The sequence below is a fragment of the Paenibacillus popilliae ATCC 14706 genome, assembly GCF_000315235.1.
GTDB classification, from domain to species: domain Bacteria; phylum Bacillota; class Bacilli; order Paenibacillales; family Paenibacillaceae; genus Paenibacillus_B; species Paenibacillus_B popilliae.
Genome location: NZ_BALG01000018.1, coordinates 1 through 57671, shown reverse-complemented (window position 1 = coordinate 57671; position 57671 = coordinate 1). Strand labels below are relative to the sequence as shown.

At 51.6% G+C, this 57671-nt stretch carries 43 protein-coding genes (1 of these 43 running past the window's edge); 3 read left to right on the top strand and 40 right to left on the bottom strand.

All coding sequences use genetic code 11. The annotated features are described in order from the left end of the window. The 3 genes from PPOP_RS01645 to PPOP_RS01635 form a co-directional block, all read left to right on the top strand. Positions 1-141, top strand: the 3' portion of a protein-coding gene (locus tag PPOP_RS01645) for a helix-turn-helix domain-containing protein (protein WP_006284277.1). It extends 222 nt beyond the left edge of the window; the window shows 141 of its 363 coding nt (coding positions 223-363); its start codon lies off the left edge, out of view; its stop codon occupies positions 139-141. Between the two features lie 18 nt (positions 142-159). Continuing rightward, positions 160-843, top strand: coding sequence for an ImmA/IrrE family metallo-endopeptidase (locus PPOP_RS01640; protein WP_006284276.1), 684 nt, complete (start codon positions 160-162; stop codon positions 841-843). Positions 844-940: 97 nt separating this feature from the next. Beyond that, on the top strand, positions 941-2128 hold the full coding sequence (locus PPOP_RS01635) for a site-specific integrase (RefSeq protein ID WP_006284275.1): 1188 nt from the start codon (positions 941-943) through the stop codon (positions 2126-2128). Positions 2129-2189: 61 nt separating this feature from the next. Here the strand turns inward: PPOP_RS01635 and PPOP_RS01630 are convergent, their stop codons facing one another. The 40 genes from PPOP_RS01630 to PPOP_RS01430 form a co-directional block, all read right to left on the bottom strand. Continuing rightward, on the bottom strand, positions 2190-3320 hold the full coding sequence (locus PPOP_RS01630) for a hypothetical protein (RefSeq protein ID WP_006284274.1): 1131 nt from the start codon (positions 3318-3320) through the stop codon (positions 2190-2192). A 198-nt stretch (positions 3321-3518) separates the two neighbouring features. Then, the gene (locus PPOP_RS01625; RefSeq protein WP_006284273.1) at positions 3519-6557 is read right to left on the bottom strand and encodes a YhgE/Pip domain-containing protein; all 3039 of its coding nucleotides are present in this window, start codon (positions 6555-6557) and stop codon (positions 3519-3521) included. A 280-nt stretch (positions 6558-6837) separates the two neighbouring features. Then, entirely contained in the window at positions 6838-7278 is a 441-nt protein-coding gene (locus PPOP_RS01620; RefSeq protein WP_006284272.1) for a hypothetical protein, read from the bottom strand. 179 nt (positions 7279-7457) lie between these two features. Continuing rightward, positions 7458-8180: a response regulator gene (locus PPOP_RS01615; RefSeq protein WP_006284271.1), complete on the bottom strand. Its 723-nt coding sequence runs from the start codon at positions 8178-8180 to the stop codon at positions 7458-7460. Between the two features lie 4 nt (positions 8181-8184). After that, on the bottom strand, positions 8185-9345 hold the full coding sequence (locus PPOP_RS01610; protein WP_006284270.1) for a sensor histidine kinase: 1161 nt from the start codon (positions 9343-9345) through the stop codon (positions 8185-8187). Between the two features lie 61 nt (positions 9346-9406). Beyond that, on the bottom strand, positions 9407-12112 hold the full coding sequence (locus PPOP_RS01605; RefSeq protein ID WP_042226981.1) for a stalk domain-containing protein: 2706 nt from the start codon (positions 12110-12112) through the stop codon (positions 9407-9409). A 183-nt stretch (positions 12113-12295) separates the two neighbouring features. Next, on the bottom strand, positions 12296-16261 hold the full coding sequence (locus PPOP_RS01600; RefSeq protein WP_006284268.1) for an Ig-like domain-containing protein: 3966 nt from the start codon (positions 16259-16261) through the stop codon (positions 12296-12298). 147 nt (positions 16262-16408) lie between these two features. Beyond that, on the bottom strand, positions 16409-17611 hold the full coding sequence (metK, locus tag PPOP_RS01595; protein WP_006284267.1) for a methionine adenosyltransferase: 1203 nt from the start codon (positions 17609-17611) through the stop codon (positions 16409-16411). A 147-nt stretch (positions 17612-17758) separates the two neighbouring features. Then, positions 17759-18022 carry an alpha/beta-type small acid-soluble spore protein gene (locus PPOP_RS01590; RefSeq protein WP_006284266.1) on the bottom strand — a complete coding sequence of 88 codons (264 nt, stop codon included), beginning with the start codon at positions 18020-18022 and terminating at the stop codon, positions 17759-17761. Between the two features lie 202 nt (positions 18023-18224). After that, positions 18225-20750 (bottom strand): hypothetical protein, encoded by a 2526-nt coding sequence (locus tag PPOP_RS01585; protein ID WP_006284265.1) that lies wholly within the window; start codon positions 20748-20750, stop codon positions 18225-18227. 178 nt (positions 20751-20928) lie between these two features. Beyond that, positions 20929-23952, bottom strand: a complete 3024-nt coding sequence (locus PPOP_RS01580) for an Ig-like domain-containing domain (RefSeq protein WP_052516566.1) — start codon at positions 23950-23952, stop codon at positions 20929-20931. A 603-nt stretch (positions 23953-24555) separates the two neighbouring features. Next, positions 24556-28191, bottom strand: coding sequence for an S-layer homology domain-containing protein (locus tag PPOP_RS01570; RefSeq protein WP_006284263.1), 3636 nt, complete (start codon positions 28189-28191; stop codon positions 24556-24558). A 208-nt stretch (positions 28192-28399) separates the two neighbouring features. Further along, on the bottom strand, positions 28400-29527 hold the full coding sequence (locus PPOP_RS01565) for a glycosyltransferase family 4 protein (RefSeq protein ID WP_042226975.1): 1128 nt from the start codon (positions 29525-29527) through the stop codon (positions 28400-28402). A 114-nt stretch (positions 29528-29641) separates the two neighbouring features. Then, positions 29642-30409 (bottom strand): WecB/TagA/CpsF family glycosyltransferase, encoded by a 768-nt coding sequence (locus PPOP_RS01560; RefSeq protein ID WP_006284261.1) that lies wholly within the window; start codon positions 30407-30409, stop codon positions 29642-29644. Between the two features lie 15 nt (positions 30410-30424). Next, positions 30425-31633 (bottom strand): polysaccharide pyruvyl transferase CsaB, encoded by a 1209-nt coding sequence (gene csaB / locus PPOP_RS01555; protein ID WP_006284260.1) that lies wholly within the window; start codon positions 31631-31633, stop codon positions 30425-30427. Then, positions 31609-33609: a DUF5693 family protein gene (locus tag PPOP_RS01550; protein WP_006284259.1), complete on the bottom strand. Its 2001-nt coding sequence runs from the start codon at positions 33607-33609 to the stop codon at positions 31609-31611. The genes csaB and PPOP_RS01550 overlap by 25 nt, the downstream gene beginning before the upstream one ends. Positions 33610-33796: 187 nt before the next feature. After that, the gene (gene fabZ / locus PPOP_RS01545; RefSeq protein WP_006284258.1) at positions 33797-34228 is read right to left on the bottom strand and encodes a 3-hydroxyacyl-ACP dehydratase FabZ; all 432 of its coding nucleotides are present in this window, start codon (positions 34226-34228) and stop codon (positions 33797-33799) included. A 195-nt stretch (positions 34229-34423) separates the two neighbouring features. Next, positions 34424-34939, bottom strand: a complete 516-nt coding sequence (locus PPOP_RS01540; RefSeq protein WP_042226969.1) for a CDP-alcohol phosphatidyltransferase family protein — start codon at positions 34937-34939, stop codon at positions 34424-34426. A 167-nt stretch (positions 34940-35106) separates the two neighbouring features. Further along, on the bottom strand, positions 35107-35511 hold the full coding sequence (locus tag PPOP_RS01535; protein ID WP_006284255.1) for a DNA-directed RNA polymerase subunit beta: 405 nt from the start codon (positions 35509-35511) through the stop codon (positions 35107-35109). Between the two features lie 18 nt (positions 35512-35529). After that, positions 35530-36357, bottom strand: coding sequence for a flagellar hook-basal body protein (locus tag PPOP_RS01530; RefSeq protein ID WP_006284254.1), 828 nt, complete (start codon positions 36355-36357; stop codon positions 35530-35532). A gap of 21 nt (positions 36358-36378) precedes the next feature. Beyond that, positions 36379-37245, bottom strand: coding sequence for a flagellar hook-basal body protein (locus PPOP_RS01525; protein ID WP_006284253.1), 867 nt, complete (start codon positions 37243-37245; stop codon positions 36379-36381). A 45-nt stretch (positions 37246-37290) separates the two neighbouring features. Next, a complete protein-coding gene (gene mreB / locus PPOP_RS01520) occupies positions 37291-38298 on the bottom strand; it encodes a rod shape-determining protein (RefSeq protein WP_006284252.1) in 1008 nt (335 codons plus the stop codon). A gap of 200 nt (positions 38299-38498) precedes the next feature. Beyond that, positions 38499-38786, bottom strand: a complete 288-nt coding sequence (gene spoIIID, locus PPOP_RS01515) for a sporulation transcriptional regulator SpoIIID (protein WP_042226967.1) — start codon at positions 38784-38786, stop codon at positions 38499-38501. A 349-nt stretch (positions 38787-39135) separates the two neighbouring features. Next, positions 39136-39918 (bottom strand): M23 family metallopeptidase, encoded by a 783-nt coding sequence (locus tag PPOP_RS01510; RefSeq protein ID WP_042226965.1) that lies wholly within the window; start codon positions 39916-39918, stop codon positions 39136-39138. Positions 39919-40002: 84 nt separating this feature from the next. Further along, positions 40003-41172 (bottom strand): stage II sporulation protein D, encoded by a 1170-nt coding sequence (gene spoIID / locus PPOP_RS01505; protein ID WP_006284249.1) that lies wholly within the window; start codon positions 41170-41172, stop codon positions 40003-40005. Between the two features lie 299 nt (positions 41173-41471). Further along, the gene (gene murA, locus PPOP_RS01500) at positions 41472-42800 is read right to left on the bottom strand and encodes a UDP-N-acetylglucosamine 1-carboxyvinyltransferase (protein ID WP_199898930.1); all 1329 of its coding nucleotides are present in this window, start codon (positions 42798-42800) and stop codon (positions 41472-41474) included. 209 nt (positions 42801-43009) lie between these two features. After that, the gene (locus PPOP_RS01495) at positions 43010-43270 is read right to left on the bottom strand and encodes a DUF1146 family protein (protein ID WP_006284247.1); all 261 of its coding nucleotides are present in this window, start codon (positions 43268-43270) and stop codon (positions 43010-43012) included. Positions 43271-43381: 111 nt separating this feature from the next. Then, a complete protein-coding gene (locus PPOP_RS01490) occupies positions 43382-46246 on the bottom strand; it encodes a S8 family serine peptidase (RefSeq protein WP_052516565.1) in 2865 nt (954 codons plus the stop codon). Positions 46247-46619: 373 nt separating this feature from the next. Beyond that, complete coding sequence (locus PPOP_RS01485) at positions 46620-48164, bottom strand: NADH-quinone oxidoreductase subunit N (RefSeq protein WP_006284245.1); 1545 nt, start codon at positions 48162-48164, stop codon at positions 46620-46622. Positions 48165-48168: 4 nt separating this feature from the next. Then, positions 48169-49782 carry a complex I subunit 4 family protein gene (locus PPOP_RS01480; protein ID WP_006284244.1) on the bottom strand — a complete coding sequence of 538 codons (1614 nt, stop codon included), beginning with the start codon at positions 49780-49782 and terminating at the stop codon, positions 48169-48171. Then, positions 49783-51678 carry an NADH-quinone oxidoreductase subunit L gene (nuoL, locus tag PPOP_RS01475; RefSeq protein WP_006284243.1) on the bottom strand — a complete coding sequence of 632 codons (1896 nt, stop codon included), beginning with the start codon at positions 51676-51678 and terminating at the stop codon, positions 49783-49785. 19 nt (positions 51679-51697) lie between these two features. Then, positions 51698-52009 (bottom strand): NADH-quinone oxidoreductase subunit NuoK, encoded by a 312-nt coding sequence (nuoK, locus tag PPOP_RS01470; RefSeq protein ID WP_006284242.1) that lies wholly within the window; start codon positions 52007-52009, stop codon positions 51698-51700. Beyond that, positions 52010-52531, bottom strand: a complete 522-nt coding sequence (locus PPOP_RS01465) for an NADH-quinone oxidoreductase subunit J (RefSeq protein WP_006284241.1) — start codon at positions 52529-52531, stop codon at positions 52010-52012. It abuts the gene before it with no gap. Then, complete coding sequence (gene nuoI, locus PPOP_RS01460; protein WP_006284240.1) at positions 52524-52976, bottom strand: NADH-quinone oxidoreductase subunit NuoI; 453 nt, start codon at positions 52974-52976, stop codon at positions 52524-52526. The genes PPOP_RS01465 and nuoI overlap by 8 nt, the downstream gene beginning before the upstream one ends. 16 nt (positions 52977-52992) lie before the next feature. Beyond that, the gene (gene nuoH, locus PPOP_RS01455; protein ID WP_006284239.1) at positions 52993-54003 is read right to left on the bottom strand and encodes an NADH-quinone oxidoreductase subunit NuoH; all 1011 of its coding nucleotides are present in this window, start codon (positions 54001-54003) and stop codon (positions 52993-52995) included. Beyond that, entirely contained in the window at positions 54003-55103 is a 1101-nt protein-coding gene (locus PPOP_RS01450; RefSeq protein ID WP_006284238.1) for an NADH-quinone oxidoreductase subunit D, read from the bottom strand. Before PPOP_RS01450 ends, nuoH begins: the two co-directional genes overlap by 1 nt. A gap of 6 nt (positions 55104-55109) precedes the next feature. Continuing rightward, complete coding sequence (locus tag PPOP_RS01445) at positions 55110-55622, bottom strand: NADH-quinone oxidoreductase subunit C (protein WP_006284237.1); 513 nt, start codon at positions 55620-55622, stop codon at positions 55110-55112. Then, the gene (locus PPOP_RS01440; protein WP_006284236.1) at positions 55619-56137 is read right to left on the bottom strand and encodes a NuoB/complex I 20 kDa subunit family protein; all 519 of its coding nucleotides are present in this window, start codon (positions 56135-56137) and stop codon (positions 55619-55621) included. The genes PPOP_RS01445 and PPOP_RS01440 overlap by 4 nt, the downstream gene beginning before the upstream one ends. Beyond that, complete coding sequence (locus PPOP_RS01435; RefSeq protein ID WP_006284235.1) at positions 56122-56496, bottom strand: NADH-quinone oxidoreductase subunit A; 375 nt, start codon at positions 56494-56496, stop codon at positions 56122-56124. The genes PPOP_RS01440 and PPOP_RS01435 overlap by 16 nt, the downstream gene beginning before the upstream one ends. Before the next feature lie 501 nt (positions 56497-56997). Further along, on the bottom strand, positions 56998-57671 hold a 674-nt coding region (locus tag PPOP_RS01430; RefSeq protein ID WP_006284234.1), incomplete at its 5' end, for a TraB/GumN family protein.

Below are 57671 nucleotides of genomic sequence, written 5' to 3'. Positions count from 1 at the left end.
AAGACTGAAACCCCTCAAAGTATAAGTGCTTGGTTGAGATCAACCGGTACGGATTTAACTGAAGAAGAAAAAGAAGTCCTTGCGGAGGATATGGAAGAATATTTCAAAATGAGAAAAGAACGCATACTTAAAAAGAGATAATAATGGGAGCGCAATCTTATGGATGATCTGAACAGAGAAATAGAAGAATCAATAAACGAGGCCCGTAGATTATTTAAAATGTATTATCTCAGCAAGAACTACAATATCCTGAAATGCAGATCGGATTTTACTATCGCTTTATTGATAACAGAAAATAATATTCAGTTAGATGCATTCCCATTTCAAAAAGAGTCCTTCTGTGGGATGTTGGTTTTAGATGAGTACGAAAAAACAATAGTTTATAACTCAAATCATTCAACAGAAAAACAATATTTCACAATCGCTCATGAATTGGGGCATTATTTCCTCCATAGAAACAAACAATCTCAATTTGTAGATGAAGCTAAAGACATGCTGGACAATAGCATTTTAGTTTTCGAGCAACAAGCTAATGCTTTTGCAGCAGAGTTGCTACTCCCAGAGGATGTATTAAGCCTCATGTTAAGCTACAGATATAATTATTATAGAATTGCTAAAACAACAAGAATCTCTTATGAATGCCTCCAATGGAGACTAGTTAACTATTTGTGCAAAAAGATCGATTTAACCAAAGAGCAAAGCCTTACGTTTATTGATGATTACAGATATCACTCAAAACTAAAGCGACCAGAACAATCCGCAATTTTCAGAGTGGTATTTACCTTTGGATATAATAAATCAGTCCATTATGAATTATCAAAATTATTGGCTAATAACGCATAGTCATTCTGTTTATTGGTTGATCAAAACTTCCCCCTTTTAGTTTGATGGGGCCATTTTTTACACATAAATAGAACATATGTTCCAAAGGAGGGCTAAAATGGCAAGCTTCCAGAAATATAAAACCAAAGACGGTTACAAGTGGATGTACAAGTATTATGGAGCAGTTGATCCCCTAACCGGTAAGAAGAAACAGACAACCAAGAGAGGATTTAAATCTAAAAAGGAGGCGCAGCTTGATGCCGCCACAGTGGAGCTAGAGATAGCCAAAGGAACATTTGTTAGCGAAAAGGATACTACGTTCTCGGAATTCGCTCCTAAGTGGCTCAAGATTTATAGCAGCATCAAGAATGTTAAAGTCTCTACAGTTCAATCGAGAGAAGTCTGCATTCGAAGATTGCTGAAGTCTTTTCAACACATTATGTTAAAAGATGTAACCAAGGAAATGTATCAAAACTACTTAATTTCTTTGAAGGAGAGTGGTTATTCAAAAGAGACGATCATTAGCACCCACGCCACTGCCAAGATGCTTTTTGGAAAGGTCCACGAATTAGATATAATCAAAGTTAACCCCACTGAAGGGGCAACAATCCCGGCCTTTACTAAAACCGTGGATGAACTTGAAAATGAAGAGGAGCTTCCAAAGTATTTTGAGAAGAGCGAATTGGTAAATTTTCTCCAGACTGCTAAACAGCACGGGATGGATAAAGACTATGCAGCTTTCCTAACCTTGGCTTATACGGGCATGCGTGTGGGGGAATTATGTGCCTTAAAGTGGAAAGACGTCAATTTCGAGGAAAAGAGTATTAGCATAACGAAGACTTACTGGAATAAGACAAACAACACTGTTAAATATACATTGAATACCCCGAAAACAACAACCTCAAAGAGAGTGATACTAGTAAACGACATGGTTGTTGAGGAAATGAAAAAACTAAAGGCCCTTCAAAATAAAGTGAAGATGGAATACCGACAGGAATACTACGATGGCGACTTCATCTTTGCAAAACTAACCAAGTTCTATGGGTACCCTGAAAAGCCGAAAGTTATTGATATGCGTTTGAAAAGATTGCTGAAAATATCCGGTATGAACATATCACTTACCCCGCATTCGCTAAGACACACCCATACTTCTCTTCTTGCAGAGGCCGGAGTTGGACTGACTGAAATTATGGAAAGACTAGGCCAAAAAGACGAGAAGATCACCCGCAATGTTTACCTGCACGTTACAAAGCAATTAAAAAAGGATGCTGTCGATAAGTTCGAGAAACTCATCAACAACATCTAAATATGGTCAAAATATGGTCACGGTATGTTAATATACCCTTTAACCCTTATTACATCAAGGTTTATATCGCTAGGGGTAAAACCATCTCCGTCTTCCCCGCCCCGGTCACGGCCCAGAGCAGAAAGGAACCCGTCACGGCTTGTCCCGAATCATGATCACGCCCGCCATCCATGTCCCACCGCATCGAAGCGATATACCGCAGCGCATCGGTACTGGCAGCCTCCTGTGCCGGAGCCAGTCCCCATTTCGCGAGACGCAATCCGAGCTCTTCTTCTCGGGCCGCCCTCCAGGACACGGCCGCCGGCGGACGGTAGGAAGATCCTGCTACGAGCAGTGAGCAGGATCGAATGCGTCCCAGATTCAGACAGTACATGCAAGTCCGGCATTCCGTACTGCCGCAGGAAGCGCAGGCAGACACCGTCATATCCTCCGTACTGCCACAGCGGTTGCACCGGTATACGGCGACGGAGGCTGTTCGCCAACGAGACATCGCCTTGCGGACCCAGTGCCTGCCCTCTTCCTCCACCGGCATAATGCCCGCACGCACCTCCAGCCAGCCATGGAGGCACCCCAGTTGAATAAATGTATGCCTGAGTAGAATCCATCCGTGCCAGCCCTTATCCTCCATCAGCGATACAAGCTCTTCGTCCGAGACGAGCCTGCCCTGCAGCGCTTCAGCCAACTTCCAGGCATCCGCTTGCAACGACGCGCGTAGCGCGCCTCCCGCTTCAGACAGCCGGTCGAGGGCAGGCGTACGCCACTCTTCATTGCGATACACAGCCGCGCTCTCCGCCACCCGATACGCTTCGTGCCGACGTTCCCTCACCGCCTGCGCATAATTCGGCTCCGTATCCGGCCCTTCCAATATCATCACCGTGAACCATTCCTCCTCCCCATGACGATCGGAATCGGTGAACAGGTGCACCAATTCACGATAGCTATGCAGCGCATCGCGGTAATATTTCGTCCAGCCCCGCTTCCCCCACTGATCCATCTCCTCGCACTCGGTGAAGTCCTCCAGCATCGCCAACCCGATAAATATCGGTACCGCAGGCTGGAGCACGACCAGCTTCCTCCCTCTTCGCTTCCCTCCGTCCTTCGCCAGCCAGTAGCCTGCATCTACGCGCCAGTCCAACGTCATCCCCGTATGCCATCCGCTCTCCGTTCTTACGGCGTAAACTCTCACTTGCATCCGTTCCCTCTCCTTCCTTATTCCGCGGCGCCGTCATCTTGTTGAAGCCCTGCCGCGGCCGGCAATCAACAGACAGCAAAAAAGCACACCCCACCCGTTCACGGGATGGCATGTGCTTCATGCTCAACGTCTACATTGAAAGATTTACCTAAATTGTATACGAAGCGGCGACAATTGACAACCCTAATTTGAAAACTGTTACAGCAGCTTGCTCTTCTTCGCCTTTTGCAAAAATTTATCGCTTGACTTGTTAATCGTCTTCTTCAAGCCAACGCCCAGCGCGAACGCAATCCCGATATAGATAAGCAGGATGAACATCTGCTTCATTACGACAGGCCACAGGATTCCCCCGACCGCTTCCCTCATCATTGCGATGGCATGGGTGAACGGCAAAAACGGATGCAGCTTCTGGAAGAAGGCCGGTGTCATTTGAATAGGAAATGTCCCGCCGGAGCTCGCCAGTTGGAAGACGAGCAGCACGATGGATAATGCCTTCCCGACATTCCCGAAGACGGACACAAGCGTGTAGACAATCGTAACGAATATTATACTGATGTATATCCCAAACAGAACAAACCAAAATTTATGAACAACATAGGTTTTCAAAAGGAATATATCGCCTAGGGTGACAATTGTCGCCTGGCTGACTCCTAAGGTGACAAAGGTAAGCAGCCGGCCAAAATAAGCTTCATAGCTCTTGACCTCATGCTTATTTTCAATATCGACAATCAGCATCGAAATCAGGAGCAGTCCGCCGACCCACAGCGCCAACGTGGTGAAGAACGGCGACATCGCCGAACCGTAGTTAGGGATCGGGAACAGTTCATGCTCATTCAGTAGCACAGGTTCCGCGAAGAAATCACTTTCTTGCTCCACATCCCCTGTCAGCAGCTTGATGATTTCATCCAAATCGCCTGTTTCTTCAAAAGAACGAATTTGAGCGGCAATATCCTGTACCTTCCTGCTAAGTTCCGGGAACGCTCCGTTCACTTTGTCTAATTCCGTCTCGCCCAAGCGAACTTTGTCCTTCACTTCGGCCAAGGCCGATTCAATTTTCGGAATCGCCGCGAACAATTCGTTTTCCATTTTTCTAACGAACTCTAGTCCTTCCCTCGATTTTTCCATCGAACGGCGGAAAGCAGGAACGACATCCTTATCCATCGTCTCAATCGCATCATCAAGGAAAGAAGCCGCATCCTTCGTCCCGGAGCTGATCTGATTCAGCGTATCCTTCACCGGCTTATTCGCATCGCCTACAAAATCGCTGGCACGAATGAACGCATTCGAGAGATCTCTCATTCGGCTCTCTAGGTTCCGAAGTTTCGCAATAACGTCCTCCATCGCGCCGTCATCTACCGATCTTTTCATTTTTTCCGCAGCAGCGATGACCTTGCTGATCGCATTTTGGCCATCCTGCACGCGTGCAGCCGCATTTCGAAGCAGCTCTTCTATTTTATTAAAGTCCGTGGCCAATAATTTATCCGTCAACTTCACGACGGAAATAGTGGCATCCTGCAACTTTCCTGATTTTTCCTGCACCTCGGCAATCAGCTTCTCGATATGGCTGCGGTTCGACGTAAAGCCGGGAGCAATGACATTATCGTAGCTGCTCGCCAACTGCCCGGCCATGACCTCCGCTTTATCTAGTAATTTCCCTATAAGATTGCTCACAATCTCCGGCATATTGTTGTCTGCAATTTCTGTATTGATGTTATCCAGCAGCTCTTGCAAGCTGCTCGCGTTCGATTTCATGTGATTCAACATGTCCGTGATCCGTTGATAATCCGCACCTGTTAATTGGGAGACCTCTTCTATTTTCTCCATCCATTTATCGAGTGAAGCCGAGCTGCTTTCGAGTTGGCTTGCCGCTTCGGATAACTTGGCCGCAATTTCTTTCCATTTGTCAGCAAGGGCGCTGCTTCCTGTCTGCGCAAGCTGGTCCTTCGCTTTTTGGATCAAGTCTTGGACACGGGTTAATTGCTCCCGGTATCGCTTGCCGGCCTGCTCCACCTCATCCAGTGCCTTCGTCAGCGCAGGAACGATGCGATGGTCCAGATCCGTTCGGAACTGTTCAATCAATTCATTTATTTTCATTGCCGTTCGTTGAATTTCCTTCAGCTTATCCACGGCAAGCTCTTTATTGTCGGCAACCATCCGGCGAGCTTTCTCCAATAGGCTCTGCAAATCTTCCAATTTGTTTTTCATATCCTTGAGCGAGGAAATCATATCATTCATGACCCCGCCAGCGGTGAGCGAATGGTTGACGCTCTCGATTCTAGTAATAAGCTGTTGCAAAGACCCTATCCCCGAATTCACTTCATCGCTTATTTTGCGCAGCTCCTGTGCCACGACGCGAAGATCTAGATTGGATTGAATCGCATCCGTCATGGCCGACATTTCGAACATCGTGTTTTGCAGGGCCTGCAGGTCCTTTTTGACGACCGGGATCGTCTTCTCAAAGGTTTCATCTCCCTTATCCAGGAGCCTTTCGACATCGGAAGCAACAGCATCTTTTTTCCCTTTTTGCAATTCCTTGATGAAAGATAGGGCGGTTTCCGCTTTTTTTATCATGTCGTCCGCCTTAATGAAATCGACTTGGCCTTTCTGAATCATCGTTTCAATTTCAGGCATATTCTCTTCCAATGTAAAAAGATTGTCCTTCACTTTCAAAATAGAAGGCTTGTTCCCCTCCAGTTCCACGCCAATCTCATGGAAAATTTCAAAGATGGCGCCGTTTGCCTCTTTAACGAAATTGCTGTGGATATTTGACGTTACCCCCGTCGCCCCGGCCGATGTCACCTTCGGTGCGATTGCATTTACCTTCTGATTGATAAAATAATCTAATTCTGCCTTCTCAGGGTGACTTGAAATGACAGAGGTTAACTTCTCGGAGAAGTCTTCTGGAATGACGATGGCCGCATAATAGTCCCCGTGGTTGACACCTTCCATCGCATCCGCTTTATCCACAAACCGCCACCCTAATTTATCGTTCTCCTTCAACGATTCGATGACCTTCTCGCCCACATTGATGCGTTGATCCCGGACTTCGGAACCCTTATCCAAATTCACAACGGCCACGGCGACATCCTTCGTATTGGCGTACGGATCCCAGGACGGAAGAATATTGAACCAGGCATATAAGGAAGGCAGAATGATTACCGCTAGAATGACAATGATTGCAGCCGGATTTTTCATAATGTTGCGAAGGTCTGTTATGTAAATTTTCAGTATATTCATCGTTGCTTCCTCGCCTCCAGAACCATAGAACTAATTCGGATATTTAGTCATATATTCTAGCTATTATACTTGTAATAGCGGCAAACTGCAAGGAACCGCTTCTAAAATATATTTCCTTCTATCCGAATACCGCTGTCTTGCCACTTTCCTGGAACAGAAAAAGGATGCCTCCCATGTACGTAGGCCTGCAGCAACAGGCTCACAGAAGCATCCTTCTCAATATGGCCTTATTTTAACGTAACGCAACCCGGAATGGGTCCCTGCTTCGTATACAACTTGCTTAGACAGCGCTTCCAGACATAAAAGGGACCTTGCGCAGATCCTCCGCCCGATTCATGTTGACAACGACAAAAGCTGCTTCGACTGGCTGGTTCGACTCTAGCTCATCCAACACCCGCTCCACTTCCTCAGCCGATACGACACCCGCATTCCAGCTTACTCCCACTCCCCGGACCGCTCGCTCTGCGATTGCCAGCGTTGCATCCGTTGAACCGCAGTCCAGCACTGTCATATGCATCTGACGTCCTCTTAGCCAAGTATAGAGACCAAAAGCCCGTACCATCCATTCGATGTGGCGTTCATCATTCTCGCTTACGATGACAACATGCATCCACGGCGCAGGACGAGAGCCCCGCACTAGCTTCTGCCACCCATGAGCGAGATGAACGGCCGCCACCGCTGTCCCATAACACCCGATAATCCAACATAGCATCGCGATCATGCGGCCACCTCCCTTGGTAACACTGTATGCCGAAGGGGATGGCAGGGTGACGGACATGAATCGCGAATTTGTACCGACATGCAAAAAGGACACACTTCCAGCGCCCGGCAAGCCTTATCGGCCTCTGTGCCGAGAAGCTTCGCCTGGAAATGCGTCCTCTCTATGGGCTGCCATAACGATTATAAAGTAACCCAGCCGTTTCTAATGGAGTTAATGACCGCTTGCGTGCGATCGTCAACCTCCATCTTTTGCAGAATGCTGCTGACATGATTTTTGACTGTCTTCTCGCTGATGAACAAGTATTCCCCAATCATCTTGTTGCTCTTGCCTTCAGCCATCAGACGGAGCACTTCCGCCTCACGACGAGTCAACGGGTTGTCTTCCGCCGCCACGAATCGCACGCCCGAATCATGAGGGGATGGGTTGCTCACGACGCCATGCCCATCCAAAATCGTCATTCGCCGCAGTTGTTGAATCAGCTTGCCCGTCACCTTCGGATGAATGAACGCATAGCCGCTGACAACCGAACGGATCGCGTTGATCAGCGACTCGGCTTCCATATCCTTGAGCAGGTAACCGGATGCGCCCTTGCGCAGCGTCTCGAATACATAGCTCTCGTCGTCATGAATGGATAGAATGATGACCTTGACATCCGGGAAAATATCGCGAAGACGCTCCGTTGCGATAACGCCGTTCTCCACCGGCATATTGATGTCCATCAGGACGACGTCCGGCACTTCCTTGTTGCAGAATTCCACAACCTGAATCCCGTCGCCGCATTCCCCGATGACTTCCAGATCATCCTCCATGTTCAAAATCCGCTTCAACCCTTCGCGAAAAAGTTGATGATCGTCAGCAAGGAGTACTTTGATGTAAGGCTTTTCCTGTGTCCGGTGCTCCATAGATTTACTCCTCTCTCTTCTCCACATTTGTCGGAATTTGTACTACGATTCGCGTGCCGCGGTTCTCAGCGGTGTATATCTCCATGTGGCCTTCAAGCAGCTCGACACGCTCCTTCATCCCGAGCAGCCCGAAATGCATATGTTCCTTCGACTTGACCTCCAGGGAATCCAGCTTGAAGCCGAATCCGTTATCCCTGACGACAACCCGTACCTCCTCTGGCTCATAGGTCAATTCACAGGTAACGTTCGTCGGGTGCCCATGCTTCGCTGCATTGGTGAACGCCTCCTGTACCAGCCTGTAAATAGCCGCCTCCATCGCCGACTTCAACCGACACTCATGACCCCGAATCTCGAAGGAGGTTCGAATCCGGTTCTTCTCCTCATAATCATGAATGAACTTCCGCAATGTCGGTACCAGGCCCAAATCATCGAGGGCCATCGGTCGCAAATTGTATATAATCTTCCGGATTTCCTCCAGACCGAATCGCACTTGCGATCGTAAATCTACGATTTCAAGCTTCACCGACTGAAAATCCTGCTTCGTTATCATTCTTTCTACAATCTCCGTCCTTAGTACAAGGTTAGCGAGCGACTGAGCAGGACCATCATGAATCTCCCGGGCGATTCGCTTGCGCTCCTCTTCCTGGGCCAGAATAATCTTAAGGCCGAGAAGCTGGCGATTCTTCGCCGATTCCAGAATACGGGTCACTTGCCCCAGATCTCCGGATAAATATTCCAGTGCCACGCTCATCTGGGAACCAATCGTCTCCGCACGTTCAATCGATCCTTCCACGGCGCGCATTCGATCTTGCAGCTCGTCCCTGCGGGTCTTCAGGTAGCCTTCCTTCTCACGGTATATCATCAATTCCAGTTGCAGCTGCGTTGCTTTCTCATAGGCTAGCTTAATATCCTCTTCCGTGAAGCGAACAAAGTCACGGCTTACCTCTGTCAAACGCAAACGAGCCAAACGATATTTCCGTTCCAGATCGTCCACTTTATCGCAAATTTCCGACGTCTGATTCAACACGTCCTGAAGCTCGTGGCTCATCGTGACTGCCTCATTGCGGGAGGAATCCAATATTTCAAATATTTGATATTTGCTTTCTTCCATTACTTTGATGGCGTTCTTAATCACGCGATCAATGTTTCCGACCTGGTTGTCCACTAACGCTCCGTCTCCTTGACTTTAGAGGATAAATTGGATATTCATCCTCTATCATACCATATTAACGGATAGTTATGGACTTCATTTTTTTGTCCCATTTTACAGATAGGCCTATTTGTTCCGATACCAATCGAAGAGGGACCAAAGTACGACCTTGCCGGACAATCGGAGCGACGTCGGACTTACTTTTTCTTCCGTTCTGGGTAAAAGACTTCGATCCCACAGTCATGTCGATCATCGAATTGCCGCGCAGCGCGGTTACCCGATTCGTCTTCGCATCCCAGTCGGTCTCTCCGCCGAATGCGTCAATGATGGTGCGCACTGGCACGTACGTAACGCCGTTCAAGAGCAACGGAGCGACATCCAGTTGCTTCTTCTCCCCGTTCAACTGCACCGTTTTGCTGCCTACCTTCAATTCCATCGTCGGCCGGCTCAAGACGGTATCCGTTTCGGTCGGAAGCTTGACGATGAGGTTGTCGAGCGCAATCGTACCCTGCGGCACACGCTCATCCTGATCCTCTTTTGGATTATATAAATATATGCGCTTCAGCTTCGCTCCAGATGATAGATTCAAGGCGGCCAGGTCGGCCTCTACCGTCTTCCATCCTTCCCAGTTCACCGATTCCACAACACTGATATAGTGCACCTTCGAGCCGTCATGAATCTCCATGCGCAAATTGTTGAAGCTATTATCCCCATAGACGTCCAGCTTCATTCCGCTCGTTCCGCCCGGCAAGGTGATGCCGTTGCCGCCGTTGAGTTCAGCATAAGCAAACTTGTCGCCCGTTCCGGACGTCATGTCATAGGACAGATTCATCACCTTATCATTGGCAGCGCGGCCGCCGAACCCGCCTTCCACCGTCACCTTGCCGGTTGTTGCGTTCTTCGGCAAGCCGGAGAACGATACCGGGTAGTTGACCGAATTGAAGTCTTCCAACTTCTTCTCCGCTCCCGGAGTGAGCGGAATCATCGCCCGCACGCCGTCATAGCTCGCAATCGCGTACCCGATCTTCGCACCGTCCGGCACGGAATCAACGTTCAGAACACCGTCGCTTACCGTGCCCTTGAATCCGCGCAACTCCCATTGGACGGAATGGGTTGGCAATGTCGCGGTACTGCCATCCTGCAGCGTTACGTTGACAGGCAGCGTGACTTTCGTGCCGGCGACAAGCGGTGCTGAAGAAGCGGCAATATTGATTTCGTCGACTTGATCGGCCCCAATAACCTGAACCTTCTGCGTTGTCTTTGCCCCGCCAGACGTCGCCGTTACCTCCGCAGTTCCGGACTTCATCGCCGTAAAAACGGAGCCGTTCCATTTCAGCTTGTCATTGCTGGAGCTCCACTTGATGTCAGCCATGGAGGCATCCACCGGATTGTAGTGCTGATCATAGGCCTTCAAGCTAAAGGTCGCTTGCTGTCCGATGAACAGCGTCTTTTCTCCGGACAAGATCATGCCCTTGACTTCTCCCTGCGGAGCCGTCGTATATACACCGATTCCGTTGACGACCGAACGGATGTTATTGCCGCCTTCCTTCGTCTCGAAGGTCAGCTTCGTCTCCGTCTCGCCCAGCGGGCGGTTGGCCATCGTCGTCGAGCCGCCCCCGTCCAGGTTGACCGCTCGCCATATGCCGGCCTCGGTCAAGGCTTGCTGGAATTCCTTCAATGTCAATCCCGAACTGACACTGTTCGATTGAGCCGTTACGAGGTACGCATAGCGCCCGTCCTTCGAGTAGCCGACGGCCGTTCTAGCCGTTGGCGAGCCGCCGCTGATTCCGCTCGTATCCCGGGTGAAGCTGACCGTCTGGCCATTGTCGACGAGCAAGGTGTGTCCGCTTATCATCATCTGGAAGGAGGAAGGATCAACCGACTGGCCATTGCTCTCTGCGATAAGATGACAATCCGCCTCCACAGTCGCCCCGACCTGCAGATTGTTCCGTATGAACTGCGCCGCGGTACCGTGTCCGCGTAAAATATAGCCATCCTCCGGAACCTCTATCGGCAGCGCGCCCGATTCCGACATTTGTTCAACCACGCCGTTCCGGACAAGCGCCTCCGTCGGGGTCGTCGAGCTATCATTCGGACGGACCGTTCCCTTCCATGCGCTCGTATAAATATACAGCGCGTTGAGATGGCTGTGCTCGCCGCCCGGCTCCTTGTTATACTTCATCTTGTTGATTCCCGAGAGCGGGAATGTCTGGCCATCCGGCAGCTCGATGCTGCCTTCGAACCGGTATTGATCGATGGTCGGCATACCATCCTGCTTGACAGCGAAGGCATACATGCCCTGCAGTTCCGCGGGGCTCGTGATCAGGACCCCGTCATCAATCGAGGCGCCCAGAGGCACGCTATCGGCGCTCAACATCCAATAGTCTCCGTTCACACCCGCCACAGCGCCGGTTTCCTTCGTCATCCGCGTAACCGTCTGGCCCACCGCCGTCTGGCCGTTCTGTCCGGTCATGACATCGAGCTTAATATACGGATTTTTCAGATCCGCCTCAATAATAGTAAGCATGGTCGTATACGTCTTGCTATTGCGGACCGCCGTATATTGATAGGTTACGAGCTTTGCCCCGAAAGTGATCATCTCCTCGCTCACCTTCTTGAGCGACTGAACGGATCCGCTCGCTTCAACGACCGCCGGAGTTCCCCTACCCCAGCCGGCTGTAGGCTGCATCAACAACGCTCCCGCCAACACCAATACAACGGCCACCCGGACACCTGCGTACCGCTTCGGCATCCGCCTATTGGATGCTTTGATTCTTTTCATGTTTCTACTCTCCCATTTCCTTACTGGTATATTACATTTAGACGACTCTATTCTACTAAAAGTTGCGTTTTCTGCAACCAAATGTCCTATATTTCCCGGGACATATAACGACAAAAGGCCCCATCCTCTGTTCCCCGACAAAGGATGGAGCCTCTCTACCCTGCGCTGAATTGCTGCTAAAACTTAGAAGCTCGTCGAAATATAATCAATGGAATTCAACAACCGCTGCAGGAGGATAGCCGCTTGGGCTCTCGTTGCGGATCCTTTCGGATCGAACTTGTCCCGCTTCACACCTTGAATCAATCCCGCTTCTACGGCCTGGGCTACGGTTGGAGCTCCCAGCTTCGTAATTTGGTTGCTGTCTTTGAATACGTTCAGCACCGTCGTTGCCGTCCTAGGCAGACTGTGTCCAGCAGCCTCCGACGCCCGCACCATCATCTGCGTCAACTGCTCCCGGGTGATGCTATCGTTCGGCTTGAAGGTGCCGTCCGGGAACCCGCTGATGATGCCTGCATTTATCGCTGCGCCGATATAGGCCCCGTTGATCGTGGAATTGTTCACATCCGGGAAGCGCTTGGCCGCATCCGCATTCGGTTCCAATCCGAGAGCCCGCGAGATAGCGATCGCGAATTCCTCCCGCGTAATCGGCTTGCCTGGCTCGAACTTCGTGCTGCTTCGCCCATCCATGATCAGCTTGGCTGACATCGCAATCATATCATTGCTGGCCCAGTGGCCCGGCACATCCAGATACACCTTGTTGCCGATCGTCAACACAGCGAGCGTGCTCTTCTTCACCTCGACCATACCGACCGTGACCGTACCGGAGCGGTACAGCTTCGTCGGCAGATAGGCCAGTTGGCTGTAGCTCGGCTGATATTCGGCGATCGCGGTCCGGTTGGCCGTTACCGAATCCGTCGTTCTCATTTTGATGACGGCTTCCATGCTCAACTCGGTCATTTCGCTGGTCTGGCTGCCGGAATAACCGTACAGTGTAAACTGATGCGCCTTCACTAACGCCGTCGCCTGTACCCGGCTCAACGCACTTACGATGTTGGTCTCCTGCTTGTCGGCCGGCTCAATCTCGATCAACAGCGAGGAGTTCGAGATCGACCCTTTTAAGCTCTGCACGATCTCAATAATCGAATCGCGGCTGATCGTGATGCCATACAGCGTATTCCCATACTTGATGGCGAACAGCACCGGCTCCGTCGTAATATAGGCAGAGTCAAATGCACTCAACGGAATGGACACCCGTGCCCCTGCCTCTTCCGACGGCACTTCAACCATCAGTTGCTTATCCGTGCCGCCCGAGCTTGCCACGAATTGGTATGCCGTCTTCAGCTTGGTCGCATCCAATGTATAGCGGCTGACCACCTGCCCGCTGGTACCACGATCCGATGATTTCTGAGCCGCATCATCCACGAGCACAAACATGGAGTCAATGAAGGACGTATCCTTCGCCACCTTGACGAAATTGGCCTCTGCCAGGTCCTCCAGACTGACCGTCACGCTCATATTGCTAATCGCCTTCATCTCCGCGCCTGATGTTGATCGGATCGGTTTCGTTCCGCCCGTCGTATAGCTCACTGTCAAATTATCTGTCTTCGCCGGCGGATTCAGCAGCTCGATAGTTACCTTCGTGCCGCTGACAGTCACTTGCTTAACCGACAGAAGCTGGCTGCCTGCACGAACATAAAACGATCCGCCTGTGGAGAACTGCATGCTCTCCAACGTCTTGTTGAAGGTCAATACAATAGAAGGCGAAGACCAATTGGCCGATTGCGCAACCGGCGCCTCACTGTCCGTCGTATTTCCGACCGAAATCAGATTCAGGTTCGCGGCATAATTGCCGTTCAAGTCTTTCAATCGAGGATTGCCTCTTACATAAGACACCGTAACGCTATCGGTCTTGAGCACAGCCGATTGCAATGTCAGGAAGACTTGGTTTTCCTTCATCTCGACCTTGGTCACATACCGGGCTTTTTCGTTCACAAGCACCGAGTAGTGACTTACCAACGGAATCGAGTTTTTGTCTAGCGCTTTATTGTATGTTAGCGTTAACCGATTGCCTGTAACCCCGGTCTCCGTCAGTTGCGGCGGCTGCTTGTCATGGGTGTTGCGCACGAAGACGCCCTCGAACGCCGAGATGACTCCTCCGCGCGTATCCTCAAGCGGATAGCTGCCCGGCGTGTAGCTCACCTTGATCACATCCCCATCGGAAGCATGCCGACTCAACGTAAGATAGATGTACGAGCCGCTGTTTGAAATTTCATCGACTCCGACAGTCGAATCGTTGAACGTAACGGTGAACTGATTATACGCGTTCGTGGATACGGTCTTTAGCGATTCATTAAGAACAATGACTAATCTATTATTATAGATATAGCTTTCTTTAATATTAGAAAGCGATGTGTTCACATTGTTCTCTACTTCGCGGGCACTAAAGGCCCCAGCCACATTGCCCAATGTATCGCGGATAAGGCCGAACCGTCCGGCATAGCTGATCCGGATATCCTGTCCGACAGACACGCCGCTCTCCAACGTTACATAGACATCGTTGCCTGACGTATAGGTATTGTCCACCGGGCGTTCCTGATTGTTCACCGTGACCGTAAATTCATTGGCAGGTGGATTGACGCTCGTATCTAATGCCTTATTATAGTGAATCTGAATCACTGAGCTGTTATACATGTTAATCTCTTCGATCGTTGGCGGATTACGATCCGTTAATCCGGTCGAGAAGGTCCAACCATTTGTGATTCCTTGGAATTCATTTCCATAGCGATCCTTTACCGCTCCACGTGCAATATTTACCGCATAGACGGTATTATCCTGTAGTTTGTTTTTAGGGACAATTCTGAGTTCTTTTTCATCTTTTATCGCAACCTCAATCGTTTCCTTCACCGATGAGCCTTGCCGAACCAGTTCCACACCACTTCCGCTATATACAATCGGCTTGTTGAATGCAGCGATAAGCTCCTTCGATGTCGATACGCCAACACTGCTGCGCGATGGCTCATAGGATGAAATAACCGGAGCCGACGTATCTGCGGCAATCGTTTGGAATTCCCATGATTGCTTCGTTATGAAATAACCGTCGCCATTCCGGAAAGCCCCGTCCGGAATTTCAACTATATATTTCTGACTCTTCACAAGATTTTGCAGCGAATTCGATTGAAGCGTATTTGTGCCTCCGCCTGTCAGTGCCGTAACCGGGATTCTGTCCTTAACCGTTCCATCTGGCAGTGTAATCAAAATTTCGCCGCTGCCTTGATAAACCGGTTTATCAAATGTAAGCTCCAAACGGGAACTGTCGGATACACCCGATCCCTCCGGAGCCTTCTTCACAAGCGTGGGCGGAGTGGTGTCTACCCCGCGTGCCGTCTCAAAAAACCACGACGCCGGATCGGAGTAACCGGATATCGCAATATCCTCATCATCCACAAACGGACGATTGACGAGCTGTACATAGTAAGCGGTGCCGGCGTCCAGCTTTTGATTGTCCGTAAATGAATAGGTAGCCACCATTCTATTCGCATCCAACACAAAATCAGAAGCCTTCAAAGTACAGACAACGGTTTGATTATATTTATAAACCTGAACCGTCCCCGTCCCTGCTTTCACCGGCTGCTTGAAGTTGATTGTTAGCGTCGGAGTTACACTGACATCCTTCTCCTTATTCGGGGATACAGACTCCACACCCGGCGCAGATTTGACCGTAAAGGACCAGCTCTTTCCGATAGCGACGGTTTGGTGAGTCGCACGGTCTTCAAAAGTGGCATCAATCGTAACCTGGTAGGTTGCTCCCAATTCCAGGACAGGTCCATTTTGCAATTTGAAGGTTAGCGAATCCGTTGAAACGACTTTGCCCATCCCTGCGCTTCCATCTTTATTAAAATACTGCGGATTCCCTCCTTCCTTCATGACTACGATGTGTCCACCCACCATGCTCGCAGGCTCCGGAAAGTGAATGCTGATCTCTGACTTTAGTGGGGCATTCCGTTCGTCCGGTGCCGGTAAGACCGCAACCTGATCTGCAGACAGATTGCTGACTGTAGTCGGATCCGCTTGAACGATACCGGGTCCCCATCCTATCGCTCCACTTAGTAGTATTACGATGGCAAGTAAGGCGGAGAGCCATCTCTTCATTGCTGTTTGCTCCTTTCCTTCCGAAAGACAGTTTTACTTTATTTGTCGGTCAGGAAGAGTATTTTTTTTAGAACTAGAGCCAAGTTATCTATGAAAACAAAAAAACCTTCCTCCGCCGCATAGGGCAGAAGAAGGTTCACAAATGCATTAAGCTCCAGCTTGCTCGCGCAGCGCATCGGCCTTGTCGGTGCGTTCCCACGGGAGATCAATATCCGTACGTCCAAAGTGGCCATAGGCAGCCGTTTGCTTATAAATCGGGCGGCGCAAGTCCAGCATGCTGATAATGCCGGCAGGACGCAAATCGAAATTATTTGTAATAAGTTCAACGAGCTTTTCTTCACTTACTTTACCAGTGCCGTACATATCTACACTAATCGATACAGGATTCGCTACACCGATAGCGTACGCCAGTTGGAGCTCGCATTTATCGGCCAGGCCAGCCGCTACGATGTTTTTTGCCACATAGCGGGCCGCATACGCAGCAGAACGGTCAACTTTGGTCGGATCCTTGCCGGAAAATGCACCGCCACCATGGCGGGCATAGCCGCCGTACGTATCGACGATGATTTTGCGTCCGGTCAACCCAGCATCGCCTTGTGGACCGCCTATAACGAAGCGTCCGGTCGGGTTAATAAAATAATTTGTCTTCTCGTCCAGCCACTCAGCCGGCACGACAGGCGCGATAACCTGTTCACGAATATCTTTCTGGATTTGTTCCAGTGTCGCTTCTTCCGCATGCTGCGTCGATACGACAATCGTGTCAACACGCACTGGCTTGCCATCCATATATTCTATCGTAACTTGCGTTTTACCGTCAGGACGCAGGTAAGGCAGAGTTCCGTCTTTGCGCACCGCGGACAGACGGCGTGCAATCCGGTGGGACAACGCAATCGGCAGCGGCATCAATTCCGGCGTCTCATTGGAAGCGAAGCCGAACATCAAGCCCTGGTCTCCCGCTCCGATATTGGCTGTCTCCTGCTGCATTTCGCTTTCGTTACGAGTTTCAATCGCTGCATTCACCCCTTGAGCAATATCAGGCGACTGCTCATTGAGCGAGGTCAATACGGCACACGTATTATAATCGAACCCATACTTGGCACGTGTATATCCGATTCCCTTAATGGTATTCCGGACAATGGATGGAATATCCACATAATCCGCCTTAGTGCTGATTTCACCGATTACAAGTACCAATCCCGTCGCAACGGATACTTCACATGCAACCCTGGCGTTCGGATCATTAGCCAAAAAGGCGTCCAACACCGCATCGGAAATCTGGTCGCATATTTTATCCGGATGTCCTTCGGTTACGGACTCGGATGTGAACAGATGGCGTCCTTTGAATGACATAGGACTCGACCTCCTACCCTTAATATGGCTCCCTTGTGAGCAGCCTAAACAAAAAATGAACCTTTTCCTTGATGGAAAAGGTTGTTACCTTCGAAAAATCATATTACTGCATTTGTCGGGTACTGTCAATGAAAGTTCTACTTTTTCCTATTTTTGGCGCAACGCATGTGTAACAAGACGCTTTGTCATTTCTCCGCCAACGGAGCCGGCATCGCGGGATGTCAGATGCCCCCAGTCATCGCGATGGGCCGCCGGTTGGGTGGGCACGCTCCCCAGTTCAGATGCAAATTCCGTATCCATCCCCAAGTATGCCCCTTGATGAGCCACAGGCAATCCGAATTCAGCAGCAATCTCATACTTCATTTGATAAAGTGCGTTTTTACTGTCAGGAACCAGCTTGTTTCTTCCCATGGAATGATTCCTCCTTCACATATCGTTGTACCTATTATGCTGCCCAAGGAGTCGAACCAACCTCAGGAAATGTTGCCCGCATTCCCAGCTCATGCTACATGAATACAGTGATGGTTGCATTATCTTATAAAAAAATAAGACTGCCGACAGAACGTTGTCGACAGTCTAAAATCCCCTCATGAAGAGGGGATCAAGAGAGATCTTACAGTGTCGTATTGTAGTAAAAACCTTGATTTGCCAAAGGGATTTTTTGGTCCTCAAATTTATCATGAATATAGATCTTAAATGAACCCGTCTTAATTTTTTCAAATACACTTCCGTCAAAAGTCACGGTTCCATGCTGATTAGATCCTTCTTTCAGATCGTTCTCAAATGTCAGTTCCTTCTCATAAGACGTATTCGTAGACGTATCCACTAATTCCATGACTAATTTATGCTTGAATTCTCCCATCTCAAACTCATCGTCTCGCTTCAGATTATAATCAAATTCAACCCGTACACCCGTGTCGCTTAATGCACCATAAAGATTTTTAATGTTTAACGTGTAAGGGAAAAGATCAATATTATATAAATCATTTTTCATTTGTGGTTGCTTAAATAGAAGAGCCATCTGAACTGCATTAATATAACCGGTAGCTTCCTCTTTTGGTGCGGTAAACTTATCATTTGTCGTACCTTCACCAATCACCAAGGTCATGTCTTCCGTACTTAAGTTTCTTGGCAGCTTGGACCAAGCAACCACTATATTTTTCCCTTCTGGACTCGTTGCCTTGTCCACTTGGATCATGTCAGCCTTATAATATTGTCCATCCTTAGACTTATAATAAGCTACCATTTGCGACAAATCAGCCTGTCTCTGCTCTAGGTTCTTCATTTCTAATTCTGTGTACACAATATTTGATGAAGTTCCAGGGTATACTTGAGTGGTTCGAACCTGAAGCTCAGCATTTCTTCCCTGTGTTTCCATTTCGTGTACCGATCCAAATGACACCGTTGGTATTTCTTTAAGGTCTCCATAATTCATAAATTCAAACATTTCCAACGTTTTACTATCAGAAAATTTCTCTAACAAAGCGACTTGAATTTGGCTATAGTCCAAATAGTAAGGAATCTTCGTTACCACGTAGAGATCCAAACTAGCTTTTGGCCCTATAATCATCGATGAATCAGCCGAGATTAACTTCGATCCTCCACTTGTGCTTGCAGAGTCGATTTTAAATACGCCCTCCATATTCGGAAGCTGCACTGTCGAATTATCTTTGTTTCTAATGCTCACCTTTGCCGAGAGCATATCCCCATCTATCCATGGCAAGCGCTGAATATTTTCTAAGGAAAGACCGAATGTGCCGTATTTATTCTCAACATGGTATTCCTGTCCGATTGAGTTCTCCATCAAAATCGGAGCAGGCACTTTATATATTCCTACAGGGTACTCATATTGAGTTTCTTGCGACTCCGAATCTGACGGTCGATTTACATGAAGTGTTAATTTGTTTAGGTCCTCTTCTTTCGGTACCTCAACACTAAGGCGAAGCGTCATTTTGTCTTTTGACTTTAACGTCAAGTTTTCCAGTTGTTGTGTGTCGATAATGTATTGATTGTTTTTGCTAGTGAACAAAACAAATTTATAGTTAGGCACTTTCACTGATTTCGATCCGATGTTTTCAATACTAAAGTTAATGACTACGTTATTTTTATCCGTTCCATGCAGTGCCCATGAGGTTTGAATTTGGGTTTGAAGCTTTGTGTTATCTACCGCAATTACATTCGTTTCATATTCGGTAGTTGTCACATCTTGGGAATTTGCTGTCGGAAGTTGAAAGGTTGCGGTTGCAATATCCGCTTTTATCGTTTCATCTTCATTTAAAACTTGTAGTTCTGAATTCGCAAGATCAATTCCTTTTGGAATCTTCGTCATAAAATTAAGCGTTTTTTTCTCATTAGGACGTAATTTAATATCTTTACTTGCTTCGTCCGCAACAAGAGGATAGGTAGCCCCTTTACTTGTGCGAATAACAAATTTACTACTTATTCCATCCAGCAACTGATATCCTGCATTTTCTAGGTTCAGCGCCACATTTACGAAGTTATCATCGTCATTCGGAAAGGTGATAAACTGCCCGATACTCGCCTTTACGGGAACATCGTTGATGCTTACTGTCCGTGATTTCCCTGCTGGAGTCGAAGTGATATAATTTGCGGGAATCGCAAATGAGCCCAATTGATTTTCAAATTTAGGCTTGCTGAAATCCCACTTGAGAAACGTAAAAGTTAAGTCCGTTGCCTTTAAATGACGTGCAATTTTGGAATAGTACGTAACACTTAATTGAGATTGTGGGGGCACCTTATTTTTATCTTTATCACTTGTCACCAAGCTGGAACTATAGACGGTTCCACTTTTTGTTTTTACCCGCGTCCAATAATCAATTAATGGCATTGCTGTATTGTCATTATTATAATAAGTCAACGTGTACGTTAAAATATTAGCATTTTCTTGAGAGACAATATTTACGTCTGATAACTTCACATAGCTTTTGGCACTCATGTTTACTGGCTTAAGTTCCGCTAACGTATGTACTTGGGAGTTTTGTTGCTGCTGATTATTTTTTGAAATTGATTTTGTATTCGCTTGAGCAGCGGAAGCATTCTCGGATACCATCAAAAGAGAGCCCGTTTGTGTCAAAAACAACGATGTAGTTAATATTAGAGCAAATGCATTTTTTTTCAAATTTGATAACCTCCATTATAAACTCTTCTTATACTCTTTTAGAGTCTTCTTATACTATTAAACGCTCCATATGCTAAGAAAGTTTCGGTTTCAACCAAAAAGAAATATTACACTTTCGTCATACTAAAAAAGAGCTTGCCCTAAGGCAAGCTCTTTTTCTTAATTATGAAACAAATGATTACTTAATGTATGCTGCTTCGAAATCATCCGAACCTTCGGCGTTATTACCTGCTACATCCTTGATGAAGCTTGGGAAAGGCTTAACGCGAACTTCAAGCAAATTGTCTTTACCAGCATATTTAGCGTAAACTGCTGGAGTAAGCTTAATCGTAATACGATTAGTAGTTCCACTATCTACTTCTACCGTGAAGTCAACGTTTGGAGTCAATGTATCTCCATCCGCTTTCACTTCAAAGTCATAAACGATTTTATTTGCATCAAGACCCGCAGCCAATGTTTCGTTAAAGATAACATCCACCGCATACGTATCGTCAGTTACAGTTTTTGCTGCAAGTTTGTCTACTTCTGGCTTGATTTCGTCAGCCACTGTAATGTTTTCTTGCTTGTCGGCAACATGTTTTCCAGCCGGAGTTACAAGAGAACCATTTTTGTGAACTGTTACTGTAACTGCTTTATTGCTGCTGCCGAATGTAGCATCTGCATTAAGTTCATCGGAATCAGACAAAGTCAGTTTAACTACCGAACCATCAACAACCGCATTGGATATGGACAGTGTAGAAGTTCCCGCATAAACCGTGAAATCCGATACTGCAGCAGATCCAGATTGCAGGGTTTGATCAAATTCTACTTCAATCACCGTGCTGGAAGTAGCTGCAACTTCCTTAGCTTTAAGCGCTTCTGCTTCCACTGGTTGTTTGTTGTCAAGCAATCCACTCAGACTGTTGCCAGCCGTGTCTTTAACCAGTTGAACATAGAACATCTTAATGTCTTCAACTTTCACTTCATCTCTTGGCATCGTAATAATTACCGATTTGCGATCAGAAGAGACGCTGAAGGATGTATCTTCTGGCAGTTCCTTTTTACCGCCGCCCGATGTCAATTCGTACGCGTAATATTTCGCTTCGATAACCGAACCTTCGCCACTTGTAGCCATTTCTTTGCTGAAGCTTACAATAATTTGATTGTCAGTACCACTAACTTTTGTAATAGCTTCGAGTTTAGGCTTCGATACGTTACCTACTTCTAAATTAGCGGAGTAAGGCATCATTACATTTTTCAATGTTGTGTTATCCGTTACACCGGTAATTTCAAAAGTATAGCTTTCACTTTCATCCAACTTCTGGAACAGGGAAATCGTAACCTTTTTGTCGTCAAGCTTAATGCTTTCTTTCAGCTTAGCAACTTCTTTGCCATCTTTATCTTTGATAACATAGTTTTTGCTTTCCTTCGCAGAATCAGCATTCAAAGACTTCGAGAATTTAATCTCAATTGTTTTCAAATCATCCTCGACTTCAACATTAATAACTTCTGGACGAGTTTGATCAACAACTGGATTCACTTGAATCTTAGCATCGCTAGCGATTGCATTGTTGGAGTAATCTTTAACACCCGTTACATACAGATCGGTAGTGTACAGCAAACGATTCGATTCGCTGAATTCAAATTCGTATACATCATCAGCAATAACATTTACTTTATTTGCATACTTTTTCGTGGATCCTTGCATCCAGTAAACATTGCCGGAAGCAACTGTGGACTTGTCAACAGGCTTGCTGAACTTCAATGTTACTTTTTCAAAAGTAGCTTTTTCAACATTCTCAATAGTTGGAGCTGTATTATCTTCAACTACATTGAATTTCTGCTCTGTCAAAATGTTTTTGAAGCCTGCGAAGTCTTCCACACCTTCAATGGACAGGGTGTGCTCTCCCACAGAAACCGTGCTGTAAAGTTTGAAGATAACTGTGTTGCCAGTGATATCGGTCGAACCACCAACGATTGTGCCATCAATTTTCAGGTTGCTGTTAGTCGCCTTTTTGATTGGCTCGCTGAAAGTGATTTTGACTGCTTTCGTTCCCAAAGCTTCCACTTTGTCTACGGTAGGCACCGCAGAATCAACTGGAGAGAATTTAATGTCTTTCGCTGTAATAACCGCATTTCCAGCGCGGACATTGCTAACCGTCAATTTGTATTCTTTTTGGTTAACAAGGCCTGTGTTTTCATCGGACCCGACGTAAACTGTCAAAACAGCTTCGCGCTTGTCAGCAGACAATTTGACGGATTTGATTTTTCCATCGTTGTTCAAAGAGTAGCTGGATTCGTCTTCACCCGTGATTGGGTCAACTTCACCATCGAATTTAACATGAACTTCACGGAGGTTGTCAGCTGTTACGGATTCAACCTTCGTTGCATCGGTCACGACATAAGTAACCTTCGCATTGTACTCTTTGCCTTTGTATTCAAACGTGATTTCCGTTTCTACATTGGCTTTCAGAGCATCTTTCAATTCGACTTTAACTACTTCCTTGTCGGACATTGTTACTTCAACGTTTGTCGAATCGATGACTTTTGTGGACTCAACTTTAGGTCCTTTAGCCATTTCATCGGCCGCGTAAATTGCTTCTACCAGTTGAGCGCGAGTTGCGCTCGCCTTAGGATTTGCATCCTTGGAAATCAGACCTGCGTCAACTGCAGCTTGGAAGTAGTCCTTCGCCCAGTCAGAAGCGTTGTTTTGGGAGTTTTCCGGAATATCGAGCTTGTATCCAAGAACCAAAACTTTAGCCGCTTCTTGAACGGTAATGTTGTCGTTCGTGCCGAACAGTTTCTTCGCTGTGTTGACACCTTGCATCATGCCTGCATCGGTAACTGCTTCAATGTATTTCGCTGCCCAGTGGTTAGGACCATAGTTCTTGTCCTTGTAGGAGTACACGCCTTCTACTTCTTTCAAGCCGAGAGCTTTAACAACCACTTTCGCGAACTCAGCGCGAGTCAGGCTTTGATCCAGACGTGCATCGTCGGATCCAGGATACCCGTCAAATACTCCAGCTTCTTTCAATGTATCAAACTTCTCTTGTGTCGTCTTAGCTGCATCAGCACCGAAAGCTACGTTAGCGAACATGGAGAACGCCATAGCCACGGAAAGCAGCATTGCCAATCTTTTCTTCATAACCTTTTTGTCTCCTCCTCTAAATTCCTTCGTTTGTTGAGAATCTTGCTTAGAAAATTGATAGCTCATTTTCCTCATTCGCCGATTCACCCCCTTCCCAGAGTTAAGAGCGACTTGTATTCAAAAATTAAGTCTGTAACATGAGACATGCCACAGAAACTAGTAAACAAATGAGAATAAGTAGAAATGTTCATACTACTCTAAACATTATACAATGACAAACGACTAGCGTAAAGCATATTTTTGTGAAATACAGGGAACACTAATGGATTTATCCCTTTGTTTTTCAACTTCATGTATATAAACGCACGTTGTTCGAAAAAGTTGCGGCTTTTAAAAAAAATTCTCAACTTTTTCAGGCGCTTCATGAAGAGTTCAAAAACACCGCTTGTCCACCATGTATAGTGCATGACTCTGCCTCACATTCCGCCGAGTTTCTTATGTGCGAAGTTTTGTAAGCAAGAACCACTCGTTGTCACAAGAAACAGTATAGCGCGATTCAATTCATTCGTCACGGGCTAATGTTTGCCAACCAATGTAAGTTCACCCACGAACAACAATTTTGCACAACCTCTCACAGAATTGGGGGGGCAAATGCAAATGCAGACGAAGAAGAGCCGAAGCACAGTTCGGCTCTTCCCTTCTGTTACCCGTCGCAGGAACGGGTTAAACAATGACCGCTTATTTTATTTTACTCAAGACGCGTTCCGCAATGACCGCAGCGTCGGCCCTCGTAAGATTCGATTTCGGATCGAAGCGGTACGTCTGCTTCTTCTGGCCCTCCTGCAGCGCGTTCGGAATGCCGCTAATGAGACCGGCCTTCGTCACGGCAAGGGTAGGGCTTATGCTGTAGTGATCGATGAGATTGGCGTCTGTGAACGTCTTCTGCAAGTTGGCCAGATCCTTATCAGGGTCGCCAATCTTCAAGTTCAGAGCGCGTGAAATCATCACAGCGGCTTCTTGGCGGGTCAGCTCGCTGTTCGGCGCGAACAGGCGTGGAGCGAGACCACGGACAATTCCTTTGCGGGCAGCCGTCTCAATATAGCGGTAATCCCATAGCAGATCCGGAACCTCGTAGTTGATTACATCATCGAAAGTCAAGTTATCCGGATCGTAGTCCAGCGGAATATTCAGCATCTTCACGAGCATCGTCGCCATTTCGCCGCGGGTAATACTGTCGTATACCCCGAACTCATTCAAGTTCTTCGCCTTCATGAACCCGCGGGACAGCATCAACTCCAGGCTCTTGCGGGCATATTTATGTGAAATAATATCGTCATAGCTGTAGCGCACCCCAAAGACGGCATAGTAGCCGAAGCCGTCGAACGGTGCCGTAACGGTCTTCTTCTTCGTGTCCAGTGTTCCCCCGAGATTTTCCCAAGAATTGTTCGTATTGTTCCAACGCCATATGGCGATATTGCGCGCCTGCTCGTTCACGATCATCGGATCATACTTAATCGTAATGGTGCCGCGTTGGGTCGGTTCGAGCCACATCCGGTCGCCGCGTTCGTAGAACTTCTTCGACTCATCATAAGGATGCGACGGACTGACCAGCTTATAATCCTGATTCAGAACACTATCTTCTGAACTGAAATATCCCGCATCGATCCAATAGAGTTGGGAACCGAGTCCGAAATGCGCCTTCGGCAACAGCACGCTGCGCGCAAATTCGTCCGGTTCGATCCGCCGGATTTGGCCATCCAGGAATTCATCGTCTCCACCGATTACCGACTTACGCACGCCAACCTGGTTCTCGCGCGTAATCGTCCGCCCATCATCCGAGTCGGCGATGCCAAACAACAGATTCTGACTGTCGAACAACTGAATTTCCTTCGGCGTCTGGCCCGGACTAGGGTTCATGTCGCGCAACATCGTGCCCTTCGGCAACTGCACGACCAGATCGCCTCCGAAGGTGGACAGCTTGCCGTTCTTGCCGAGCGTCGTCTTGTATTGGGCGCCTGGCAATGCGGCATCCGCATAGTTTACTTCAAATGAGCCGTTAATCTTTTGATCGCCCTGCACAACCGTAAATTTGATTGTGTTTTTGCCCTTCTTGAGCGTAATCTCGCCCCGGAACATATCCTGCTCGCCCTTCACCAGCTCCTGCTTGCCGATCAGCACCTGATCCGCGCCTTCCGCACGAATACTTACCATTAAGAAGTTTTGGTTTACGACACTCTCCTCCGGCAGCTTCGGAGATAGGATCTCGAACGGACTCTGCTCGCGCGTAATCTCCAGCGTCTGGCGAGCCGTCGCAACCCCTTTACGCACCTCAATGCTCACATTTGTCTTGCCGGAAGTCGGGAACTCCAGGTTGTGCAGCAAGAACAAGTAGGAACCCGTCGCCGGATTCTTTTCCTTGAATAGAATCGCCGGATTTGTATTCGGGCTGCCGTTATCTAAGCCGTTCTCGTCCAGAGTCGCGACCAGCTTGCCATCGATAGACACATTCATCGAGGTCGCGTTCTGGATTTCCACCCATACGTCAGCCGAACGCTCCTTCGTCACGTATTCATAATCATTCGTGAGCTTAAATTTCTGCTCCGTATCTTCCTTGTTCGGATTGGCCGTATCGGTTGCCGCCGGCACCGGATACAGCTTCACAATCGCCGGAACATCCTTTGAGAAGAAGAATACGGTGATTGTATAGCTAAGTGGAATTCCGTTCGCTACCCCGTCGATCGTAATCTTATTCGGGCCTGCCACCAGTCCGCCTGTCAGCGGATGATCGAAATCTCCAGTCGCGGTACTAATCCCCGTTAGCTTTTCTTTTTTTCCGTTAAACGTAATATAAGTTTGATCCATTTCCGTCGTGTTCTGCAGATTGAAATTGACGAGGCGGCCTTGGATTCGAGACAGTCCATCCGCCATATCGAACGTTTTGCCGTCAAATACGTTCGTCAGCTTAATATAAGGACCTGGCGCATAGCTTACCTTAATCTCGTAAATCTCCCCGCCGACTTCGATCTTCAGCGTCTGTTCCCCGGCCGGCATCATATTGATGCGGATGACCGGTTCACCGTTGGCCGTCTTCAAGTTAGTGTCACTTTGGAACGTAGGCGCTCCGACTTGCTTGTTGTTTTGCCAATCGGTTACCGTAATCGTTTGATTGGCGTAATTGTTCAACTCCAACTTCAAATAGAGCGGCAATTCGAACAAGGTGCTGTTCTGGGCAAACGTTGCTTCCGCACTGAACGATACCGTGCCTCCGCTCTCCTGCGGGTTGAACAGTTGCTTTACAGCTACAATCTCAGCCGCATTCGCGTCTCTGACCGTGAAGTGATTAGGGAATACCCGCGTTTGGCCATCGAAGGCAACCCTTAAGTTCAAGTTATACTTCCCGGTCGAAGGCGGAGAAGCTGTACCGACCGTCTCATACTCATAAACGATATAATCCGATCCCTCTTCCTTCTTCGTCACGTTCGTGATGCCGGACTCCTTGAACACCTCAGAGCCATCGCTATCCTGTGTAATGACCACCTCGACGCTCGGTGGTGCAGGCGTGTTGTTCTGCTGCGACTTCGGCACGATAAACTTCCCTTTGACCGTGCCGCTGACCGGAGCGGACACATAGTGATTCGCCGTCGCGTCAATGGCACTGGTACCAATAAAGGTGTCATAGCCGGTAAGAGCGCCATTGTATGAAATAATATAACGCGTAAGGGTATACGTCAGGTTGCCGTTCGTGGCCACGATCACGATCTCATTTAAGCCGGGCTGAAGCACAATCCCGGAAGAGACGAACGTGCCCGCTCCGCCGTTGAACATTTGGAGCCCGTTCACCGTCACCATTGACGCATTCGGCGCCTTGAGGGATAGAGAGGCCGAGTCGCCTTTAAAAATAAGCGGCATGCCGGATTCGAGCACTCTGCCGTCCGACAGCTTGATGTCGGAGATAGCCGGCACGTTGCTGAATTCAACAAAGGCGCTCGCCTCTACCGTGTTGCCGTTCGGTCCGAGACCGGTGATCGTTACAATATTTAATCCCGTCTGCAGCGGAACCGCGCGGAAAATAAACGAGTTTCCGCTAATCGTCGGCTTCACATCGGTTCCATACGCCGTATTAACGATTTCGCCGTTAACTTCCAATTCTACCCGATAGCCGATCGTACTTGAGGAAACCCCGTTGAAGGTTCCTTGCACTTCAATCGTATCGGTATTGACCTGGGTCGGATGTTCTTTAACTGTGCTCAAATTGGAAAAGTGAAAATATCTGGCATCATCTTCATCTGCCGCTTTGGCCATATCCAGCGGAATCGACGCGGATATCAAGGCAATGACGAGCAGCATACACAATGGTTTTAGCCAAGCACGCATTGTATCGCCTCCATATGATTGTATTTATTCCAACGCTACATACCTCTTTTTATCGGTTTTACATCGCATATTTTTTAGGCAATTACCAAAATCGAGTTACCTCTTGACAAAAAAGCCAGTCCCGGCACACCCTACACATGGGGTAAAAACACAAAGAAAGCTTGCTCCGGTTGTGGAGCAAGCTTGATTCTATCTACAGCGCGAGTCCTTATTCCGACCGCGAATCCGCATTTGCCTTCACGCGCATGCGATGAATCATATTCAACAACGGGCGCTTCGTCTTGCTGACGATACCGATGATCTCGGCGCCGAGCTGAAGCGATACGATCAGAATACAGATCACAACAAACGTCACCCAATTCGCATCATGCGAGGCCGCCACCGACTGAATGATAGCCAGTACACCAAAGAAAGCGGCAATGGCATAGATGATGAGCACCGTCTTGCGGTGGCTGAAACCCAGCTCGCGCAAGCAGTGATGCAAATGCCCCTTGTCAGGTGCAAAAATCGGCTTCTTCTGCACCGCTCTGCGCACAATCGCGAAAAACGTATCCGATAATGGAACGCCAATTATCAAGAGCGGCGTAATAAACGAGACGATAGCAATCTGCTTAAAGCCTAGCAAGGACAACACCGCCAGGCCGAACCCGAGGAACAGCGATCCGGTATCCCCCATAAATATTTTCGCCGGGTGAAAGTTAAAGAACAAAAACCCGATGATGCTGCCAAGCAGTACGGCGCACAATAAGATAACCATCGTATTGCCCATGAAGACGGCCATGGCGAGAATGGTGGCAATGGAAATGGCGGATACACCAGCAGCCAAGCCGTCCAGCCCGTCAATCAGGTTAATGGCATTCGTCACGCCTACGATCCAGAAGATCGTCAGCGGAATGGCAATCCAGGATTCAATATTCAAATATTGGTCGCCGAACGGCACATTGACGAAGTCAACTGTCAGATCAAATCCGAACACGACAACACAGGCGGCGATGATCTGACCGACCAGCTTCACCTTGGCCGATAATTCGAAGCGGTCATCCAGCGCACCCGTCAGCACGATAATGGCGCCGCCGGAGAGCAACGCCCATATTAAGCTGGAATCACGGTGTCCGAACAAGATGTCAGGAACAAATAATGCCAATAAACATAACGTAATCACAAAAGCAGCGAAAATCCCCAATCCGCCCATGCGCGGCATAATGCGGGTGTGCACTTTACGTACATTGGGCACGTCGACTGCACCGACTTTTATCGCGAACTTCTTAACTAGCGGCGTCAAACCGGTGGCCAGCAGCAAAGCAACCAGTCCACCTATTGCATATAAGGTTATCATCGGTTGTTTCAACCCCCATTTATGTTACCGCATTGAATTATACTCCGTTCATTAGGGAAATTCCAACAGCAGATTATGGAGCATTTGTACGAGATCATAAGCACGGGCTCCATTTCAATGCACTTTTGTCACCTTATCTTTATCGCGCATCACTTTCCAAGCGAACTTCGGCAAGGCCATCATCCGGCCGAAGCGCTTCGGCTCCCGAAGCAAGCGGTACAGCCATTCCAGCCGCAGCCGCTGCACCCATAGAGGAGCGCGCTTACTGCTGCCGGAGATGACATCGAAGCTTCCCCCGACTCCCATCATCAGTGGAACCTGCAGCCGGTGGCGATGCTTCGCAATCCACGGCTCCTGCGTGTCGAGGCCCCGGGCGACGAACAGAATATCCGGAGCGGCCTCGCGAATGGTCTGCACGACCGCCTCATCCTCCGCTTCGCTGAAGAAGCCGTCACGGACGCCAACGATCTGAACCAGCGGATATTGCTGACGCAACCGTTCCGCTGCAGCTTGAACCACATCAGGCGCCGCGCCGAGGAGGAATACCTTCCACCGGCGAACCTCCCCTGCCCTCATCAGCTCATGCAGCAAGTCGAAGCCCGTTACCCGCTCCGCCACCGGATCGCCTGCATAGTTCGCGGCCCATACGATGCCTGTCCCATCCGGAATGATCAGATCAGCCTGCTGCATGACATTCATGAATTTATCATTCTCCAATGCCGTCATCACCATGATCGGGTTGGCTGTAATCAGTTGGATCGAATGCCCGCTTATTATTGCATTCTCCAGACAGGCAACCGTATCCTTCATATTCAGCTTGGAAAAGCGGATTCCATAGATAGACACGGCGGGTATTTCCGCCAGACTGTCGATATGGCCCATCATGCATCACCCACTTTATATCTTCTCGCGCAGCCTGCGGACGATATGTTGCGCAGGAGTCATCGCTTCGCCCTTCAATGCTGCAATCGCGTTCCGCCGCTCCTCCCGCCAACTGTCGGCACCATCCAGGAGCTTCTCCAGTTCATCAGCCGCAGCCTTGCTGTCAAGGCTGTCCGTCGAACCGGCCGCCGTCATGCCAAGCCGGTGCAAGAACTGGTCAATCTTCGGGTCGTAGGATATGCCGACCATCGGAACGTCCTGGGAAGCAGCATAGATGAGCGAATGCAGGCGCATTCCGACGAGCACGCGGCAACGGCTGGCCTCGTACAGCATGGCCTGCGGATGCTCCTGTGCCGGGCACAGGCTCATTACCGAGCCGCCGCCCTCTGCCAATTCGCCCTGAGCGGAATCCGCATCCCCGATCCAGGCTGGAGCCTCTTCCCGCAGCAGGTCCATGACATACTGCGACGCGTCCCTATCCGCCTCCCCGTGGAACGGGAGCATGCGCAGATGCACAGGCCGATTGCGGGCCGCCTGCTTCAACAGTTCCGCAATCGCCCGCATATCCGAGCGATCGTCCTTCCAGAAGCGAAGCGACACGCCTACGATCGGACGGCCGACGGTATCAAAACCCTTTCCGTCCCCTTCCGCATGCAGCCCGTTCTCCTCCATGGCTCCCCGGCGATGCGGAAGCTCCAGCCCCATAACCGGATCGGGAACGATATCGATGCGTTCCCGATTCACGCCCATGCGGGCCAGCAACTCCGCCGACTCCGGATCGCGAACGGACAAATAAGCCGATTTGTTGAACACGCGGCGGATATAGGGGTAGAAGGCCTGTCTTCCGATCGGCCCCACCCCTTGTGCATAAATGAAGGTCGGCTTGCGGAACCACTGGGCCAGCTTCAATACCGCCAAATAATACGGGATCGTCTTCCAGCTAGTCGCATCCTGCAGCAGACTGCCGCCGCCGCTAATCAAGCCGTCGCATTCGCGGATCGCGCCACACAGCTCGCCGGGCTTCATCCGGTGCGCCGCTTGCACCCCGTAGAGCCTGGAGGTCGTTATCGGATCAGCGGACAGGACGATCGGTTGAATCCGGATGCCCTGCTCCTGGCCCGCCCGCTCCAGCGCGGTCAGAATCGACAGCAGCACGGCCTCGTCTCCGCTGTTGCCGAACCCGTAATAACCAGACAGCGCTATGCTTCGAACTTCGGCCGCCATGCCTCCCAACACCTTTCAATGATAGTCCAGATCAGCACGAAGATAAGCGCGACCACGATGCCAAGCCCGATGCCCAATACGGTTCGAACCAGCGAAATCATGACCGGAGTATGGATATGGGCGAACGTATCTACCATGGATAACTGGCCAATGGATCCAAGAATGAACAAGTAGGCACCGAAGCGGTAGCGATAAGCAATGAAGGCGCCCGCAATCAGCAGCGGATGGGCCAGCAGGAACTCCTTATTGCGCGGACGGACGCCAATCGTATCCTCCAGCAGCGCCCGGAAGGTCGCTTCCCCCGGAAGCAGTGTACCGGCATTGCCGGTACGGGACAGGTAAAACAGCCCGCCCACGCCAACGACGCCCAAAGCTACGACCCACAACACCGTAATCGGCATGAACAGCCACCGCTTGCTTTCCTTGAATACCGATTCGCCCCGATATAGGAACAGATTCAGCGCGGTCAAGACAATCGGCACGAAATGAAGCAGGCTGACGCCGCGGAACTGCTCCAGCACTAGGCTGTACGTAATATGATTCAACAGCGCAATCACGAACGGAACCGCCATGACCGACAACACCGTGGTGCGAAGGAATAATCCGAGCGCTTTGGCCAACCGGACTCCCCCCGCCGTAACCGTCGGATTCATATCGACCCGGCGGACAGCAAGCACCATCGCGATCGTCGGTGCGCTGATGGCAACACCGAGAGCGAGCGCCTGCACCAGCAGATTCGGCTTCAGTACGAACAAGCCTGCGCTGCCGATCAGGCCGATAAGGAAGGCCGGCAGCATCACGTAAGGAACGAAGAACGAGATCATAAGCGCGATCATCGCAACTCCGCCGACGACGACCAGCAGCTTCGCATAGCGCTGCCATGGCGCATCGACGACATGGAACGCTTCCGCCTGGCCTAACGTATATCCATTGGCTTCAATTGAGGCAATGGCATGGCCAGGTTCCTGCAAGCTGTGAAGCATATTGTCAATCGAATTGACGATTTCGGCTTTGGTGAAATCTTTCTTGATCCCGATATTGAAATAAATCATCCGAATATTCCGGTCCTTGGTCGCGAGAGACAACCGATCACCCAGCACATTCGGCTCATTGAACGCTTCCTGATCAGTAATGGAGTGCAGGCGGATGACATTATAGTCCGTCAAATACGCCAGCTTCTTCAGCCCTTTTTGCTCCACCGTCAATCCTTCGATGGCAGCAATCGCAATATCATATTTTTTCAACAAACCGGCAAATGCAGTCAGGCTATTCATTTCTAGATCATCATTGAAGCCCTTGACCGACTCGCCGTCAAATATAATCGTCTTCACGCCGATATCGCGATAGCTCTTCAGCAGTGCTTCCACCTGCTCCTGGTTGTACGGGAGCACGTCGGACAGCCGCGGCACGATGTGGAACCCTTTGGCGAGCAGTTGCTCGATCGCAATCGGATCCTGCGGCAGCGGCTTCATGGATGCGCTCTCTACAGGCGCCTCGATAATAAGGCCATTCCTCCCGCTCCACAGGCGCACATGAATATCAAGACCGAGGAACGTTTTCTCGATCATCGGGGACAGCCGCTCCGCATCCTCCGGACTCGTGAAGAGCACATATGTATAATTTTCATTGAGAGGCGGCGCCTTCTGATCGAGCACAGCCGCATCCTGAGAGTTATACAGCAGGACGCGATTGGCATTGCGAAGCTCGGCCAACGAGCTCTCGAACATGGCCATTGATACGACGCCGGCTTCCTTCAACCGATCGAGCTGTTCATTCAAATCATTCGCCGGATGAGGTGCATAAGCGGCAGCCTCCACCAGATTGCGATAATTCACAACCAATTCTACTTGATTCGATGATTGCTCCGTCTGAACCCGCTGGACAGCAACTGGTATGGCAGCCACCAATCCGACGATAACAAGCAGCCACAGCCACTTTTTCATGCGGCGGTTCCATCTTTCCAACTGTTGAAGCACGAAGTTCCCTCCTTAATCCAATCCCGGCACGGATGCTCTATGTCGAAATCTGCCGGCCATCACCCGAGAGCATGTGACCTCATTCGACAGGAACAAGACATAATGATTCGATCACAGATCGCTTATCGTATAGAATAACCGAACCATGCCGAATCATTGCATAATATCGTGATTCCGTGCCTTTATTTTACGTGCGGTCCGCCAAAGCGAACATCAACTCGCCTTCCGCAATAACCTGGTCGCCGACCTTGGCTACGGCTTGGCCTTTCCCAACGCTTCCTTTCAGGCGAGTAATCTTGACCGACAGCGTCAGCGTATCCCCAGGCACAACCTGCCCGCGGAACCGGAAGTGATCGATGCCAGCGAAGAAGGCCAGCTTCCCTCGATTCTGCTCCAGCTTCAATATCGCGACAGCCCCGACCTGAGCCAACGCTTCTACAATTAATACACCCGGCATGACCGGATAGCCCGGAAAATGTCCGGCGAAATGCGGCTCGTTCATCGTGACATTTTTGATGCCAACCGCGCGTTGGCCTTCTTCCAGCTCCACAATCCGATCCACCAGAAGAAATGGATAGCGATGAGGAATAATTTCTTGAATCTGTTCCATATTTAACATGTGCACATGCTCCTTTCGATAAATTCAGGACTGGATGAATAAAAGAGGTCCTTCCCGTCTACACTAACATCATCCTTCAATGACTGCAGGCATGAAGGTTAAGATAGAGAGCTTCCCCGCGGCGAGGCGCTGTTACGGGAGGCTCTTTGTTATTCTCATGGCTATGAACACGCTGAGACATGGGCTCACCACCATTTATGCTTCGCTCATTCGGTTCACGCGGACGACGAGAACGAGATACATGAAGGTCGTTATGAAGGAGAACAGGATGACGCCCCATAAGATGGTATGCGCTTGCGGCCATTGAAAATAAATAAACAATATGGCGATATAATAAAATACCGTCGTCAGCTTGCCCATCCAGTTGGCGGAAACCGTTCGCTTGCCCTTGAAATGCATCAGCGCTGCCCCCGCGATCATCCCCACATCGCGCACAAGCATCGCCAGCGCCGCGGCGATAGACAGATCGCCGGCCCATAGCAATGACAGCATGACCGTCAACATCATCAGCTTGTCTGCCAGCGGATCAAGCATCATCCCTACCGGAGTCACCATATTATGCTTGCGGGCCAGATATCCGTCGAGGATATCCGTCAGTCCCGCCAACAGCCAGATGCCGAATGCGGCGAACCGCTCACCGAAGAAGAACAAAGTCAAAAAGACGGGGATAAGAATGAATCGAACTATGGTCAGCACATTAGGAAAATTCAAACGCAAGCCCTCCAGTCCCCCCCATATTACAGTTCCTCCAACCCATTATACATGCCTGCTATGAAAATGAAAACCGCACAAGCTCAAGCGCAGAACCGGTTACATCGGCACTAGAAGTGGACGAGGGAGAAAAACAGACAAAAAACCCCGCCAAGGCGGGGCCAATATCAGGAAAACACCAGTTGGAACAGGTGTCTCCACGTATCAAAATTGAGTGCTTCCTCCACAGTGCCCTTGCCTACGACGACGTATCCGCTAATCAACCCTGCAATCAGCGTCAAAACGCACGTCAGCGGAACAATAACTAGACGGACCAACCATTTGACCGGACGGGACGACTCCTTTTTCGCGGTACCGTCCGGATGTCCCTCTGTCTTCTCTGTGTCATTACGGTACTGCGGCTTGCGTGCGGTCATCTGCTCCACCGCTTCATGATGCTGGGCCGACCTCGACGCACCCGCATTCCTTGGATCGCGCGGAACCGCCTCCTCTTCCCGGCTGCGCGCCATGCGCTGCAGCGAGATATCCTGCTGCTCCGGATCGAAGTGCGGCATCTTCTTCTCGTCACTCATTGTTATTCACCTGCTTCATTACGCACGCAGACTATTGGCCAGCTCCCACATCGCATCACCCGATATCAATGCCCGCGAAGCCAACTGATAGGCCCGCTGCGCCTGAATCAATTCCGCCATCTCGTCCACCATCGACACGTTCGATTCTTCCAGCATGCCCTGCATCACATTGACGTGAGGCGCATTCGGATCCGTTCGATCCCCGGTCAGATTCAAGGTCTCTACGAACGTGTTCCGGTCGGCTCCCTGCGGCAGCACAAACAGATTGTTCTCCGTCTGTACGAGCAGCTCCGGCTTCAGCGGCCGAACCACCTTCATTTGTCCAAGCTCCTCGTCCGGCTCGCCCGTCTTCACGCCGAACACCCGGCCAGCCTCATCGATCTTCATCTCATAGCCTGCCGGAATGCGAATCTCCGTATCGTTCGTGCTCATAACGGGATGACCTTCAGCGGAAGTAAGAATCCGTTCATCCCCATCTATTATATAGTGGAACGAACCTTCGCGCATCCACGCGGTGCCGGTTGGGGTGCCCACTTCGAACAACGCGTTCCCCTGCAAGGCCACATCGGTGCTGACCCCGGTATGCTGCAGAGATCCTTGGCTCATGTCGCGGCTCAGCCCAGTCAGCCTGGAGCCGTAGCCAAGCGTATACCCCATCGGAGTGACCCGCCCAGGCTGCTGGAAGTCTTCATTATGCTGCTGCACGTTCGTCAGCACGTCGGCGAAGGATGCCGTCTTGCGTTTATAGCCCTTCGTATTCACATTCGCCACATTATCCGCAATGATGTCCAACTTCTGCTGAAAGCCATTCATCGAGACTGCAGCCGCTATCATCGTCTGATTCATATCGTTCCTCCTGCCCTGGCGTTAGACTCGGCCCACTTCATTGACCGCCTTATCCAGCGTTTTGTCATAAAACTGCACCATCTTCTGATTCGCTTCATAGGCGCGGTATGCCGTCATCATATCCACCATCGATTGTGCCGAATCCACGTTGGAACGCTCCAGCACGCCTTGGCGAACCTCTACCGCATCGCCTGCCGCCACCGGGGTAGCCTGGGCAGCCCCCTGCTGCAGCCGGAAGCGCCCATTACCGGCCCGAAGCAAATCATTCGGATTGTCGACGCGGCTAATGAGCAGATCGCCACCTGCGATCGGCGTGCGGGTCCGGGTATCGAACAGTTGGCCTTCTCCGTTCACCTGGATGAACTCCAGAGCTTGTTCATTCTCTAGGACGATCGGCGCATTATTGCGGTTCAGCACCAACGAACCATCCGACGTCACCAGTTCATTTTGCGCGTTCACATGAAAACGGCCGTCACGGGTGTACATGATCTCATCCCCGGACTGCACCGTAAAAAAAGCTTCCGGCTGGAAGACAGGATTGCCGTTCGCATCCTGGCTCTTGCCCGTCGCATCGAAGGTAACGCCTGGCACCTGAATATCGGAGAGCAGCGCGAAGTCGCCCGGTTGCTTCGTCTCCTGTAGATCGCCCTGCGTGAACATCAAGCGGCTCTCTTCAGCGAATACGCCCGTGCTCAGCCGGCCGATCTGCTGGCCTTGGGCCGGATCGTCGCCCATCAAGGTCAGCATCATCTCGGGAAAGGAGCGGCTTACTTCGGTAACCGCCTTATAACCTGGCGTCTGCAGGTTAGCCACGTTATTCGTCACTGTGTCATGCCGGCGCTGCTGGGTAACCATACCCGCTGCAGCAGTATATAATCCTCTAATCATGGAAGCCCCTCCCGTAACTGTAGACAATATACCATATATATCGGTTTATATGAATCTTTTCTTAATGACTTTATCCAAATTATCGAGCATCATGCCCGTTCCCTTGACGACGCAATGCATCGGATCTTCTGCGATCAGCACCGGAACCTTCAACTCCTCGGCCAACAGCTCGTCCAATCCGTCCATCAATGCGCCTCCCCCAGTCAGAATCACTCCGCGATCGATAATATCCGCCGACAATTCCGGCGGTGTCCGTTCCAATACCGATTTGGCGGCTGCCACAATGGAGGAGATCGGATCCCATAAGGCTTCGCGCACTTCGTTCGACGTGATCGTCACCGTAAATGGCAGGCCCGATACCATGTCACGGCCCCGGATATCCATCTCGCGCTGTTGTCCGGATCCCGACGGGCGAACCGTACCGATTTTTACCTTAATATCTTCGGAGGTGCGCTCCCCGATCAGCAGCTTGTACTTCTGCTTGATATAGCGCATAATCGCGTCGTCGAACTTGTCCCCCGCGACTTTAATAGAAGAGGCGGTCACGACGTCCCCCATGGACAGCACGGCTACGTCGGTCGTTCCGCCACCGATGTCGACGACCATATTGCCGCTCGGCTGAAATATATCCATGCCTGCGCCAATCGCCGCTGCCTTCGGCTCCTCTTCCAAAAATACTTCCTTCGCGCCGCTTCGCTCTGCCGCTTCGCGGATCGCTTTCTGCTCTACCGAGGTAATGTTCGTCGGGGCGCAAATCAGAATCCGTGGATGCGAGTACCATTTGCGGCCGCCGACGCGTTGGATGAAATGCTTCAGCATCGTTTCCGTAATTTCAAAATCGGCAATGACGCCATCCTTCAAGGGACGGATGGGCACAATATTGCCTGGAGTCCGCCCAACCATTCTTCTCGCTTCTTCCCCAACGGCTAGCACACGCTTGGCATCGCTCTCAATCGCCACGACGGACGGTTCGTCGAGGACAACTCCCTTCCCCTTGACATGGATGAGAACATTCGCCGTTCCTAAATCGATTCCAATATCCTTGCTTAACATAAGTTCAAGAGCCTCCACATTCATTATTCAACTGATTTTCGTGAGATCCGACCGATTCCTGCAAAATATTTACTCATCGTTTACCATATCATACTGACAGCGCTGGATTCAATGTAAGAATGAAGGAGGATCTGTCTTATTCGGAACAAAGCCAGGAGGCGATACGATCCGGCGGTGATTCGCATGTTCGGAACAGCCGGCTAGGACCTCCCTGCCGTCATTACTTCACGTTTTTTTGAACTCGATTTCTTGTATTTGATCTTGGTCGCTTCCCCTCCCCGTAGATGCCGCACAGATTTATGGTACTCGAGAATGTGCTTTACCTGGTCCGCCAAATCGGGATTAATTTCGGGCAGCCGTTCGGTCAGATCTTTGTGTACCGTGCTCTTGGATACGCCGAACTCTTTGGCGATAGTGCGAACCGTATGCTTGGTCTCGACGATGCAGCGGCCGATTTTTATGGTCCGTTCTTTGATGTAATCGTGCACGTTCCCGCCTCCCTCTACTCGGTTTAATTGGTACATTATATGAGTAGGCCGCACACTTATGCGTTGTTGCACCGCCTGACAAGCCTGGCTTAACCGAGAAATTTGAACATGACGGGGAGGAGCGGCCCGGGATACGGGAGCGGAACTTGGGTGCTTGTCCTGTCAAAAAATGGCGCTGCCATGCAAAAAAAATTCGATGCCGTATTCCGTGTGGAAGCGATGCGGGGGGGCTGTCCACCGAAATAGAACGATCTGAAAAAATTTTAATCCAGGCTGTCCACTCCCCCCAAAAAAACGGCAAAAGACGGAAGCATGTTCGCTTCCGCCTACTTCCGTAGAGTGGAGAAGATTAATTTTTCGCCAGCAGATTCGTCGGATTAACCGGCTTGTTATTGTCGTACACTTCAAAGTGCACATGCACGCCTAATGTTTTCTCCAGCTCGTTGCGTCCGGCCGTTCCGAGCGTATCGCCCTTCTTGGCCGTATCGCCTTTCGCGACTTTGACATCTGCCAGACTTTGATAGACCGTCTTCATGCCGCTGCCGTGATCCACTTCCACGATGAAGCCATTTTTCGGATGCTGCTCCACGCGGGTGACTTTACCGCTCATCGCAGACAGAACGTCGAACGATTTCTGATCTTTGCGGGCCAGGTCGATTCCTACATTCGGCGTAAAGGTCTGTTCGAACTCTATCAACGCCGCCGCTTGCTCTTCCTTGCTGGCCGTCTCGTCATAGTAGGACATGACAACCTCTACTTCCTGCGCGTCTTTCACTGGCCAGCCCAACGTCTCGTTGGACGCAACCACTTCGACCGCATCTTCGTTGACCGTTCCCTCCGCCTGTGTTCTGGAATCTGCCACCGTCTGATCGACCTGCGCCGTCTCCGCGTTCGGGTCGAGCGGCCGGTTCATATCCTGGTAGACCCACACTAACGTTAGGATGATTGCTGCTGCGGCCATGTACAAAGCAGGAAAGACCCATCGCTTGGACAACAGCTTTCTCCATGTGGAAGTGTGAACCGCCTGCGCTCCCTGTATTGGCTTGGAAGCTTCCGGCGTGTTCCCTGCATTGTTAGCCGATGAACTGGTTGTAGATTTGTTTTTAGAGTTGTTTTGGTTTTGTTCACTCATTTGCGATCACCTCAATAACCATTGTTACCGGGGCTATCGCTTTTATACGTGCAAGTTTGCTAATTTTTTAGATTCATCATTCTCTTATGAGGAAGGCAGCGCGGCCGTGGTTAATAACTTCGAAGCTTTGTCCAACTCCACCCCTGTATAATAATAGGTCAATATTCGCTCGGCCGCCGCTCCTTGCTTCGCCATACCCTGCGCCCCATACTGGCTCAAGCCGATGCCATGGCCATAGCCGTATGTCGTGATGCGCAGATTGTCTCCGTCCCGTTCCCAATCAAAAGCGCTCGAACGCAGATTCAGCTTCTCCCGGATATCCCGGCCACTGTAGCGCTTCGATCCGAATTGAACCTCCTCCACCCGCTTCCCGGCCGTGCGGGACAGGATGCGCACATCCGCCGCCAGCTGGCCGCCAGCCGCTGTGCCCGAGGACGTCCTTCCCGTACCACCTCCGCCCGGCCGCGAGGCTTGCGCAAGACCCGGTACCGCCGTCGGTGTCAGGCTGAGCTTTTCCAGGACTTCGTTCAGCGGCAGCTCCACCGTCTCGGCGTACCGGGGAGATACAGCCTCATCCCAAGGGCTGGACACACTCTTCAAATAAGGAACCGGATTCGTCCAATAATCCTCGGCGTTCTCGGTATGGCCGTTGCTCGTCGAGAAGAAGGCGGCCATAATCGGCTCCCCTTGATAGGTAATCACTTGATCCCGCGTCTCATTGACAGCGAGGTTGAGCTTCGCGATCGCCTGCTCTGGCTGCTTCGCCAGCTCGGCGAGCGAGATATACGCCTGATGGGCGACGGTATCCGTCACGTCAGCCCCCTTGGGGACGCCGACAGTGTCGCCCGTCCGCAAGCGGCGCACGATATACGTGCGGGCGGCGATTGCCTGTGCCTTCAGCGCCTCCAGCTCGAAGGCGACCGTCATCTCCGCCGCAAGAACGCCGCGCACGTATTGCTCCAGCGGGACGCTCTCTATCTCGCGTGCATTCGCCAGATAGACGCGCACTTCCTTCCCGCCCTTAGGCGTGCCCGTTATGGTTGGTGCCGGCGCCAGACTGGGATCGGTCTTTGCCGCAGGCGGCCGATCCGCCAGCCGGTCTACCAGCCCGAGTGGCAGCAGCACCATCAGCGCCATCAGGCCGGCCGCCCATAAGACGGCTCGTCCCAGCATGTCGTTCCGCCGGAACGATCGTCTTGCCCGGGAGCCGCCCTTCCACCGCTTGGCAGACATTCGTGCCGGCAGCATGGTCATAGGTTCTCTCTCCTTATCCTCCCGATAGCTCCCTCTTTCTATGAACCCGATATAGAGGGACGGGGTAATTCTACTTCCATCCTATGCTTTTTTGGGAGACGAAAGAACCGGAGTCTGACAAGTTCTCTCTCCACAGTCTGGCATAACGAAAAGCGGTTCCTTCTGCCGCAGAGGAACCGCTTCTTGCTTCAAATGACATCTGGATCCGCCGCATCCGAATCTGCGTAGGTGCGAATCTCAGTCCGTATCTTCTCGTATATTCAAGCTATGGCTGGAAGGAGAGCGAAGCGGGAGTCCGGCTATGCCCATGTCGGCTGAGCGCTGAACAGCGCAATTTCCTGTTCTTCCTTCACTTCCTGCGATTGTTCGTCGATCGAGACACGATAGATATCGGCTCCGAGAGCGGACAACTTCTCCGCGATATTGACATACCCGCGGTCGATATGGTGCACCGCGCTCACCTCGGTCGTTCCTTCCGCTACCAGCCCGGCACAGATTAAGGCCGCGCCTGCACGCAAGTCTGTCGCGCACACCTTCGCCCCGACGAGCTTGGCGCCTCCCGTGACGACGGCGGTGCGTCCGTCGACCTTAATGTTGGCTGACATCAGATTGAACTCATCGACATGCATAAAGCGGTTCTCAAATACCGTCTCCGTGATGACGGAGGTGCCTTCCGCCACGAGCAGAAGCGCCATCATCTGCGATTGCATATCCGTAGGGAAGCCCGGATAAGGCAGCGTCTTCACGTCTACGTCCTTGAGCGGCCGATCGGCCCGAACCCGGATTCCGTTCTCGTCCGGTTCGATCTGCACGCCCATCTCTTCCATCTTCGCAATGACTGGACCGAGATGGTCTGCAATGGCTCCCTCAACGTACACATCCCCACCGGTCATCGCCGCAGCCACCATGTAGGTGCCCGCTTCGATCCGATCCGGGATAACCGTATGCTCGGCCCCGCGCAACTGCTTTACACCTTCGATGCGAATGACTCCAGTACCCGCACCCCGCACCTTAGCGCCCATCTTGTTCAAATAGTTAGCCAGATCGACGATTTCCGGCTCGCGGGCCGCGTTCTCAATCATCGTCGTGCCTTCGGCTAGCGTTGCAGCCATCATAATATTTTCAGTTGCGCCAACACTCGCCACGTCCAAATAGATCTTAGCGCCCTTCAGTCGGCCGTTCACTTTTGCTTCAATGTAGCCCTGACCCAATCCAATCTGCACACCCATCGCTTCGAAGCCCTTCAGATGCTGATCGATAGGCCTCGTTCCAATTGCACAGCCGCCAGGCAAGGAGATTCGTGCCTGACCCGTGCGGGCCAGCAATGGGCCCATAACGAGGAACGACGCCCGCATCTTGCGCACTAGCTCATACGGAGCTTCATACGAGTGAAGATGCTCTGCGTTTACGCGAATGATTTCATTGGAATATGTAAGGTTGGCCCCCAGCTTCTCCAACACATGGCATATCGTCTTGACATCGTCGAGTGGAGGCGCGTCACAGATTACACTTACGCTATGCTCTCCCAATAACGAAGCAGCGATGATCGGTAGCACAGAATTCTTTGCGCCGCTTACGCTGACGGTCCCCGTCAATCGTTTGCCTCCGCGGACGATAAATTTACTCATCATGTTTCCCTCCGCGCCTTTTCTCACCCCATCCTCACATCACTGTACAAGATGGTAGGTCTCTTTCTTGCCCAACCCTCATCATACCACCGCCTAACGGGGCCGACAAGCGATATTTTCCGACATACCCTTCCACAATTTACTTGGGGCTACTCCCATTGTTAACATCTTTATTCGATGTTATTCGACAAGCACCGAAATCGTCGGCCCTACACTCCAAACAGATAACGCACAGACTGCGTCCAGCCCCAATAATCGATGAAGAATCCCGCCACTACGCGTCCGACGATAATTGCCAGGAGCAAATGCAGCATTTTACCCTGCGGGCTCTGCGGATGGCGGATGAACAGATCGAGCTTGACATGCTGCAGCGACCACCATGCGATGCCGATACACAGCAGCGTGATGAGCATGTTCACCACTCCGCCCCAACCGACAGTTGCCGATAGGTTGGACCACGAATTGTCCATAACCCAGCCTCCTTAGATAGGTTGTTCAAGGCGGCGGTGCTGAAAATCGCCTTCTTGAACACTTCTTTTACGCTGCCTTGTGAAGAAGGCTGCGCTCGCACGATGTGACGCTTACCACAGCCTGGCGAGCATCGACACGAACTCCGCCCGCGTCGCCTGCCGATCTGGGGCGAACAGGTTCTCGTCCACCCCCTGGATGAGGCCCTCCTCCTTCATAGCGGACAGCATCGGAGCGGACCAATGGTTCACGGGCACGTCGCGGAACGGAGCCTCTGCCGTGCGCTTCGGCTGAATACGGAGCGCCTTTCCCATCATGACGGCCATCTCCGCCCGCTTGACCGGCAGAGCCGGACCGAAGCGACGGTTGCCGATGCCGCCAGTGATTCCCGCCTTCGCGACCCGGGAGACATCGGCGTAAGCCCAATGCTTCGCTGGAACGTCCGTGAAGGCTGGAGCTTCCTGAATGCTTCCACCCAGCTTGAAGGCTTTGGCCAATACAACCGCCGCTTCGGCCCGAGTAATCTGCCGGTTCGGACGGAACAGCGCCTCGTCATAGCCTGCGATCCACTTGGAACGAACGGCCTTCACAATCGCTTCCTGAGCCCAGTGGCCGCCGATATCGCGGAAGCCTTCAACCAACGGCTCGGTGCGGAAGGACAGCCGGTAATATTTCGTATCGAACTTCTTATCCGTCGTCAGGCGGACATAATACGTTCCCGGCTCCAGGACAGCGCCCGCCGCTATCTGCTCCAGCTTGGCGCCGCTCCGCGCGTCGGCGATCTTCTTCTGCTCCTTCGTCATCACCGTCATGCCGACGTTCCGCTCGGACGGAAGATTCTTCAATGCCACCGTTCCGTAGACCGGACTCTTGACCGTGAATTGGAACCAGTCCACATCGCTGTCTTTATCGAATACGCCGATATATTCGGCGCCTTCGCTTATCGTGACCGCTTCATATATCTTGTCGTTCGGTTCATTCGGATCGATGTATTGCGTAATATACTCCACATGCAGCTTATACTCGCCCGCGACCGGTTCCGGATGCGTCGTGACGACATTCTGCACTTGAATGTAATATTTCCCTGCGGGAAGATCGGTCAGCACGGCTGATTCCGACAGCCCCTCCTTCTCTTCATCGATCCATTGCGTTCGAATATGCGAGCCACGTACCTCCAGCGCCGGATCGATCCGCACCGTATCCACGCTGACCTTCAGGCGCAGCGTACCTTTGCGCGGCAGTTGAATCATATACCAGTCAACATCGCCTGTATGGCCGAACGTGCCGACAATATCCTGCGTTCGGGCCGGTATCGTGTAGGCCTGGTACTGCAGATCATTGGATTCGAACGGATCCTCATAGATGAAAAACCGGGACGACAGCTTATAGGACAGCGTGTCCTTCGCTTCATAGCCTTGATGCTCGAGACAAATCATATTCAGGCCCTGCTTCACCGGAATAAGAGTCTTCTTGCTGCCCGCGTTGCTGTACGTCTTGCCTGTGCTCTGCTTCCCTGCAAAATGCGTCGCCTGAACGGTTCCCTTCCCCTGGATCCGCTCCAGCGAGAGCTGCAGGGTGCCTTCGTAAGGAGCATCGACCGCAAACCACTGCGACCGCTTATTCGGGGCAAATACGCCGCTAAGCGACGTGTCGATAGGGAATGCGCGCGCGGCGCGGCGAGTCGTATTCGTGCCAAATGCTTGCTCATCGTAAGGAATGCGAAGTGCCTCGTCGACGCGCAGCAGCCCGTACCCGCTCTGCCGATCCCAGCCTGGCGATTCAATATTCTGCGCGGTGCGGCGGAGATGCTCCCGAATCTGGTATGGCTTCAGCACGGGGTATTTGCTCCACAGCAGGGCGGCTGCCCCGGCCGCTTGCGGCGCAGACATCGAGGTTCCTTCTTCCGCCTTGTAGCCACCGCCGAGCGCTGTCGTATAGACATGCCACGGAGCGACCAGATCAACCTCCGGCCCCGTGTTCGACTGCGGCTCTACCAACAGATCGGTCGAGCTTCCCCCGACAGCCAGAACAGATGGATAGGCTGCCGGATACTTGACCTCCACCTTCTCCTGGTACCGCAAGCCGTCATTGCCCGTGGCCGCGACGAGCAGCACGCCCTTTTTCTCGGCGTAATTCACGATATCTTCCATATATTTCGAATAACGATACAGTCCCACTGACATGACTACAATTTTGGCTCCGTGGTCGACCGCATACAGTATGCCTGCTCCTAACTTGTCTTCGTCCCCGTAGCCTTGGGCATCCAATGCCTTAACCGGCATAATCTTCGCGTTCCACAGCACCCCTGTGATGCCCCTCCCATTATTCCCTACAGAGGCAAGCACGCCCGCTACGCTGGTACCGTGGCCGTTATCATCCTGAGGCAGGCCCACCTCCAGCAGGTTCGTGCCTGTGACGAGGTTAGGCTTCAGATCAGGGTGGTTCAGGTCCACTCCGGTATCCACCAGCGCGATCGTAATGTTCGAGTTGCCCTTGGCCTGCGCCCAGGCCTTATCCGCCCCGATCTGCCGCAAATAGGTCTGCTGGGAATATAGCGGGTCATTGGACTTGACGGCCGTGTTCAGCGTCCGGACAGACTGATTCCGTTGAACATATTCGATATGCTCCGACTGTCTCAGCGTCTCCAGCCATTCCCCGGCGGTCTCCACCTGCCGCGGCTTGACGATCGAAATATTCACCGCCTGCTGCTCGCTTACGATTTCGCTGTTCGCCAGCAACCGTTCATCTTGGTGTCCATTTTTCCATTTCACAATCCAGGAGTCGGCTGCCCCTTCATTCGCGGCGCTTTCCCTCTGCATCTCGCTTAAGGAGAGAAAATGGCCGTCCTTCCCCGCCTGGTCGACCGGACGAAGTTTACGAATCTCTGTCTGCAGCGAAGTCAAGGAGTTTACCAGGACAAGTAAGGCCAGGGCTGCAATCAACATCGATCCGACGGCTGTTCGCCATCGTGTCTTCATACTTTCATCCCATTCCAATCATTCAGGTTATGCACTGGCGTCGTGCATCATTCAGAGGATGATTAAACCAGACCGTCATCCCGCTGTCAATTGGTAAACGTTGCTTGTTGACAGGCCATTCCTGTTATTCATGTTATTCATGTCATTCCCATAAAACCGATTTCCATTGTCATGGATGCCGAATGACTACTCAAGGCATCGCAAGATATATATGATTCGTCACTCGAAAAGGACAATCCTTTATTTGCAGCCAATATAGTTCCATGGACCTATTGTTGACAAATTTCGCATCCACTGGCCCGCATGGCCTGATAACAAAACAAAAAGCCCCTGAACCTGGTACCCCGGTTCAGAGGCTCTAATAACTCATTTTTTATCTCACCAGCAAATCGACCCCGATGGAGAATATCCGGCTCAGCCCATGAATGACTGGATTCGGAAATGCCCCGAGCCCGACAATCGCGAGCACGCAGACGACGATAACGAGACCTTGCGTCCATGGGATGTGCACCGCTTCCTCATTGTTCCCGCGCATATACATTTGGCGAATGAAGCCGAAGTAAAAATAGAAGGAGATGACGCTCGCGGCCATCATGACGATGGCGATCCAGAGCGTGTGCGAGGCAATCGCTCCGAGAATAATGAACAGCTTCCCGAAGAAGCCCGCCGTAACCGGAATGCCAGCCAGAGACAAGACGATCACCGTCATCGCGACGGCCAGCCACGGCGAACGGTAGTAAAGGCCCGCATAGCCGCTTAGTTGATCGTGCCCGGATGACCGCTCGACAATCATATGCACGGCGAAGGCCCCGAAGGTCATCAACAGATAGGCGATAAGATAATAAATGAATTCCGCGAAGTTCGACGAATGCAGATGCTGCCTGAACAAGTTCAGACTAACCGGAACGAGCAGGTAGCCCGCGTTCGCGACTCCGGACAAGGCAAGCAGCCGCTTGACGTTGGCCTGGCGAAGCGCCATCGTCGTTCCGACGATCATGGACAAGGCTGCGATGGACAGTAAGATCGTCGACAAGTCCGAAAAGATGGCCATATCCTGGCCCAGGCCGAGATACATGCTGTAGAACATGCGGAACACGACGGCGAGCGTCGCCGCCTTGGACACGACGCCAAGAAAGGCGGATATCGGCGTCGGCGCGCCCTGATACACATCCGGAGCCCAGGCGTGGAATGGCGCCGCCGCAAGCTTGAAGCCAAAGCCGACGATCATCAGGATGAAGCTGACATAAATAAGCGATTCGAATTCTACGGTGCGATCAGCCAACGCATGGGCGATTCCTTTGAATGACGTGCTTCCGCTGATTCCGTACAGAAACGACATTCCGTATAAAATAAAGGCCGAAGCTACGCTTCCGAGCACCGTATACTTGAACGCGCTCTCCGTCGATTTGCTGTCATTCTTTTTCATCGCCACTAAAATATACGACGTGATGCTGAGTAGTTCCAAGCCGATATAGAGCGTAAGCAGGTCGCCGGAGGAAGCCATCATCATGCCTCCAATGGCGGCCGGAAGGAGCAAATAGTAGTATTCTCCCCGATTCGGCAACGCTTCCTTGCGCAGATTGCCAAAACTCATCATGATAACGAAGCCGACGCCAATCAGAATGATGGCCTTCACGATCAGGGCGAAGCCATCGATGCGATAGCTATGTTCGAGCAGTTGCACCGCCTGCGCGGCCTCGGCCGTCAGCTTCGCCCGCTGGTACAGCTTGAGCAGGACGAAGCCAAGCGACATGGCGACGGCGAGCAGCGAGAGCACGCCCATGATGTCGCGATGGATGCGGCGGGGAAGAACCAGATCAAGGAGCGAGATGACAATGGCCGCAATGACTAGCGTAAGCTCAGGCATCAGCAGTGCGAGATCGGCCCAATGCAGCAATTGAACATGTGGCGTATCCATGAGCCTACCCCCTCACCTTGAATCGATCGATAATCTGCCCAACGCTATGGTCTATCGGGGCGGTCACGAAGGACGGGAACAGACCGATAAGGACAATGCATGCGGTCAGCACCATGATCGGGATCGCCTCCGCTAACCGCGCATCCTTCAGACCCTCGAAGCGGGCATCCATCGGCCCGTACGAGATGGCCAGTACCCCGCGGAGCATGTAAGCGGCGCTGAAGATGAGCCCAAGTGCTCCGAGTATCGCAGCCCATGATGCGGTGCCGTATAGCCCGAGCAACGTTAGCAGTTCGGCGACGAAGCCGGACAACCCCGGCAGCCCGAGTGATGCCAGACCGGCCAGAAGCAGAATCCCGCACAAGAACGGCATGCTCTTTGCCAGGCCGCCCAGTTCGCCGATGCGCGTCGTGCCCGTTCGCTCGCTGAGACTGCCGATGAGCAGAAAGAACAAGGCCGAGATGAAGCCGTGCGATACCATCTGAACGACTGCGCCCTGTATGCCAAGCTCATTCATGGCCGCGACGCCGAGCAGCACGAAGCCCATATGGCTGATGCTGGAATAGGCCAGCACCAGGCGCAGCTCCCGTTGGCGAAAAGCCAATACTGCGCCGTACAGCACATTGATTACGCCGAGTACGGTCAGCACGGTCGCCCAGGAAGCGGTCTCCTGCGGCAGCAGTGCCGCTCCGAACTGGACGAGCCCGTAAGCCCCCATTTTCAATAAAACACCCGAGTGAAGCATGACGACCGGAACCGGAGCTTCAGCATGCACCTTCAGCATCCATGTATGGAACGGGAAGAACGGTAGCTTGATGCCGAAGGCGATCAGCAACAGCACGAACACCGTCGTCTTCATTCCCGGAGTCAGATAGAAGATGCTGTAGTCCGTCTGATTGACATAAGCCAACGCGCTTCCCGGATTGTCCATAATGACATTCAGATTGCCGGTATAGATATAGTAGCCCCCACCCGGGAAGTCGGGATGGTTCGTGAAGCCTACGGTTACCGTCAGAATGACGAAGGCCACCAGCAGCAAGGCCGAGCCGAACCCGTTATAGAGGAGGAAGCGGTTCGCTGCCTTCTCTCGGTGCATCAATCCCCATATGCCGATCAGGAAAAAAGTCGGCACCAGTGTCCATTCGAAGAATATAAAGAACAGAAACAGATCCCGTGCCAGGTAGACGCCGATTATCCCGACCTCGAGCAGAAGGAAAAGGATGTGGTACGTTTTCCATCTTTTTGTGATGCCCAATGAAGCGATAGCCGCCATCGTGGCCACAATTGTTGTCATGACGACGAGCGGCAGCGACAAGCCGTCAATCGCCAAATGATAGTCGATGTTGAACGACCAGGATTGAATGCCGCTGGCGATCTCGAGATTCAGCGGAAGCGAGATCCAGGTGTGGTGCTCGGTTAAAGACACTCCCTTATCGACCAGATCATAGATGCCGTACACCGTTAACGCCAGGATGAGCGGCAGGAAGGTCGCCGCGATGCCGATAGTTCGAATCGCGCGCAGGCAGCCCTTCGGCACGAATAGCAAAATCAACACGCCGAACAGCGGAGAGAAGGTTAACAGTGTCAATAATGGCAGCGATGTAAGCCCGTTTACCATTTACCAGAACCTCCTTCCGAGCGCCAGGATGAACACGATCAGCGCAACGAATCCGAACAGCGACATCAGCCCGTATGTCTGTAGTTGTCCGTTTTGCAGCCGGATCCCTGTCTTGCCGATGCCAATCGCCGCTCCCGATACAAGTCGGACCATCCCGGCGACAATCCATTTGTCGAACGCCTGCATTACGCGGCCGAGGCCGGCAAGCGAACGGACGAAGATGATCTGGTACAACTCGTCGACATAGTACTTGTTCGCCACAAGCCGGTAGAATGGATGGGACGATTCCTGCGAACCGCTGCGGCGGCTTCCGCGCGGCCCGTACCATATATAGCCCAGCCCGATGCCGAGCACGCCCGCCAGCACCGCCATGATCATGGAGGCGGCATGGACGGAGGAGCCCGGTTCATCCCCGTTCAGCCACGTGCCGAGCGCACCGCTGAATGGAGTATGAACGAAGCCGGCGCCAGCGGCCAGCACGGCCAGCACGACGAGCGGGAATGTCATGGAAGCCGGAGCTTCGCGGACGCCCTCCGCATCCGAAGCGGCGGCAGGCGAACCGGTGAAGACCAGGAAGAACACTCTCGCCATATAGAAGGCGGTAATAAATACGGTGAGCGCTCCCACAATGAAGAGCAGCATATTTTGCTCCCAGGCGGCCGCCAGAATGGCGTCCTTGGACCAGAAGCCGGACAGCGGCGGAATGCCGGATAGCGCCAGGGCGCCGATGGCGAAGGTCCAGGTCGTCACCTTCATCCGTTTCCCCAAGCCGCCCATGCGGAAGATGTCCTGTGTATGTATGGCGTGAATGACACTGCCTGCCCCAAGGAACAACAGCGCCTTGAAGAAGGCATGGGTGAACAGATGGAATATCCCGGCCGTGACCGCCCCGAGTCCGAGCGCCATCATCATATAGCCAAGCTGGCTGACGGTGGAATAGGCCAAGATTCGCTTCATATCCCGCTGGGCCGCGGCAATCGACGCCGCGAAGATCGCGGTGAAGCCGCCTACCCCCGCGACGATCATCATCGCCGTCGGCGAGATGGAGAACAAATCAAAGGTCCGGGCGACCAAATATACGCCGGCTGCAACCATGGTCGCCGCGTGAATCAGCGCGGAGATGGGCGTCGGCCCCTCCATCGCGTCTGGAAGCCATGTATGCAGCGGAAACTGGCCGGATTTGCCCACGGCTCCAAGGAAGATCAGCGCTGCAATCCAGGTGCCCAAGCCGGCGGAGATGCCGTGCTGCGCCATGGAATCGCCATTGGCGAACACGTTGCCGATCATCGTAAAATCAAGCGCATGGTGCGGCATATGCCAGAACAGGATGAGAATCGCGAGCAGCAGCCCGATATCGCCGATGCGAGTGACGATGAAGGCTTTGTGGGCGGCGGCGCGCGCCGCAGGCCGCTCATACCAGAAGCCGATAAGCAGGAAAGAGCAGACCCCGACCAGCTCCCAGAAAATATAGAGCTGAATGAGATTCGGCGACAGGACAAGTCCCAGCATGGCGCCTGTGAACAGAGCGATGTATGCATAGAACACCGTCTGCCGCTCATCGCCCTCCATGTAGGCTTCGGAGTACACATTGACCAGCGTGCTAACCAGCGTGACAATGACGAGCATCAGCGCATTCAAATTCGTGATGTCAAATCCGAACTCCAGACGGATGTCGCCGATGCGAAACCATTCGAAGCTGCGGGTGTAGTCGTCAAGCGCTCCTGTCATCCGTTCCCACAGGAGGAGGACGGAGAGGACGCATGCGGCGAACGAGCTGAAGACGCCGAGCATGACGGCAGCAGCTTTCATCTGGCGGCCGAATGCCGCCAACACGAGGAACGCGAGCAGCGGAATGACCGGGATAATCCAGGCATATTGCGATAAGACGGATTCCATTGTCGTATCCTCCTTACGGTTATCTCTTCAACTCGTTATATTCGTCCACGTTAGCCGTGCCGCGGTTCCGATATAACGCGATTAGAATGGCGACGCCGACCGCTGCTTCCGCCGCGGCGACGGCAATCGTGAAGAGCGAGAAGATCTGTCCCTTCAGATTCGGCACGACCCCCAACTTGGAAAAAGCAATCAAGTTTAAATTGGCCGCATTCAGCATCAGTTCGATGGACAGCAGTACGATGACGGCATTGCGCTTCGTTAGCACCCCGTAGAGTCCAATGCAGAACAGGATGGCTGCCAGCATAAGGAATGAAGCCAGCATACTGCCCATTTACTCCGCCTCCTTCTTCGCAAGCACGATGGCCCCGATGAATGCGACGGTCAACAGCACCGATAGCAGCTCGAACGGGATGACATGCTCCGTGAATATCTGCTTTCCAAGCTGGAGCGCATTGTCCTGGGCCAGCGCGGTCGGCTCAGGCACAGGGAAATCGGTGCCGCGTATCGTTAAGAACAGCACCCCGAACAAGGCCAGGCAGCCTAGCGCGGCCAACGTCTCCCTTAGCGGGCGCGATACCTCTTCATCCTGCCGATCATGCCGGGTCATCATGATGCCGAAGATCATCAGAATCGAGATAGCCCCCGTGTAGACCAGCACTTGGACGAAGGCGACGAATTCGGCTTCCAGCATAACGAAAATGCCCGCGAGCCCGAGAAAAGCGAAGGCCAGCGACACGACCATATGAACGACCTTCGTAAAATTGAGCATCAATACCGATCCGGTGATGATGCAGATGGCAAGCACGAAGAAGGCCACCGTTGCTCCCGTCCACTCGAAGGAGAAGTTAAACATTTTTTCTAGGGCCTCCTTTTGGCATGGCTGAATTGTTTTCCTGCCGTATATTCTGGTTATTCTCATTCAACCATTCCATGTTTTTGAAAAGATCGTCACGGCTGTACGTCGCCAGTTCGAAATTGTTCGTCATGACAATCGCTTCCGTCGGACATACCTCGGTGCACAAATCGCATAAAATACAAATTTCAAAATTGATGTCAAACGTATCGATAACCTTGCCCTTCTTCTCTGGATCCGGGTTCGGCTTGCCGGTGAGCGTGATGCAATCGGTCGGGCAAATGCGCGCGCACATGTTGCAGACGATGCACTTGTCCGGATCCAAATATTGAATGCCGCGGAACCGGTCAGGCATGACCAGAGGCTTATCGGGATACGGATACGTGACTTTTTTGGAAGTCAGCGCCTTCATCGTGACGCCCAGCCCTTTGAATAATCCTTTCACGTATTTCCCCCCTAGCCTATTTGTTGAATAATTCGATATAGAGCGCGGTCATGAAGACATTCAGAAGCGCCAGCGGCAGCAGCACCTTCCAGCCGAAGCTCATCAGCTGATCTGCGCGAATGCGCGGCATTGTCGCCCGCAGCCAAAAGATGAAGAAAACGCAGCACGAAAACTTGAGCACAAACCATAATATTCCCGGTATAAAATCAAGGAACGGAAATGGCGGATGCCAGCCGCCGAGGAACAATACCGTCGTCAGCGCGGAGAGCGCGAACACGTACACATATTCCGCCAGCATGAAAAAGGCAAACCGGAAGCCGCTATACTCCACATGATAGCCGGCGACCAGTTCCGATTCCGCCTCCGGTAAATCGAAGGGCGTCCGGTTCAGTTCGGATATCCCCGCAATGAGGAAGACGACGAAGCCGATCATTTGCGGAAACAGATTCCATTCCCAAAAATAGTTGCCTTGCCCTTCTACAATGGTACGTAAACTAAGCGATCCATTCCATAGAATAATGCCGACGACGGAGATGACAAGCGGAATCTCGTAGCTTACCATCTGCGCTGCAGAGCGCATTCCACCCAAAAGTGAATATTTATTGTTGGAGGCCCAGCCGCCGATAATGATGCCGATGGTCGTAATGCTGGAGAGGGCGGCGTAGTAGAGCAAGCCTACATTCAAATCGGCGAAGCCGAGCCGTTCGCTGTACGGTATTGTCGCCAGGACGGCGAACGCGGGCACAAAGGTAATGACCGGGGCGAGGATGAACAAGGTCCGATCGGCTTTGCGCGGAATGGTGTCTTCCTTCATAAGCAGCTTGAAGATGTCCGCGACCGTCTGCAGCAGCCCGAGCGGTCCGACCCGGGACGGGCCATGGCGGTACTGCATCCAGCCGATCACTTTCCGTTCGAAATAGATCGCGTAGGTGACGAAGCTCAACACGACAAGCATCATGACTACGGCCCATCCCAGAAAGATGAAGGCATTCGTCCAGGTGAGCGACTGTGCGATTCGTTCTTGCACTAGCAATCCACCTCCCCGACGACGATATCGACCCCGCCCAGTATCGTGATCAGGTTCGTCATCGTCTCTCCGACGAGCAGCTGCGGCAGGATTTGCAGGTTGACGAAGGATGGACGCCGGAACTTCAAGCGATAAGGCTCCTGCTTGCCCCGAGATACGATATAGCAACCGATCTCGCCGCGCGGCGATTCAATCCGCGCATAGATCTCTCCTGCCGGCGGACGGATGACGCGCGGCACCTTGCCCATCGTCTCGCCTTCGCCCGGGAATTGTTCTACCGCTTGCTCCAGAATGCGCAGACTCTGGTGAATCTCCTCTAGCCGGAGAACGTATCGCGTGTAGCAATCGCCGCCCGCTCCCACCGGGACATCGAATTCGAAGCGGTCGTACAGGCTGTACGGCTCATCCTTCCGCAGATCCCACTTGACGCCGGTGCAGCGAAGATTTGCTCCGCTCAATCCAAAGGCGATGGCCGTCTCGGCATTATAGATTCCGATTCCTTTGATCCGGGCCAAAAAGATCTCATTGCCGCTTACCAGCTTATCGTATTCCTTCAACCGCTTGCGCATGTAAGGAATGAGATCCCGCACCTTGTCAATCCAGCCTGGTGGAGCGTCCCACTTGACGCCGCCGACGCGCATATAGTTGTACGTCAACCGCGCGCCGCACAACTCGTTGAACAGATCGATGATCAATTCGCGATCACGAAACGCATACAGGAACGGGCTCATCGCTCCGATGTCCAGCAGGTAGGTACCCCACCAGACGAGATGGCTGGCCACGCGCTGCAATTCCATGACGATCAGGCGAAGAAATTCGGCTCGTTCCGGTATTTCGAGCTGCATCATTTTCTCGACGGCATGGACAAGCACATAGTTATTCGTCATCGCGGACACGTAGTCCATTCTATCCGTGTAAGGGATAATTTGCGTATAGTTGAGGTTCTCGGCCAGCTTCTCCGTCCCCCGGTGCAAGTAGCCCATCACGGGGGTGGCTTCCTTGATCACTTCGCCGTCAAGCTTCACAACAATGCGAAAAACGCCATGCGTACTCGGATGCTGAGGACCAACGTTCAAGAGAAGTTCTTCTGTGCGAATCAAGGGGGATTACACCTCCGAATCCAACGGCTCATAGTCTTTGCGCAGCGGATGGCCAACCCAATCGTCCGGCATCATGATGCGGCGCAAATCGGGATGCCCGGGAAAAGCAATGCCCAGCAGGTCGTACACTTCCCGTTCACACCAATTCGCAGCAGGCCAGATCGGCGTTACCGAAGCAATGGACGGCTGATCCCGATCGGTTCGGACATGAACGGCCGCCTCGGCCTTCGTACATAAATTGATCAAATAATATACAACTTCGAGATGCGTCTCGTGGTCTACACCAGCCAGATTCCGCAAGTACTCGCAGGACCACTCCGGATGATACCGAAGCAGACGGGCGCAAGCCAACCAATGCTCATTCTTCACGGTAATCGTCGGCAAATGCCCGTTCTCTTCGTTAATAACGGCCTCCTCCACCGCATCCGCGGCCACTTCCGTCTTCAGCAGGGCGACCAGGGCATCAAGTGTGGGCTGCTTCGGAGAAGGCTCCTTCGGCTTCGATGGCTTCTCGCTCACGCATCCGTCACCCGCTTTCCGGTCTTCGCTTCATAGCGGATTTTCGCTTGCAGTTTGTTAATGCCGTAAATCAATGCCGCCGGATTCGGCGGGCAACCCGGGATGTAGATGTCGACCGGCACAATCTGATCGACGCCTTTGATCACCGAATACGATTTGACATAAGGTCCGCCAGCCGTCGCGCAGGAGCCCATGGCGATGACCCATTTCGGCTCAGGCATCTGATCGTACAGCCTTCTCAACAGCGGCCCCATCTTCTTCGTTACCGTTCCGGACACGATCATGACGTCCGACTGGCGGGGAGAGGTCCGGAAGATGACGCCGAAGCGGTCCAGATCATAGTGCGAAGCGCCTGTGCCCATCATCTCGATCGCGCAGCAGGCAAGACCGAACGTCAGCGGCCATAGCGAGTTGCTGCGCGCCCACCCCTTCAACTGCTCCAACGTGCCGAAAAAGACGTTTCGTTCCAACTCCTGCCGTTCTTCCAACGTGATTGATTCTAAAGAGAATCCCATCGAAACACCTTCTTTTTCCAGGCGTAAAGTAAACCGATCAACAGCAATCCGACAAAAATCAGCATCTCCACAAGCGCGAACAGGCCTAGCTGCCGATAAGCAACCGCCCACGGGTACAAGAAAACGGTTTCCACATCGAAAATGACAAACATCAGCGCAAATAAATAGTAGCGGATGTTAAATCGAACTTGTCCCACACCAACCGGTTCGTTCCCGCTTTCATACGTTGATTCCTTCATATCTGTCGGCTTCTTCGGCCTGAGCAGCCGACCCGCTGTCAGGGCGGCCACCGGCAGGAACATCCCGAGTCCGATAAAAATGGCCACGATGACGTAATTGTTGATGTACTCCAATGACATCCCCTCCGTCGCAGCGATCAGTTTACAGACAACTCCAGCTTGACTTGTAATAAACCCGCCACAATTATAGCAAATCCTGCCAACCTCGTCTATGCAATTATCGGAAACGATTCCCTTTCCTTGAAATATTCCGTCGATCTATTTGTTGATATATATTCGCCGCGCAGAAGCAATATGAAAGATGCCCGCAAAAACTACCAGTAGTACTTTGCTGGGCAGGCGCCGGAAAAACGACCGAACTCACGATCGAATCGTAAAAAAATTTGAACTCGTACAAATCGAACCCGTACAAGATAAAAGATTGTAAAAGCTAGTTCTCGCAGCTTAAGCGACAACGAAAAAGAGAGCTGTGCTCGAATCACAGCTCACGGAGGATGAGGAAATAATGACACATCAACAATCAATAGCGATGATGAATATCAATTGACTTCGTTATATTTTGATTGTTGCGGCGCGTCAAGCCATATCCTCGCACTGCATTGCATTGTACAAGTACGACATTTAATACTGAAGCTGTTGCACATCAAATCCTTTCTGCTTCAGTTGGTCAACAACCATATCCTGAAGCACAAGGTGCCCCGCCCCGACGACGACAAAATAAGTGGACTGCCCCGCTTGTTCCAATAATTGACTCAATTTGCCCGCCATGTCCTTGTCTCTTTCCCCGAACAGTTTGTGGGTAAGTTCCTCGTCGGCCACTTGCTGCATGTCAAAATAGGTTGCGGTAAAGTTCTCTTTTTCTCCTGCTATCCACTGCTGTCTCCACTGCTGTCTCATCAAGCTCAGACGCTTCCAGTCCTTGTTTTCCTCCAGTGACGTCGACGTCAAAATTTGATCCAGCGTGCGGTTCAGGTATTTTTCCAAATAGTTGGTCGAAAGGCTGTTAAAAAGTTTGCCCTGAAACTCCCCACCCTCTAATGGCCGAATCGGTTTCCCATTCGCGTTGGCCATAGTCATAAAATAGAGATCAACCACAAGGACATTCATTGCAGCCGCTTCTTTGTTCGCATAGGAGTTGACCACTATGTCGAGCACACTGACGAGCCAATATGGCTGAAGCGCATTCATCGTCTCCGCAGGTAATTTCAGCATCGCAAACACCTGCTGAGCCTTGTCATACGTTGCCGCCGATACATGATCCTTGAGTGTTGTACCATCTCGATAGGTATACTGTT

Coding starts and splice junctions, on each gene's coding strand:
- PPOP_RS01640 (WP_006284276.1), top strand. CDS start 160: ATGGATGATCTGAACAGAGAAATAGAAGAATCAATAAACGAGGCCCGT.
- PPOP_RS01635 (WP_006284275.1), top strand. CDS start 941: ATGGCAAGCTTCCAGAAATATAAAACCAAAGACGGTTACAAGTGGATG.
- PPOP_RS01630 (WP_006284274.1), bottom strand. CDS start 3,320: ATGCAAGTGAGAGTTTACGCCGTAAGAACGGAGAGCGGATGGCATACG.
- PPOP_RS01625 (WP_006284273.1), bottom strand. CDS start 6,557: ATGAATATACTGAAAATTTACATAACAGACCTTCGCAACATTATGAAA.
- PPOP_RS01620 (WP_006284272.1), bottom strand. CDS start 7,278: ATGATCGCGATGCTATGTTGGATTATCGGGTGTTATGGGACAGCGGTG.
- PPOP_RS01615 (WP_006284271.1), bottom strand. CDS start 8,180: ATGGAGCACCGGACACAGGAAAAGCCTTACATCAAAGTACTCCTTGCT.
- PPOP_RS01605 (WP_042226981.1), bottom strand. CDS start 12,112: ATGAAAAGAATCAAAGCATCCAATAGGCGGATGCCGAAGCGGTACGCA.
- PPOP_RS01600 (WP_006284268.1), bottom strand. CDS start 16,261: ATGAAGAGATGGCTCTCCGCCTTACTTGCCATCGTAATACTACTAAGT.
- metK (WP_006284267.1), bottom strand. CDS start 17,611: ATGTCATTCAAAGGACGCCATCTGTTCACATCCGAGTCCGTAACCGAA.
- PPOP_RS01590 (WP_006284266.1), bottom strand. CDS start 18,022: ATGGGAAGAAACAAGCTGGTTCCTGACAGTAAAAACGCACTTTATCAA.
- PPOP_RS01580 (WP_052516566.1), bottom strand. CDS start 23,952: ATGAGGAAAATGAGCTATCAATTTTCTAAGCAAGATTCTCAACAAACG.
- PPOP_RS01570 (WP_006284263.1), bottom strand. CDS start 28,191: ATGCGTGCTTGGCTAAAACCATTGTGTATGCTGCTCGTCATTGCCTTG.
- PPOP_RS01565 (WP_042226975.1), bottom strand. CDS start 29,527: ATGATAACCTTATATGCAATAGGTGGACTGGTTGCTTTGCTGCTGGCC.
- PPOP_RS01560 (WP_006284261.1), bottom strand. CDS start 30,409: ATGGGCCATATCGACAGTCTGGCGGAAATACCCGCCGTGTCTATCTAT.
- csaB (WP_006284260.1), bottom strand. CDS start 31,633: ATGGCGGCCGAAGTTCGAAGCATAGCGCTGTCTGGTTATTACGGGTTC.
- fabZ (WP_006284258.1), bottom strand. CDS start 34,228: ATGTTAAATATGGAACAGATTCAAGAAATTATTCCTCATCGCTATCCA.
- PPOP_RS01535 (WP_006284255.1), bottom strand. CDS start 35,511: ATGAGTGACGAGAAGAAGATGCCGCACTTCGATCCGGAGCAGCAGGAT.
- PPOP_RS01530 (WP_006284254.1), bottom strand. CDS start 36,357: ATGAATCAGACGATGATAGCGGCTGCAGTCTCGATGAATGGCTTTCAG.
- PPOP_RS01525 (WP_006284253.1), bottom strand. CDS start 37,245: ATGATTAGAGGATTATATACTGCTGCAGCGGGTATGGTTACCCAGCAG.
- mreB (WP_006284252.1), bottom strand. CDS start 38,298: ATGTTAAGCAAGGATATTGGAATCGATTTAGGAACGGCGAATGTTCTC.
- PPOP_RS01510 (WP_042226965.1), bottom strand. CDS start 39,918: ATGAGTGAACAAAACCAAAACAACTCTAAAAACAAATCTACAACCAGT.
- spoIID (WP_006284249.1), bottom strand. CDS start 41,172: ATGACCATGCTGCCGGCACGAATGTCTGCCAAGCGGTGGAAGGGCGGC.
- murA (WP_199898930.1), bottom strand. CDS start 42,800: ATGAGTAAATTTATCGTCCGCGGAGGCAAACGATTGACGGGGACCGTC.
- PPOP_RS01495 (WP_006284247.1), bottom strand. CDS start 43,270: ATGGACAATTCGTGGTCCAACCTATCGGCAACTGTCGGTTGGGGCGGA.
- PPOP_RS01490 (WP_052516565.1), bottom strand. CDS start 46,246: ATGAAGACACGATGGCGAACAGCCGTCGGATCGATGTTGATTGCAGCC.
- PPOP_RS01485 (WP_006284245.1), bottom strand. CDS start 48,164: ATGGATACGCCACATGTTCAATTGCTGCATTGGGCCGATCTCGCACTG.
- PPOP_RS01480 (WP_006284244.1), bottom strand. CDS start 49,782: ATGGTAAACGGGCTTACATCGCTGCCATTATTGACACTGTTAACCTTC.
- nuoL (WP_006284243.1), bottom strand. CDS start 51,678: ATGGAATCCGTCTTATCGCAATATGCCTGGATTATCCCGGTCATTCCG.
- nuoK (WP_006284242.1), bottom strand. CDS start 52,009: ATGGGCAGTATGCTGGCTTCATTCCTTATGCTGGCAGCCATCCTGTTC.
- PPOP_RS01465 (WP_006284241.1), bottom strand. CDS start 52,531: ATGTTTAACTTCTCCTTCGAGTGGACGGGAGCAACGGTGGCCTTCTTC.
- PPOP_RS01440 (WP_006284236.1), bottom strand. CDS start 56,137: ATGGGATTCTCTTTAGAATCAATCACGTTGGAAGAACGGCAGGAGTTG.
- PPOP_RS01435 (WP_006284235.1), bottom strand. CDS start 56,496: ATGTCATTGGAGTACATCAACAATTACGTCATCGTGGCCATTTTTATC.